Origin of the sequence: Streptomyces sp. NPDC058001, from assembly GCF_042886315.1 — a bacterium.
In the GTDB taxonomy this organism is placed as follows: Bacteria; Actinomycetota; Actinomycetes; order Streptomycetales; family Streptomycetaceae; genus Streptomyces.
Map to the genome: position 1 here is coordinate 56,089 of NZ_JBHVQT010000013.1, position 57,035 is coordinate 113,123.

General features: G+C 70.1%; 50 protein-coding genes and 1 tRNA gene. 13 read left to right on the forward strand and 38 right to left on the reverse strand.

The genetic code is table 11. From position 1 onward, the window contains the following. The first annotated feature begins 49 nt into the window (after positions 1-49). The gene (gene nucS, locus ACFVT5_RS30335; RefSeq protein ID WP_389894573.1) at positions 50-721 is read left to right on the forward strand and encodes an endonuclease NucS; all 672 of its coding nucleotides are present in this window, start codon (positions 50-52) and stop codon (positions 719-721) included. A gap of 82 nt (positions 722-803) precedes the next feature. Here the strand turns inward: nucS and ACFVT5_RS30340 are convergent, their stop codons facing one another. From ACFVT5_RS30340 to ACFVT5_RS30355, 4 genes are all read right to left on the reverse strand, one after another. Further along, positions 804-3,524, reverse strand: coding sequence for an ATP-binding protein (locus tag ACFVT5_RS30340; RefSeq protein ID WP_389894575.1), 2,721 nt, complete (start codon positions 3,522-3,524; stop codon positions 804-806). A 332-nt stretch (positions 3,525-3,856) separates the two neighbouring features. Further along, on the reverse strand, positions 3,857-4,180 hold the full coding sequence (locus tag ACFVT5_RS30345) for an STAS domain-containing protein (RefSeq protein ID WP_033526497.1): 324 nt from the start codon (positions 4,178-4,180) through the stop codon (positions 3,857-3,859). Between the two features lie 182 nt (positions 4,181-4,362). Further along, positions 4,363-5,211: a 3-hydroxyacyl-CoA dehydrogenase family protein gene (locus ACFVT5_RS30350; RefSeq protein WP_389894577.1), complete on the reverse strand. Its 849-nt coding sequence runs from the start codon at positions 5,209-5,211 to the stop codon at positions 4,363-4,365. 191 nt (positions 5,212-5,402) lie between these two features. Continuing rightward, a complete protein-coding gene (locus ACFVT5_RS30355; RefSeq protein ID WP_389894579.1) occupies positions 5,403-6,044 on the reverse strand; it encodes a TetR/AcrR family transcriptional regulator in 642 nt (213 codons plus the stop codon). A gap of 114 nt (positions 6,045-6,158) precedes the next feature. On the opposite strand from ACFVT5_RS30355, the gene ACFVT5_RS30360 reads away from it, so the two are divergent. Genes ACFVT5_RS30360 through ACFVT5_RS30370 form a run of 3 tightly spaced genes read left to right on the forward strand, consistent with a single transcriptional unit; the run spans position 6,159 to position 8,371 of the window. Continuing rightward, on the forward strand, positions 6,159-6,941 hold the full coding sequence (locus tag ACFVT5_RS30360; RefSeq protein WP_389894581.1) for an ABC transporter ATP-binding protein: 783 nt from the start codon (positions 6,159-6,161) through the stop codon (positions 6,939-6,941). Positions 6,942-6,991: 50 nt separating this feature from the next. After that, positions 6,992-7,765 (forward strand): ABC transporter permease, encoded by a 774-nt coding sequence (locus ACFVT5_RS30365; protein ID WP_389894583.1) that lies wholly within the window; start codon positions 6,992-6,994, stop codon positions 7,763-7,765. 33 nt (positions 7,766-7,798) lie between these two features. Then, positions 7,799-8,371, forward strand: coding sequence for a cob(I)yrinic acid a,c-diamide adenosyltransferase (locus tag ACFVT5_RS30370; RefSeq protein ID WP_389894585.1), 573 nt, complete (start codon positions 7,799-7,801; stop codon positions 8,369-8,371). 326 nt (positions 8,372-8,697) lie between these two features. Here the strand turns inward: ACFVT5_RS30370 and ACFVT5_RS30375 are convergent, their stop codons facing one another. Continuing rightward, positions 8,698-9,279, reverse strand: a complete 582-nt coding sequence (locus ACFVT5_RS30375; protein WP_389894587.1) for a hypothetical protein — start codon at positions 9,277-9,279, stop codon at positions 8,698-8,700. A 152-nt stretch (positions 9,280-9,431) separates the two neighbouring features. On the opposite strand from ACFVT5_RS30375, the gene ACFVT5_RS30380 reads away from it, so the two are divergent. The 3 genes from ACFVT5_RS30380 to ACFVT5_RS30390 all read left to right on the forward strand — a co-directional run bounded on the left by ACFVT5_RS30380 (position 9,432) and on the right by ACFVT5_RS30390 (position 13,357). Beyond that, on the forward strand, positions 9,432-10,646 hold the full coding sequence (locus ACFVT5_RS30380) for a sensor histidine kinase (RefSeq protein ID WP_389894589.1): 1,215 nt from the start codon (positions 9,432-9,434) through the stop codon (positions 10,644-10,646). After that, the gene (locus ACFVT5_RS30385) at positions 10,643-11,299 is read left to right on the forward strand and encodes a response regulator (protein WP_389894591.1); all 657 of its coding nucleotides are present in this window, start codon (positions 10,643-10,645) and stop codon (positions 11,297-11,299) included. Before ACFVT5_RS30380 ends, ACFVT5_RS30385 begins: the two co-directional genes overlap by 4 nt. A gap of 234 nt (positions 11,300-11,533) precedes the next feature. Further along, on the forward strand, positions 11,534-13,357 hold the full coding sequence (locus ACFVT5_RS30390; protein ID WP_389894593.1) for a glycosyl hydrolase family 18 protein: 1,824 nt from the start codon (positions 11,534-11,536) through the stop codon (positions 13,355-13,357). Between the two features lie 125 nt (positions 13,358-13,482). On the opposite strand, the gene ACFVT5_RS30395 is transcribed toward ACFVT5_RS30390, so the two are convergent. The 26 genes from ACFVT5_RS30395 to ACFVT5_RS30520 form a co-directional block, all read right to left on the reverse strand. Then, positions 13,483-13,947, reverse strand: a complete 465-nt coding sequence (locus tag ACFVT5_RS30395) for a DUF2550 domain-containing protein (protein WP_389895028.1) — start codon at positions 13,945-13,947, stop codon at positions 13,483-13,485. Positions 13,948-14,077: 130 nt separating this feature from the next. After that, positions 14,078-14,452, reverse strand: coding sequence for a F0F1 ATP synthase subunit epsilon (locus ACFVT5_RS30400; protein ID WP_389894595.1), 375 nt, complete (start codon positions 14,450-14,452; stop codon positions 14,078-14,080). Between the two features lie 111 nt (positions 14,453-14,563). Continuing rightward, the gene (atpD, locus tag ACFVT5_RS30405) at positions 14,564-16,006 is read right to left on the reverse strand and encodes a F0F1 ATP synthase subunit beta (RefSeq protein ID WP_389894597.1); all 1,443 of its coding nucleotides are present in this window, start codon (positions 16,004-16,006) and stop codon (positions 14,564-14,566) included. Then, positions 16,006-16,923: a F0F1 ATP synthase subunit gamma gene (locus ACFVT5_RS30410; RefSeq protein WP_389894599.1), complete on the reverse strand. Its 918-nt coding sequence runs from the start codon at positions 16,921-16,923 to the stop codon at positions 16,006-16,008. The genes atpD and ACFVT5_RS30410 overlap by 1 nt, the downstream gene beginning before the upstream one ends. Positions 16,924-16,945: 22 nt before the next feature. After that, on the reverse strand, positions 16,946-18,538 hold the full coding sequence (gene atpA, locus ACFVT5_RS30415) for a F0F1 ATP synthase subunit alpha (RefSeq protein WP_389894601.1): 1,593 nt from the start codon (positions 18,536-18,538) through the stop codon (positions 16,946-16,948). 132 nt (positions 18,539-18,670) lie between these two features. Continuing rightward, positions 18,671-19,504 (reverse strand): F0F1 ATP synthase subunit delta, encoded by an 834-nt coding sequence (locus tag ACFVT5_RS30420; RefSeq protein WP_389894602.1) that lies wholly within the window; start codon positions 19,502-19,504, stop codon positions 18,671-18,673. Beyond that, positions 19,501-20,043 carry a F0F1 ATP synthase subunit B gene (locus tag ACFVT5_RS30425; protein WP_389894604.1) on the reverse strand — a complete coding sequence of 181 codons (543 nt, stop codon included), beginning with the start codon at positions 20,041-20,043 and terminating at the stop codon, positions 19,501-19,503. The genes ACFVT5_RS30420 and ACFVT5_RS30425 overlap by 4 nt, the downstream gene beginning before the upstream one ends. Before the next feature lie 41 nt (positions 20,044-20,084). Beyond that, positions 20,085-20,333 (reverse strand): ATP synthase F0 subunit C, encoded by a 249-nt coding sequence (gene atpE / locus ACFVT5_RS30430; RefSeq protein WP_330313742.1) that lies wholly within the window; start codon positions 20,331-20,333, stop codon positions 20,085-20,087. Between the two features lie 70 nt (positions 20,334-20,403). Next, the gene (atpB, locus tag ACFVT5_RS30435) at positions 20,404-21,225 is read right to left on the reverse strand and encodes a F0F1 ATP synthase subunit A (protein WP_389894606.1); all 822 of its coding nucleotides are present in this window, start codon (positions 21,223-21,225) and stop codon (positions 20,404-20,406) included. A gap of 225 nt (positions 21,226-21,450) precedes the next feature. Further along, positions 21,451-21,888 carry a hypothetical protein gene (locus ACFVT5_RS30440; protein WP_389894608.1) on the reverse strand — a complete coding sequence of 146 codons (438 nt, stop codon included), beginning with the start codon at positions 21,886-21,888 and terminating at the stop codon, positions 21,451-21,453. 251 nt (positions 21,889-22,139) lie between these two features. Then, positions 22,140-23,531 carry an MraY family glycosyltransferase gene (locus tag ACFVT5_RS30445; RefSeq protein ID WP_389894610.1) on the reverse strand — a complete coding sequence of 464 codons (1,392 nt, stop codon included), beginning with the start codon at positions 23,529-23,531 and terminating at the stop codon, positions 22,140-22,142. Positions 23,532-23,660: 129 nt separating this feature from the next. Next, the gene (gene glyA / locus ACFVT5_RS30450; protein ID WP_389894612.1) at positions 23,661-24,920 is read right to left on the reverse strand and encodes a serine hydroxymethyltransferase; all 1,260 of its coding nucleotides are present in this window, start codon (positions 24,918-24,920) and stop codon (positions 23,661-23,663) included. Positions 24,921-25,031: 111 nt separating this feature from the next. Next, entirely contained in the window at positions 25,032-25,703 is a 672-nt protein-coding gene (locus ACFVT5_RS30455; RefSeq protein WP_389894614.1) for a protein-tyrosine-phosphatase, read from the reverse strand. After that, entirely contained in the window at positions 25,700-26,347 is a 648-nt protein-coding gene (locus ACFVT5_RS30460; RefSeq protein WP_389894616.1) for an L-threonylcarbamoyladenylate synthase, read from the reverse strand. Before ACFVT5_RS30460 ends, ACFVT5_RS30455 begins: the two co-directional genes overlap by 4 nt. Before the next feature lie 50 nt (positions 26,348-26,397). Beyond that, the gene (prmC, locus tag ACFVT5_RS30465) at positions 26,398-27,279 is read right to left on the reverse strand and encodes a peptide chain release factor N(5)-glutamine methyltransferase (RefSeq protein WP_389894618.1); all 882 of its coding nucleotides are present in this window, start codon (positions 27,277-27,279) and stop codon (positions 26,398-26,400) included. A gap of 167 nt (positions 27,280-27,446) precedes the next feature. Continuing rightward, positions 27,447-28,523, reverse strand: coding sequence for a peptide chain release factor 1 (gene prfA, locus ACFVT5_RS30470; RefSeq protein WP_389894620.1), 1,077 nt, complete (start codon positions 28,521-28,523; stop codon positions 27,447-27,449). A 141-nt stretch (positions 28,524-28,664) separates the two neighbouring features. Then, positions 28,665-28,889: a 50S ribosomal protein L31 gene (gene rpmE, locus ACFVT5_RS30475; RefSeq protein ID WP_389894622.1), complete on the reverse strand. Its 225-nt coding sequence runs from the start codon at positions 28,887-28,889 to the stop codon at positions 28,665-28,667. Positions 28,890-29,039: 150 nt separating this feature from the next. Further along, positions 29,040-30,164, reverse strand: coding sequence for an LCP family protein (locus tag ACFVT5_RS30480; RefSeq protein ID WP_389894624.1), 1,125 nt, complete (start codon positions 30,162-30,164; stop codon positions 29,040-29,042). A gap of 204 nt (positions 30,165-30,368) precedes the next feature. Further along, positions 30,369-32,090 carry a trypsin-like serine protease gene (locus tag ACFVT5_RS30485; RefSeq protein WP_389894626.1) on the reverse strand — a complete coding sequence of 574 codons (1,722 nt, stop codon included), beginning with the start codon at positions 32,088-32,090 and terminating at the stop codon, positions 30,369-30,371. Positions 32,091-32,309: 219 nt separating this feature from the next. Further along, entirely contained in the window at positions 32,310-34,406 is a 2,097-nt protein-coding gene (rho, locus tag ACFVT5_RS30490) for a transcription termination factor Rho (protein WP_389894628.1), read from the reverse strand. Positions 34,407-34,803: 397 nt separating this feature from the next. Then, positions 34,804-35,733, reverse strand: coding sequence for a homoserine kinase (gene thrB / locus ACFVT5_RS30495; RefSeq protein ID WP_389894630.1), 930 nt, complete (start codon positions 35,731-35,733; stop codon positions 34,804-34,806). 315 nt (positions 35,734-36,048) lie between these two features. After that, complete coding sequence (gene thrC / locus ACFVT5_RS30500) at positions 36,049-37,107, reverse strand: threonine synthase (protein WP_389894632.1); 1,059 nt, start codon at positions 37,105-37,107, stop codon at positions 36,049-36,051. 6 nt (positions 37,108-37,113) lie between these two features. Further along, positions 37,114-38,403 (reverse strand): homoserine dehydrogenase, encoded by a 1,290-nt coding sequence (locus ACFVT5_RS30505; protein ID WP_389895030.1) that lies wholly within the window; start codon positions 38,401-38,403, stop codon positions 37,114-37,116. A gap of 98 nt (positions 38,404-38,501) precedes the next feature. Beyond that, positions 38,502-39,893, reverse strand: a complete 1,392-nt coding sequence (gene lysA / locus ACFVT5_RS30510) for a diaminopimelate decarboxylase (RefSeq protein WP_389894634.1) — start codon at positions 39,891-39,893, stop codon at positions 38,502-38,504. A 13-nt stretch (positions 39,894-39,906) separates the two neighbouring features. Beyond that, entirely contained in the window at positions 39,907-41,331 is a 1,425-nt protein-coding gene (nrtL, locus tag ACFVT5_RS30515) for an ArgS-related anticodon-binding protein NrtL (protein ID WP_389894636.1), read from the reverse strand. Between the two features lie 154 nt (positions 41,332-41,485). Beyond that, positions 41,486-42,007 (reverse strand): response regulator, encoded by a 522-nt coding sequence (locus ACFVT5_RS30520; protein ID WP_389894637.1) that lies wholly within the window; start codon positions 42,005-42,007, stop codon positions 41,486-41,488. A gap of 282 nt (positions 42,008-42,289) precedes the next feature. Here ACFVT5_RS30520 and ACFVT5_RS30525 point away from each other — a divergent pair. The 4 genes from ACFVT5_RS30525 (at position 42,290) to ACFVT5_RS30540 (ending at position 46,632) form a co-directional block, all read left to right on the forward strand. Then, a tRNA-Arg gene (locus ACFVT5_RS30525) sits at positions 42,290-42,361 on the forward strand. A 166-nt stretch (positions 42,362-42,527) separates the two neighbouring features. Next, entirely contained in the window at positions 42,528-44,603 is a 2,076-nt protein-coding gene (locus ACFVT5_RS30530; protein ID WP_389894639.1) for a histidine kinase, read from the forward strand. Continuing rightward, positions 44,600-45,256 carry a response regulator gene (locus ACFVT5_RS30535; protein WP_389894641.1) on the forward strand — a complete coding sequence of 219 codons (657 nt, stop codon included), beginning with the start codon at positions 44,600-44,602 and terminating at the stop codon, positions 45,254-45,256. Before ACFVT5_RS30530 ends, ACFVT5_RS30535 begins: the two co-directional genes overlap by 4 nt. Before the next feature lie 110 nt (positions 45,257-45,366). Then, entirely contained in the window at positions 45,367-46,632 is a 1,266-nt protein-coding gene (locus tag ACFVT5_RS30540) for an alpha/beta hydrolase (protein WP_389894643.1), read from the forward strand. Positions 46,633-46,924: 292 nt separating this feature from the next. On the opposite strand, the gene ACFVT5_RS30545 is transcribed toward ACFVT5_RS30540, so the two are convergent. Further along, positions 46,925-48,592, reverse strand: a complete 1,668-nt coding sequence (locus ACFVT5_RS30545; protein WP_389895032.1) for an SWIM zinc finger domain-containing protein — start codon at positions 48,590-48,592, stop codon at positions 46,925-46,927. Positions 48,593-48,757: 165 nt separating this feature from the next. Between ACFVT5_RS30545 and ACFVT5_RS30550 the strand changes: the two genes are divergently transcribed. Continuing rightward, positions 48,758-49,114 carry an ArsC/Spx/MgsR family protein gene (locus ACFVT5_RS30550; protein WP_389894645.1) on the forward strand — a complete coding sequence of 119 codons (357 nt, stop codon included), beginning with the start codon at positions 48,758-48,760 and terminating at the stop codon, positions 49,112-49,114. 96 nt (positions 49,115-49,210) lie between these two features. On the opposite strand, the gene ACFVT5_RS30555 is transcribed toward ACFVT5_RS30550, so the two are convergent. The 4 genes from ACFVT5_RS30555 to ACFVT5_RS30570 form a co-directional block, all read right to left on the reverse strand. Next, entirely contained in the window at positions 49,211-50,086 is an 876-nt protein-coding gene (locus tag ACFVT5_RS30555) for a geranyl diphosphate 2-C-methyltransferase (RefSeq protein ID WP_389894647.1), read from the reverse strand. A 185-nt stretch (positions 50,087-50,271) separates the two neighbouring features. Beyond that, a complete protein-coding gene (locus tag ACFVT5_RS30560) occupies positions 50,272-51,324 on the reverse strand; it encodes a family 2 encapsulin nanocompartment cargo protein terpene cyclase (RefSeq protein WP_389894649.1) in 1,053 nt (350 codons plus the stop codon). A 17-nt stretch (positions 51,325-51,341) separates the two neighbouring features. After that, positions 51,342-52,778 (reverse strand): family 2B encapsulin nanocompartment shell protein, encoded by a 1,437-nt coding sequence (locus ACFVT5_RS30565; protein WP_389894651.1) that lies wholly within the window; start codon positions 52,776-52,778, stop codon positions 51,342-51,344. Positions 52,779-53,002: 224 nt separating this feature from the next. Next, positions 53,003-54,517: an MFS transporter gene (locus ACFVT5_RS30570; RefSeq protein WP_389894653.1), complete on the reverse strand. Its 1,515-nt coding sequence runs from the start codon at positions 54,515-54,517 to the stop codon at positions 53,003-53,005. A gap of 198 nt (positions 54,518-54,715) precedes the next feature. Between ACFVT5_RS30570 and ACFVT5_RS30575 the strand changes: the two genes are divergently transcribed. After that, a complete protein-coding gene (locus tag ACFVT5_RS30575; RefSeq protein WP_389894655.1) occupies positions 54,716-55,657 on the forward strand; it encodes an RNA polymerase sigma-70 factor in 942 nt (313 codons plus the stop codon). Positions 55,658-55,817: 160 nt separating this feature from the next. Here ACFVT5_RS30575 and ACFVT5_RS30580 read toward each other — a convergent pair whose 3' ends face one another. Continuing rightward, complete coding sequence (locus tag ACFVT5_RS30580) at positions 55,818-56,507, reverse strand: M24 family metallopeptidase (RefSeq protein ID WP_389894657.1); 690 nt, start codon at positions 56,505-56,507, stop codon at positions 55,818-55,820. A 63-nt stretch (positions 56,508-56,570) separates the two neighbouring features. Further along, positions 56,571-57,017 carry a cyanase gene (gene cynS / locus ACFVT5_RS30585; protein WP_389895034.1) on the reverse strand — a complete coding sequence of 149 codons (447 nt, stop codon included), beginning with the start codon at positions 57,015-57,017 and terminating at the stop codon, positions 56,571-56,573. Positions 57,018-57,035: the final 18 nt, after the last annotated feature.

A 57,035-nucleotide genomic window follows, 5' to 3' on the forward strand; every position in this document is an offset into this window, starting at 1 on the left:
TCCAGGGCGAATCGCGTGGACCACCGGGCGTCGAGTAGCGTGGCCGACCATGCGTCTCGTCATCGCCCGCTGTTCCGTGGACTACGCGGGTCGGCTCACCGCCCATCTTCCGTCGGCGCCCCGCCTCATCCTGGTGAAGGCGGACGGCAGCGTCTCCATTCATGCGGACGACCGGGCCTACAAGCCCCTCAACTGGATGTCGCCCCCGTGCACCTTGAAAGAGGGCACCGACGGCGACGGCGGTGTCTGGACCGTCGTGAACAAAGGGGGCGAGAAGCTCATCATCACGATGGAGGAGATCCTCCACGACTCGTCGCACGAACTCGGCGTCGATCCTGGCCTGATCAAGGACGGCGTGGAAGCGCACCTCCAGGAACTCCTCGCGGACCGGATCGAGACACTGGGCGACGGTTACACCCTGATCCGCCGCGAGTACCCGACCGCGATCGGCCCGGTCGACATCCTGTGCCGGGACGCGGACGGGGCGACCGTCGCGGTCGAGATCAAGCGGCGCGGCGAGATCGACGGCGTGGAGCAACTCACGCGCTATCTGGAGCTGTTGAACCGCGATCCGCATCTCGCGCCGGTGCGTGGCGTCTTCGCGGCCCAGGAGATCAAGCCGCAGGCCCGCGTCCTGGCGACCGACCGCGGCATCGGCTGCGCGATCCTCGACTACGACGCCCTGCGCGGCATCGAGGACGACAAGCTGCGCCTGTTCTGACCCGTCCTGACCTGTTCCGACCCCGCGCCCCCCACCCGTTCGTGTACGGGTGCGGGGCGCGGGTGCGGGGTGCCGGGCGTGGTCAGATCGTCATGGAGCCCTCGGTACCGCCCGACGACGGCGTCCCGGCCGGGTCGCTGAACGAACTGCTCTCGGCGGGACCGCTCGCGGAGTCACTGACGCCGGGCGGAGTCGGCTCGCCAGAATCGCTCTCGGTCGGGGTGGGGTCCGGCGAAGTGGTCGGCGGCTTCGACGTCGGCGGCTTCGAGGTGGGCGGCTTGGACGTCGGTGGCTTGGACGTCGGCGGCTTCGACGAGGGCTTGTCCGACGGCTTGTCGCTCGGCTTCCCGGACGGCGCGTCACTGTCGCCCGCACTCGGCGTCACGCTGTCGCTGGGGCTCGGGTCGTCGGATGTGCCGGGCACACCGTCGGCGCCGGGGTCGGTCGGTGCGTCGCTCGCGCCGTCCCCGCCGCCGCCCTTGCCGTCACCGGCCGGCTCGTCCCCGCCGGTGCCGGTGTCGTCGGCGCCCTGGGTGGCCGACGGATTGGTGCCGACCTTCTCCGCCGGGGTCTCGCTCTTGTCGGAGGTCGCGCCGAGGGTCACCACGGTGCCCAGGACGGCCGCGAGGAGGGCTCCGGCACCCACGGCCACCAGATTGCGTCGCGCGCCGCTCAGGACGGCGTTACGGGCCCCGGCGGCCTTGCCGGAGCCGGCGCCGGGGCCGGCGGAGATGAGGGTGGCGGGCTCGTCGGTCCTGGAGCCGCTCGTGAGGGCGAGCGGCGCCGGTACGCCACCGGTCGGCAACGCCTTGGCCCCGTACCGCGTGTCGGGCACGTCGGTGCCCGGGGGTGTGTCGCCCGAGCGGTCCGCGACGAGGGCGAGGGCGCGGCGGCCCGCGACCGTGCCGCGCTTGTCGGCGAGCGCGCCGCGCAGCGCGATGGACGCCTCCAACTCGGCGCGCGCGCGGTCCAGTTGATCACCGCAGAGGGCGAGGACGCCCAACTCGTGCAGGAAGTACGCCTCGTCGCCGACCTCGCCGGAGATCCGCGCCGCCTCCTGGCCCGAACGCAGCGCGCGCTCCCAGGCGTTCCAGTCGGATCCGGCGGCGAAGGCGGGCGCGGCGGTGCGGGCGAGGTGGACGGGCAGCGTCGGTTCGTCCGGCCGGTCGGCCTCGTCGGGGTGGTCCGGGTCGGGCTCGACGGCGGCGACGGTGACCGTGGCGGCGAGCGCGGCGAGCACCGCGTCGGCCTCGGCGCAGACACGGCGCGGGGTGACCGAGGGATGCCCGGCCCACCAGGCGTAGTGCCGCGCGGCGGCACGGGCCTGCTCGTCGGCGTCGTCGGCGTACCCGGCGCTCTCCAGCTGGGTCAGCACGCCGGCCGCGAGCCGGAAGCGGGCGCCGACCGGTGTGACGAGGGCGACGGCGGCGAGTTCGGCGAGTGCCGCGTCGGCGTGGGTGTCGCCGACCAGCGCGGGCAGATGTGCCTGGTGCGGGACCTCGCCGCCGAGCGCGACCGCGAACCGCAGTGCGGCGCGCGCGGAATCGCTCAGCCGCGACGCCAGCAGCGCCACCGGCGCGACGCCTTCGGCCAGCGTCGGCAGCGGTACGTCAGGTCCGTCCTCGGGGTCGTACGGGGCTTCGTACGGGGTGTCCCTGGGGCTGTCCCCGAAGGGGTCGTACGGGTCGAAGGCGTCGGGGTCGGTGCGCAGCGCGTCGCCCTGCCGGAGCAGGGCGCCCGCCTGGACGAAGCGCAGCGGCAGGCCCTCCGACTCGAACCAGAGGTCGCCCGCCCAGTTCGCCTCGTCCTCGGTGAGGACGCGGCCCACGGTGCGTTCGAGGAGTTCCAGGCTGCCGGCGCGGTCGAGTCCGCCGAGGAAGACCTCTTCGAGACGGGCGGCGGTGGACGGCGACGGGACGTCCGGCGTGGTGGCGAGGACAAAGGCGCACTCGGGTGTGGCGTCGAGGAGTTCGTCGAGGGACGCGCCGCCGAATTCGAGGTCGTCGACGATGACGACCGCGCCGACGCCCTGGACGGACTCGCGCAGCCGGTCGGGGCCCGGTCGGTGCGGGGCGGCCCGGTGGACGGTGGCGAAGAGGTCGTACAGGAGGTCGGTCGCGGTGCGGCGGTAGCCGGAGAGCCGGACGACGCCGTCGGGCGCGAGGTCGGCGCAGTCGTCGGCGACGGCGTCGAGCAGCGCGGTACGGCCGGATCCGGACGGTCCGGTGAGCCGTACGGAACGGCCGCGGGCGACCAGGCGGACCAGCCGCTCGCGCTCCTCCTGCCGTTCCAGGAGCGGCAGTCGGGGCAGGGCGGGTCCGGCCGGGACCGGTGGCGCGGCGGCGCGGCGCAGGTCCTCGCGCTCGTCCGCGGTGTGTTTGGCCGGGGGTTCGGGGCGCTCACCGGGCGGACACAGCTCGATCTCGCTGCCGTCGACGGGGTTCACGGTGAGCAGATAGTCGCCGGTGACGACCTTGACGGTCCGCACGGGCGCGGCGGCGACCTGTCCGAAGGCCCGGGGCACCCGCTCGGGCAGGTACTCGGCACCGGTCTCGCCCTGGTCGTACGACTGGTCGTACGGGACCACAGGATCGGGCAACCCGCTTACGTAGCCGCCCGCGTACAGCTCCACGCCGCCGCCGACGTACGCGTCGGACTCCCGCAGGTCACCGCTCCATTCGGGCAACCCGTCGATGAACTTCCCCGGTTCGTCCGGGTCACGCTCATCGCGCGAGTGCGCCTCCGGGTCACGCTCGTCCGACGCGTCCCCGTACTCTTCCGGTCCCCGGTTCGTCGGGTCCATGGTCAAAGCCCCCCAAAAGCGTCGTGTGCCGAGCCCCTCCCGGCCGTGTGCACACCCCGCTGCCGCTTCTGGTCCGGTGCCCGCCGTCTTTGTGGGTCCGACATCGGCGGGCGACCGCACCCTAGACCGTGGCTCAGTATCCCCGAACAGGGGGGTGGCGTGCGGCCCGAGAAGTCACAGCTTCGTGAGGATTGCGCCGGGCGCCCTGAGCGATGCCCGCAGCGATTCCCAGAACGATACCCACAGCGATGCCCGCGGCGATTCCCAGAGCGATTGCCGGAGCGATGACTTGCGCGGCTGCCGGTGCGACGACCCGGACCGGCGCCGCGAGTTCAGACGCGCGGCAGCGATTCGAGGCCGATGCCGCCCTCGATCGCGAGGATCCGGTGCAGCCGGGTCGCGACCAGGAGGCGCTGCATCTGGGGCGGTACGTCACGCAGTACGAGCCGACGTCCGCAGCGCCCGGCCCTGCGGTGGGCGCCCATGATGACGCCGAGCCCGGTGGCGTCCCAGGAGTCCAGCTCCGACAGGTCGAGGACCAGGTCACCGGCTCCGTCGTCGACGGCCGAGTGCAGGACGGTTCGGGCGTCCGCCGCGCTGCGGACATCGAGGCGGCCCCCGACGACCAGCTCGGCGTGGTCGCCCCTGATGTACATATGCGCTCCCCGTGCGTGATGGATACGGCGGTCGTGGCGGTGCGGGTGTGGTGAGTGGTCCGTACGGTGTCCGGCTATGTCACTGCAACTGACTGCCCGTAGGGGAGGTGAGTTGCTGGTTGTAAGCGAACCGATACCCAATTCATCCCGGGGAGTGATCCCCTGAGCTGACGGAGCCGTTCTCAGTGCTTGTAGAAGCCCTGCCCGCTCTTCCGGCCGATGTCACCGGCGTCAACCATCCGGCGCATCAGCTCGGGCGGTGCGAACTTCTCGTCCTGGGATTCGGTGTAGATGTTGCTGGTGGCGTGCAGAAGGATGTCAACACCCGTGAGGTCGGCGGTCGCGAGCGGGCCCATGGCGTGGCCGAAGCCCAGCTTGCAGGCCAGGTCGATGTCTTCGGCACTCGCCACGCCGGACTCGTACAGTTTCGCCGCCTCGACCACGAGGGCCGAGATGAGCCGGGTCGTCACGAAACCGGCGACATCGCGGTTGACGACGACGCAGGTCTTGCCGACGGACTCGGCGAACTCGCGTGCGGTGGCGAGCGTGGCGTCACTGGTCTTGTAGCCACGGACTAGTTCGCAGAGCTGCATCATCGGGACCGGCGAGAAGAAGTGGGTGCCGACGACCCGCTCGGGCCGCTCAGTGACGGCCGCGATCTTGGTGATCGGGATGGCCGAGGTGTTGGAGGCGAGTACGGCGTCGTCGCGTACCAACTTGTCGAGGGTGCGGAAGATCTCGTGCTTCACCTCCAGCTTCTCGAAGACGGCCTCGACGACGATGTCGGCGTCGGCAGCGGCGTCCAGATCGGTGGTCGTGGTGATCCGCGCGAGCGCGTCCTCGGCGGCCTGCGCGTCGAGCTTCCCCTTGCTCACGAACCTGTCGTACGACGCCTTGATGCCGTCGGTGCCACGGGTGAGCGCCTCGTCGGTGACATCGCGCAGGACGACATCCCAGCCGGCCTGCGCGGAGACCTGCGCGATGCCGGACCCCATCAGTCCGGCGCCGATGACGGCGAGTTTCCGTGCCACGGTTTCCACTCCCCTTACACCCTGTTCATCTTGGCTCTCCGGCGGACCCTAGCGCTCACGAGGGGCCGTATGGCGGGTTAGAGATGCGCGTCACGTCTCGAATGACGGACGTCACACCGTTGTTGCCGCACGGACGGCCCAGCGGGCTCGCGCCGGGGCCGAATCGGGCCGTCCGTACAGGCGTACGGGGCTCATCGCGGGGCGCGCACGGCATAGTTGAGGACCCGCTCGCTCAGCAGGTCCTCCATGTCCTCGATCAGGGCGAGCGTCTCGCGGGAGACGACGACGGCGGGACGGCCCGCCACCATCTCGCGGCCGATCACGGACATCACGGTCATGTGCACCCAGTTGATCTGTCCGGCCATCAGCGTGGGCAGCGGGTCGTCGGGGGCGGCGCCCGTCTCCTCGCGCAGGGTGCGCTCCAGGTTCTCCAGGACCTCCTGCTGGAGGCTCCAGAGGCGGGAGCGGAGCGCGGCGGCGTCGTGAATGACCCGCAGGAACTGCGCGTACCCCTCCATCAGGCCGACCCGGGGCGATACCGCCTCGACCTCGTCGCGCAGTTCGCGCAGGACGGCGGCGACGGCGGACTCGCCGGGGCCGCGGGCGCGTACCCAGCGCGAGAGGCGGTCGACGATGCCTTTGCTGCGGTCGAGGAAGAGGTCCTCCTTGGTCGGGAAGTAGTTGTAGACGGTGTTCACGGAGACGTCGGTGGCCTGCGCGATCTCGGCGATCGTCACGGCGTCGAAGCCGCGCTCCAGGAACAGTCCCGTGGCGACGTCCGAGATGTGCTGCCTGGTCTGGCGCTTCTTCCGCTCCCTGAGTCCCTCAGCCATGCGGTCATCGTAACCGTCGTTGGTGCGGCTTGATTTTTAGTGACCCTTGATTTTTAGAGGACGTTGTTTTTTGGTGTCATTGCAAAATTTAAGCCTCTCTGTTTTTCTTGGGGCATGGCAGTCATCACGGCGTCCGGGCTCGCCCGGACCTTCATGACCAGACGCGGCCCCGTCGAGGCGGTCCGCGGGATCGACCTCTCCGTGCGGCGCGGCGAGATCCTCGGCTTCCTGGGGCCGAACGGCGCGGGCAAGACCACCACGCTGCGCATGCTCACCACGCTGCTGCCGCCGACCGGCGGCTCGGCGACCGTCTCGGACTGCGACCTGGCGACAGACCCGGCCGGCGTGCGCCGCAGGACGGGGTACGTGGCACAGACCGGCGGAGTCGACCCGACCCTGACGGTGCGCGAGGAACTGGTCACACAGGGGCGGCTCTACCGGCTCGACCGGGCCGAAGCGGTCGACCGGGCACGGGAGTTGGCGGGCGAGCTGGGTCTGATCGAGCTGATGGACCGGAAAACCGCCGCGCTGTCGGGCGGTCAACGGCGACGCCTGGACATCGCGATGGGGCTGCTGCACCGGCCCGATGTGCTGTTCCTCGACGAGCCGACCACCGGTCTCGACCCGGGCAGCCGGGCCGATCTGTGGGACCTGGTCCGCCGGATCCGCGACGAGCGGGGCACCACCGTGTTCCTCACCACGCACTATCTGGACGAGGCGGACGCGCTCGCCGACCGGCTGGTGATCGTCGATCAGGGCGTGGTCGTCGCCGACGACACACCCGGTGCGCTGAAGCTGCGGCACGCGGGCGCGATCGACGCGTCGCTCCAGGACGCCTTCCTCGCCGTCACCGGCCGGGGCCCGGCCGCCCGCGACACCGCACCGCTCGCCGTCTGACCACCAGCCCGTCGATGCCCCACCGAGGACCCATTGAGGAGTCCGTCACCATGTCGTCCCCCACCCCCGTGTCCGCGGTGCTCTCGGACACCGCGCTGATCTTCGGGCGCTATGCCCGGCAGACCCTGCGCTCCCGCTTCCAGATGCTGTTCGGCGTCCTGATGCCGCTGCTCTACCTGTTCTTCTTCGGACCGCTGCTTACCGGGCTCCCGCTGGGCTCGCGGGGCAGCTCCTGGCAGGTGCTCGTACCGGGGCTGCTGCTGCAACTGGCCCTGTTCGGCTCCTCGTTCAGCGGGTTCTCGATCATCATCGAGAACACCTCGGGCGTGGTGGAGCGGATGCGGGTCACACCGGTCAGCCGGCTCGCGCTGCTGCTCGGGCGGGTCCTGCGGGACGCCGCGCTCTTCGTCTTCCAGGCGGTCCTGCTGGTACTCACCGCCCTGCTGATGGGTCTGCGGGCACCGCTCGCGGGCATCCTCATCGGCTTCGTGTTCGTGGCGCTCCTGACGGCCACGCTGGGCTCCCTGTCGTACGCGCTGGCGCTCAAGGTCCGCACCCCGCAGGAGTTCGGCCCCGCGGTCAACGCCTTCACCATGCCGTCGATGCTGCTGTCGGGCCTGATGCTCCCGATGGCCCTGGCCCCCGGCTGGCTGGACACCCTCTCCCACTTCATGCCGTTCCGATACCTGGTGGACGCGATGCGGGACGCGTACGTGGGTGAGTACGCGACGGCGCGGATGCTGTACGGGGTGATCGCCGCCGCCGTCCTCACGGTGGGGGCCCTCGCGCTCGGCACCCGGGTGTTCCGGCGGGCCGGGGCCTGACCCCGGGGGCGGGGACGTGGTTAGGCTGGCGGCATGGTCAATCTGACGCGTATCTATACGAGGACCGGCGATCAGGGCACGACAGCCCTCGGCGACATGAGCCGTACGGCCAAGACGGATCTGCGGATCTCGGCCTACGCGGACGCCAATGAGGCCAACGCGGTCCTCGGCACCGCCCTCGCCATCGGACAGCTCCCGGAGGACGTCGCCACGGTCCTCACGCGCGTGCAGAACGATCTCTTCGACGTGGGCGCCGATCTGTCGACGCCGGTCGTGGCGGATCCGAAGTTCCCGCCGCTGCGGGTCGAGCAGTTCTACATCGACCGTCTGGAGGCGGACTGCGACCGCTTCAACGGTGAGTTGGAGAAGCTGCGCAGCTTCATCCTCCCCGGCGGTACGCCCGGCGCGGCCCTCCTCCACCAGGCGTGCACGGTGGTCCGCCGCGCGGAACGCTCCACGTGGGCGGCGCTGGAGGCCCACGCCGACACGATGAATCCTCTGACCGCGACCTATCTGAACCGCCTCTCGGACCTCCTGTTCATCCTGGCCCGCACGGCGAACAAGGCGGAGGGGGATGTGCTGTGGGTCCCGGGCGGCGAACGCTAGCGCCCTGCCCTGCGGGCGGCTGACCGGTCCCCTTGCGGGCCGCCGCCACGGATTCCGCCGGACACTCGTCGCCGTGGCGCGCCACCGCGGCGGCGGCATGAAACCCCCTGCCGGGGGTCTCCCCTCCGCAGAGGGTTCCGCGCCGGGGAAGGTCATGCGCCGGGAGCGGTCCCCGCCAGGGGTTGCCCCCGGCAGGAGCACGGGTCGAGACCCCCTCCCCCGCCAGAATTTCTTCCCGCCGCGATGGCGGCTCACCACCATGGCGTGTGTCCGGCGGAATTCGCGGCGGCACGCAGGGTCGGGTGTGCCGCCCGCAGGGCAGGGCGCTACCACCAGGTCGTTGGTTCCCGGGCCTGGTCCGGGTCTTTGTCCTTGGTCGGGGGCCTCTTCGGCCACACCGCATACGTCAGCGCGATCAACCCGTGGATGCCCGTCACGCGGAGGGCCGTGAGTTGCCAACTTCGTAGGGACGACACGTCGCCGCCGTCGCCCACGTACCAGACGGCGAGCTGGAGCAGGAGGCACGCGACCGCCGCGGCCAGTACCGTGCGCAACCACAGGCGTCCCTCGAACCGGGCACGCGCCATCCCGTACCGGGGTGGCTTCTTCGGTGGTGGTCCGCCTGCGAAGCGGTGGCGTACGTGGCCGTCGATCCACTGGATCGTGTAGTGGCCGTAGGCGACGGTGTACCCGATGTACAGCGCCGCGAGCCCATGCTTCCAGTCGGGTTCCGCGCCGTTCTTCAGATCGATCGCGCTGACGACGAGGAGCACCACTTCCAGCACGGGTTCGCAGAGCAGCACCGCGACACTCGTCCGCGGCATCCGCAGCCCGTACCGCAACAGCAGCCCGGCGGCCAGCAGCACCCAGAAGCCGACCTCGCAGATGACGATCAGCGTGACGATCACGGTTCGCTCCTCTCGCTCACCCCTCAAAACTCCCGTCGCCCGGAGCCCGGAGCGTCCTCTCCGGTGACGAACCGCGACTGCATCCTTCGATGTACTGCCGCGTCCGCCCCGGCGAGGAGGTCACCGCGCGCGGGGCCGTGTTGGATGGGGACATGCCCGTGCCGTACCTCCGCCCGCCGCACCGCGACGACGTGCTCATCGGCGTCGCCGGGCTGCTCTGCGGCGTACTGCTGTGGGCGGTCGGCCTGCACACCCAGGGCGGGCGGCCCTTCGGCGGCGCCTGGGTCCTCGTACCGCTGTGTGTGATGGCGGCGATGGAGCCACTGCGCCGCACCCGGCCGCGGTTCGCCCTGCTCGTCGGCACCCTCGCCCTCATCGCGGATCAGTTCACGCTCGGGAATCTCGCGACGGTCGTGATGTTCACGGACCTGATGTACGCGGCCGTCCTGTACGGCACCCCGGCCGCCGCCCGGCGTATCCCGGTGGTGACGGTCCTGGTCACGGTGGCCGTCACCATCGGGTTCCTGGCGTGGTGGCGTACACCGGAGGCGCTGCTGATCGGCGCGGTCACGGCCCTGGTCGCGTTCGCACCCGCGACCACGGGTGTCCTGGTGCGTAACCACCGGGACGCGGCGGAGGCCGCCCGGCTGCGGGCCGAACAGACCGCGCTGCTCGCCGAGATGGACCGTACGCAGGCCGTCACCGCCGAGCGCGCGCGGATGGCGAGGGAGCTGCACGACATGGTCGCGAACCATCTCTCCGCCATCGCCATCCACTCCACGGCCGCGCTGTCCCTGGACGACCCGGGCACCACACGGGACGCGCTGGGCGTCATCCGCGAGAACAGCGTCCAGGGTCTGGCCGAAATGCGCCGCCTCATCGGGATCCTGCGCGATGCGAGCGACGACGGCGAACCGGCGGCGGCCCCCACCCTGGACGGCCTGGGCGCACTGGTCACGATCGCCCGCACCAACGGCCTGGACGTCACCCTGGACGCCTCGCACGGCCCGGTGTCGGCGCCGGTGGAACTCGCCGCGTACCGCATCGTGCAGGAGTCCCTGACCAACGCGCTCAAGCACGCGTCGCCCGGCCGGGTCACGGTCGCCGTCGAGCAGCGGGACGGCGCGCTCACGGTCCGCGTGACCAGCCCCCACGGCGACCGCGACGGCCCGCGCGCACCCGGCTCCGGCGCCGGTCTCGTCGGTATGCGGGAGCGCGCCGCGCTGCTGCACGGCACCTTCGACGCGGGCCCCGAGCCCGAGCCGGACGGCGGCAAGGTCTGGCGCGTCCACGCCACGCTGCCGGTCGACCCAGCCGACCCCGTCCGAAGCGGCACCCGAACCCCCCGTCAAGGAGACCCGGCATGATCCGCGTGCTCGTCGCCGAGGACCAGTCCGCCGTCCGCGCGGGCCTGGTGCTCATCCTGCGCAGCGCGCCGGACATCGAGGTCGTCGGCGAGGCCGCGGACGGCGAGCGGGCCGTCGCGCTGGCCCGTGAACTCCGGCCGGATCTGGTCCTGATGGACGTCCAGATGCCCCGCCTGGACGGTGTCTCGGCGACCCGCCAGGTGGTCGCCGAGAACCTCGCGGACGTCCTCGTCCTGACCACCTTCGACCTCGACGCCTATGTGTTCGGGGCGCTGCGCGCGGGCGCCTCCGGGTTTCTGCTGAAGAACACCGAGGCGAAGGACCTCCTCACGGCGGTCCGTACGGTCGCCGCCGGTGAGGGCCTGATCGCCCCGGCGGTCACGCGCCGGCTGATCGCGGAGTTCGCCGCGAAGCCCGTACGGTCCCCCGGCGCACCCGATCCGTCGGTCCTGGACGCGCTGACCCGCCGGGAGCGCGAGGTGCTGTCCTGTCTGGGTGAGGGACTGTCGAACGCCGAGATCGCGCGCCGCCTCGACATGGCGGAGGCGACGGTGAAGACGCACGTCAGCAGGCTGCTCGGCAAGCTGGAGCTGCGCAGCCGGGTGCAAGCGGCCGTCCTGGCACAGGAGTTGGGACCCGACCTCAGGGGATGACCCGCCGGCCCCCACCGAGCACCCCTCTGGTCCAGACCTCTTGACCGATGGTCCAGACCTTTCTATTCTCACCGCACTGCGGTGAGTGTGTCATGACAAGTGGACGGCGGCGGGTCACCAGGTGTGCCCCGCCGCCGGACCACAGTCACGACGCCTTCTCACGGGCGGCGCAGGGCTGGTTTCACCCCCCTTTACGACCGGACCCCTCACCACCTCACAGCGAGGAGGCGCAGTATGCGCTTCAGACACAGAGCCGTCGCAGGGCTCGTCACCCTGCTGCTCCCACTGGCGGCCATGGTCGGGCTAGCGAGCCCGGCAGCAGCCGCCGACGCCACCGCCACCTATGCGAAGACGCAGGACTGGGGCACAGGCTTCGAAGGCAAGTGGACCGTCAAGAACACCGGCACCGCCTCGCTCAGCTCCTGGACCGTCGAGTGGGACTTCCCCGCCGGCACCGCCGTGACCTCCGGGTGGGACGCGGACATCACCAGCTCCGGGACCCACTGGACCGCCAAGAACAAGTCCTGGAACGGCACGCTCGCCCCCGGCGCGTCCATCTCCTTCGGCTTCAACGGGAGCGGCTCCGGCTCCCCCACCAACTGCAAGCTCAACGGTGCCTCCTGTGACGGTGGCCCGAGCGTGCCCGGCGACAACCCGCCGTCGGCGCCCGGCACCCCCACCGCGTCCGACATCACCAACACCTCGGTGAAGCTGTCGTGGACCGCGGCCACCGACGACAAGGGCATCAAGAACTACGACGTGCTGCGCGACGGCGCCAAGGTCTCCACCGTCACCGGCACCACCTACTCCGACTCCGGCCTCACCGCCGGCACCGACTACACGTACACCGTGCAGGCCCGCGACACCGCCGACCAGACCGGACCGGTCAGCGGCTCGGTCAAGGTCCGCACCACCGGCGGCGGCACCGACCCGGGCCCCGGCGGTAGCCAGGTCAAGCTGGGCTACTTCACCGAGTGGGGCGTCTACGGGCGCAACTACCACGTGAAGAACCTGGTCACCTCCGGCTCCGCCGCGAAGATCACCCACATCAACTACGCCTTCGGCAATGTCACCGGCGGCAAGTGCACCATCGGCGACGCCTACGCCGACTACGACAAGGCGTACACCGCCGACCAGTCCGTCGACGGTGTCGCCGACACCTGGGACCAGCCCCTGCGCGGCAACTTCAACCAGCTGCGCAAGCTGAAGGCCAAGTACCCGAACATCAAGATCCTCTGGTCGTTCGGCGGCTGGACCTGGTCCGGCGGCTTCGGCCAGGCCGCGCAGAACCCGGCCGCCTTCGCGCAGTCCTGCTACGACCTGGTCGAGGACCCGCGCTGGGCCGATGTCTTCGACGGCATCGACATCGACTGGGAGTACCCGAACGCCTGCGGTCTGTCCTGCGACACCAGTGGCCCCGCGGCCTACAAGAACCTGATGTCCGCACTGCGCACCAAGTTCGGCTCGAACTACCTCGTCACCTCGGCCGTCACCGCCGACGCCACGGCCGGCGGCAAGATCGACGCCGCCGACTACGCGGGCGCCGCGCAGTACCTCGACTGGTACAACGTGATGTCGTACGACTTCTTCGGCGCGTGGGCGGCGCAGGGTCCGACGGCCCCGCACTCCCCGCTCACCTCCTACAGCGGCATCCCGACACCGGGCTTCACCACGGCGGACGCCATCGCCAAGTTCAAGGCGAAGGGCGTACCCGCGAAGAAACTGCTCATCGGCATCGGCTTCTACGGCCGGGGCTGGACGGGCGTCACCCAGGACGCACCGGGCGGCACGGCCACCGGACCCGCCGCGGGCACCTACGAACAGGGCATCGAGGACTACAAGGTCCTCAAGAACACCTGCCCCGCCACCGGCACCGTCGCGGGCACCGCGTACGCCAAGTGCGGCAGCAACTGGTGGAGTTACGACACCCCGGCCACCATCGGCTCCAAGATGGCCTGGGCCAAGGGCCAGAGCCTGGGAGGCGCCTTCTTCTGGGAGTTCAGCGGCGACACGAGCAACGGTGAACTCGTAAGCGCCATCAATACCGGCCTCGGATAACCCCCACCCGGCCGGACCGGAAACGAAGCCGGGGAGACAGGAACGCCCCCTGTCTCCCCGGCTTCTTCATGCGTGCGGGACCCAAGGCTCTCGCCCGGTCACTTTCTCGTGTCACATGACAAGCGTCAGGCGACGTTCACCCGTTGGCCGGGCGGTGCCGCCTCCAGCCAGGCCAGGAAACCGGTCAGTGCGTCCTCGCTCATCGCCAGCTCAAGGCGCGTGCCCTGGTGCAGACACGCCAGGACGGTGGCGTCGGAGAGAAGCGCCAACTCCTCCTCGCCCTCGGGAGCGCGGCGCCCGGCCACCTCGATGGCGGAGCGCTCCAGGACACGGCGCGGCCGGGGCGCGTACGAGAAGACCCGGAACCACTCGATCCGGTCACCGTTGTAGCGGGCGATGCCGTACCCCCAGCCCTTGCCCGCGGTGTCCTCGCCGTCCCGCCCCGGGTGCTCGGGGGCGTTCCAGCGCAGGGAGCAGTCGAAGGTGCCCCCGGACCGCTGGATCAGCCGCCGGCGCAGCCCGAAGACGAAGAGCCCGACCACAACCAGCGCGACTACCGCGATACCACAGACAAGCAGGGCGAGGATCATCGGCACGACCTCCTCGCTCAATTCGGTAACGGAACAGCAAACTTGATCCCGCATCACCTCAGCCGCGACCCGGTCTGGAGAGGTTCTCCAGTCCGGGCCGCGGCTGAGTCAGTACTCCACTACGCCAGGTTCAGCGCACCGCCACCGCACGCAGCCGGACATCGGCGCGCCGCTCGGCGGAGGCGTCCGCCTCCGCCTGGGCACGCTCAAGGGCCCGCTCCGCACGCCGGACATCGATCTCGTCCGACAGCTCGGCGATCTCGGCAAGCAGCGACAGCTTGTTGTCGGCGAACGAGATGAAACCGCCGTGCGCCGCGACGACGATCGTGTCACCGTCACTCGTACGGATGGTCACCGGGCCCGACTCCAGCACACCGAGCAGCGGCTGGTGACCGGGCATGACGCCGATGTCGCCGGACGTGGTGCGCGCGACGACCAGGGTGGCCTCGCCGGACCAGACCTTACGGTCGGCGGCGACCAGCTCGACGTGCAGCTCAGCAGCCAAGGGTGGCTCCTCGGGTCACCACCCGGCACGGAAGCCGGGTGTTGGGTCAAATTCTACGGGGCGTACATGAGGGGGCGGGACACGCCCCACCCCCTCATGGTGAGCACGGGGTCAGGAGACGCCCAGCTCCTTGGCGTTGGCCTTCAGGTCCTCGATGCCACCGCACATGAAGAACGCCTGCTCGGGGAAGTGGTCGTACTCCCCGTCACAGATCGAGTTGAACGCGGCGATGGACTCGTCCAGCGGCACGTCCGAACCGTCCACACCGGTGAACTGCTTCGCCGCGTGGGTGTTCTGGGACAGGAACCGCTCGACGCGCCGGGCACGCTGGACGACGAGCTTGTCCTCCTCGCCCAGTTCGTCGATACCGAGGATCGCGATGATGTCCTGGAGGTCCTTGTACTTCTGCAGGATCGTCTTGACGCGCATGGCGGCGTCGTAGTGGTCCTGCGCGATGTAGCGGGGGTCCAGGATGCGGGACGTGGAGTCCAGCGGGTCCACGGCCGGGTAGATGCCCTTCTCCGAGATCGGCCGGGAGAGCACCGTCGTCGCGTCGAGGTGGGCGAAGGTGGTGGCCGGGGCCGGGTCGGTCAGGTCGTCCGCGGGGACGTAGATCGCCTGCATCGAGGTGATCGAGTGACCACGGGTCGAGGTGATGCGCTCCTGGAGGAGACCCATCTCGTCGGCCAGGTTCGGCTGGTAACCCACCGCGGAGGGCATCCGGCCGAGCAGCGTCGAGACCTCGGAACCGGCCTGCGTGAAGCGGAAGATGTTGTCGATGAAGAACAGCACGTCCTGCTTCTGCACATCGCGGAAGTACTCCGCCATGGTCAGACCGGCGAGGGCGACGCGCAGACGGGTGCCCGGGGGCTCGTCCATCTGACCGAAGACCAGCGCGGTCTTGTCCAGAACGCCGGACTCTTCCATCTCGTCGATGAGGTCGTTGCCCTCACGCGTACGCTCGCCGACACCCGCGAAGACGGAGACGCCCTCGTGGAGGTTGGCGACACGCATGATCATTTCCTGGATCAGCACGGTCTTGCCGACACCGGCACCACCGAACAGACCGATCTTGCCGCCCTTGACGTACGGGGTCAGCAGGTCGACGACCTTCAGACCGGTCTCGAACATCTCGGTCTTCGACTCAAGCTGGTCGAAGGCCGGGGCCGTACGGTGGATCGGCCAGCGCTCACCGACGTTGGCGTTCTCCTCGGGGTGGTTGAGCACCTCGCCGAGGGTGTTGAACACCTTGCCCTTGGTGAAGTCGCCGACGGGCACCGTGATGCCCGAGCCGGTGTTCGTGACCGGCGCCTGGCGGACCAGGCCGTCGGTGGGCTGCATCGAGATGGAGCGCACGATGCCGTCACCGAGGTGCTGGGCGACCTCAAGCGTCAGCGTCTTCTTCTGGCCCTCGTTCGCCGGGTCGGCGACCTCTACATGGAGGGCGTTGTAGATCTCCGGCATCGCGTCGACGGGGAACTCCACGTCGACGACCGGGCCGATGACCCGGGCGACGCGGCCCGTGGCAACGGCCGTCTCAACTGTCGTCGTCATTACCTGTCACTCCCCGCGGTCGCGTCGGCCAGGGCTGCGGTGCCGCCGACGATCTCGCTGATTTCCTGGGTGATTTCGGCCTGTCGGGCCGCGTTGGCAAGTCGGGAGAGCGTGTTGATCAGCTCACCCGCGTTGTCGGTGGCCGACTTCATCGCGCGACGCGTGGCGGCGTGCTTGGAAGCGGCCGACTGGAGCATCGCGTTGTAGATCCGGCTCTCGACGTACCGCGGCAGCAGGGCGTCGAGGACGTCCTCGGCCGACGGCTCGAAGTCGTACAGCGGAAGGATCTCGCCCTTGGTGGGCGCCTCGTCCGCGACCTCGTCGAGACGCAGCGGAAGCAGCCGGCTGTCGACCGCGTTCTGCGTCATCATCGAGACGAACTCGGTGTAGACGATGTGGAGTTCGTCCACGCCGCCGTCCGCCGTCTCCTGCTCGATCGCCGCGATCAGCGGAGCCGAGACCACCTTCGCGTCCGCGTAGGTGGGCTCGTCGGTGAAGCCCGTCCACTGCTCCGTGATCGTGCGCTCACGGAAGTTGTAGTGGGCGACACCACGGCGGCCGACGATATAGACGACGACCTCCTTGCCCTCCGCCTCAAGGCGGGCGGTGAGCTGCTCCGCCGCCTTGATCGCGTTGGAGTTGAAGGCGCCGGCCAGTCCGCGGTCGCTCGTCAGGAGCAGCACCGCGGACCGGGTGGCCGTCTCGGCCTCCGTGGTCAGCGGGTGCTTGATGTTCGAGCCGGTCCCCACCGCCGTGACCGCGCGTGTCAGCTCGGTCGCGTAGGGCGTGGAGGCCACCACCTTGCGCTGCGCCTTGACGACGCGCGAGGCGGCGATCATCTCCATCGCCTTGGTGATCTTCTTGGTCGCGGTGACGGATCGGATGCGACGCTTGTAGACCCGGAGCTGGGCTCCCATGAGTCAGGTCCCTTCCTTTACGTCACTTGGCGGCCGTGGCCGGAGCGTCCTCGCCCAGAAGCTTGCCGTCCGAGGTCTCGAACTGCTTCTTGAACTCCGCGACGGCGTCGGCGATGGCGGTGATCGTGTCGTCCGACATCTTGCCGCCCTCCTTGATGGAGGTCATGAGGCCCTGCTCCTTGCGGTGCAGGTACTCAAGCAGCTCCTTCTCGAAGCGGCGGATGTCGACGACCGGTACCTCGTCCATCCTGCCGGTGGTACCGGCCCAGACGGAGACGACCTGGTCCTCGGTCGGCATCGGCTGGTACTGGGGCTGCTTGAGCAGCTCCACCATCCGCTGACCGCGCTCCAGCTGCGCCTTGGACGCCGAGTCCAGGTCGGAACCGAAGGCGGCGAACGCCTCCAGCTCACGGAACTGGGCGAGGTCCACGCGCAGTCGGCCCGAGACCTGGCGCATCGCCTTGTGCTGGGCGGAGCCACCGACACGGGAGACCGAGATACCGACGTTCAGCGCCGGGCGCTGGCCCGCGTTGAACAGGTCGGACTCCAGGAAGCACTGGCCGTCGGTGATGGAGATGACGTTGGTCGGGATGAACGCCGAGACGTCGTTCGCCTTGGTCTCGACGATCGGCAGACCGGTCATCGAGCCCTTGCCCATCTCGTCGGAGAGCTTGGCGCAGCGCTCCAGGAGCCGGGAGTGCAGGTAGAAGACGTCACCGGGGTACGCCTCACGGCCCGGCGGGCGGCGCAGCAGCAGGGACACGGCGCGGTAGGCGTCGGCCTGCTTCGAGAGGTCGTCGAAGATGATGAGGACGTGCTTGCCGTCGTACATCCACTCCTGGCCGATGGCCGAACCGGTGTACGGCGCCAGGTACTTGAAGCCGGCCGGGTCGGACGCCGGGGCGGCGACGATGGTCGTGTACTCCAGCGCGCCGGCCTCTTCCAGGGCGCCGCGTACGGACGCGATGGTGGAGCCCTTCTGGCCGATGGCGACGTAGATGCAGCGGACCTGCTTGTTCACGTCGCCCGAGCGCCAGTTGTCGCGCTGGTTGATGATCGTGTCGACGGCCAGGGCGGTCTTGCCGGTCTGGCGGTCACCGATGATCAGCTGGCGCTGGCCACGGCCGATCGGGGTCATCGCGTCGACGGCCTTGTAGCCGGTTTCCATGGGCTCGTGCACGGACTTGCGCTGCATGACCGTGGGGGCCTGCAGTTCAAGGGCGCGGCGGCCGGTGGTCTCGATCTCGCCGAGGCCGTCGATCGGGGTGCCGAGCGGGTCGACGACGCGACCGAGGTACCCGTCGCCCACCGCGACGGAGAGGACCTCTCCGGTACGGGTGACCGGCTGGCCCTCCTCGATGCCGCTGAACTCGCCGAGGACGATGGCACCGATCTCGCGCTCTTCGAGGTTGAGCGCGAGGCCGAGGGTGCCGTCCTCGAACTTCAGCAGTTCGTTGGCCATGGCCGAGGGAAGGCCCTCGACCTTCGCGATGCCGTCGCCGGCAAGGGTGACCGTACCGACCTCCTCGCGCGAGGCCGCGTCCGGCTTGTACGACTGGACAAAGTTCTCCAGCGCATCCCGGATCTCCTCCGGCCGGATCGTGAGCTCCGCCATCTGGGTTCCCTGCTCTCCTTGTTGGGCCCGAAGTTTCTTTGGGGGTCTGGGGTCAGCCCCCAGAAATCTTCTTGTACGGCCCAACCAGGGCCGTCGGTCGTACGTATTGAGTTGCTTGGCCGGTCGAGTTGCTCAGCCGGCCAGCCGGCGGCCCGCGTCCTCGATCCGGTCCGCGATGCTGCCGTTGATGATCTCGTCGCCGACCTGCACCCGGATCCCGCCGAGGACCTCGGGGTCCACGTCGAGGTTGAGGTGCATGGACCGGCCGTAGAGCTTCGCCAGGGCGGCGCCCAGACGCTGCTTCTGCTGATCACTCAGCGGTACGGCCGAGGTGACGACGGCGACCATCCGGTCGCGGCGCTCCGCGGCGAGCTTGGACAGGGACTCCAGTCCCCCCTCCAGGCTACGTCCTCGGGGCTGGGTCACGAGGCGGACGACGAGCCGGGTGGTCACGTCCTGGGCACGGCCGCCGAGCAGGGCGCTCAGCAGGTCGCTCTTGGCGGCGGTGGTCGCGGCGCGATCGGTGAGCGCGGCGCGCAGCCCGGTGTCCGACGTGACGATCCTGCCGAAGCGGAACAGTTCGTCCTCGACGTCGTCGAGCTTGCCCGCCTGCTGTGCCGAGGTGAGGTCGGCGACGGTCGCCAGCTCTTCCAGGGTGTCCACGAGGTCACGCGAACGCGACCAGCGGGAGCGGACCATGCCGGAGACCAGGTCGACGGCCGGGCCGCCCACCTGTCCGCCGAGCAGCCGGCCCGCGAGGTCCGCCTTGGCGTCGCCGGACTGCGCCGGGTCGGTCAGGACCCGACGCAGGGACACCTCGCGGCCCAGCAGTGCGGTGACGGAGGCCAGTTCGTCGGCCAGCGTCGCGGTGTCCACGGACGTGCTGTCCGTGAGCGCGTCGAGACGCTCCTTCGCCGCCGCCTGGGCCTCGCGGCTCGCGCCGCGTACCGATGTGTCCGACGTCACCGGGCCGCCTCGGCCTTCACGTCGAGTTCATCGAGGAACCGGTCGATGGTGCGGCTCTGCCGGGCGTGGTCCTCCAGGGACTCGCCGACGAGCTTGCCGGCCAGTTCGGTGGCCAGCTGGCCCACGTCCTGGCGCAGCGCCTGAGCCGCGGCCTTGCGGTCGGCCTCGATCTGGGTGTGACCGGCGGAGACGATCTCGTCGCGCTGCCGCTGGCCTTCCGCGCGCATCTCGGCGATGAGCGCGGCGCCCTGCTCCTGCGCGTCCTGACGCAGACGCGCGGCCTCGTGGCGGGCCTCGGCGAGCTGAGCCTTGTACTGCTCAAGCACGCTCTGGGCCTCGGTCTTGGCTTCCTCGGCCTTCTCCATCCCGCCCTCGATGGCCTCGCGACGCTCGTCCAGAACCTTGTTGATGTTCGGGAGGAGCTTCTTGGCGAGGAAGCCGAAGACGATGACGAAGGCGATCAGGCCGATGACGAGCTCGGGAATCGGCGGGATGAGAGGGTTCTCGGTCTCAGCCGCCAGCTGAACCAGGGGGCTCATATCAGTGCCTTTCGTCGAAAGGGGCGGTCCGACGGATCCGGTCAGGCGGTCGGGTAGACGAACGGCATGACCAGACCGATCAGAGCGAGCGCCTCACAGAAGGCGAAGCCGAGGATCTGGTTGGCGCGGATCAGGCCGGCCGCTTCGGGCTGGCGGGCGAGCGCCTGGGTGCCGTTACCGAAGATGATGCCGATGCCGACGCCCGGGCCGATCGCGGCGAGGCCGTAACCGATGGATCCGAGGTTGCCCTTGATCTCGACGCCGGCGGCAAGGGTCTGGAGAGCGGACATGCCGGTTCTTCCTTCTCTTTCAATGAGCCGGTGGGGGTTGGCCACCGGATGTCTTGACGGTGCGGGTCGCTCAGTGGTGCTCGGCGAGCGCGCCCTGGATGTAGCTACAGGTCAGCAGGACGAAGACATATGCCTGCACGGCCTGGATGAAGAGTTCGAACACCGTCATCACGATGACCATCACGAACGAGACACCGGCGTACGCGATGCCGATCCCGTTCAGCATGTACCAACTGGCGATCGTGAAGAGCAGCAGCAGGGTGTGACCGGCGAACATGTTCGCGAAGAGTCGCACGGCGTGAGTGAAGGGCCGCACGAGGAGGTTCGAGAACACCTCGATCGTCATCGACAGCGGGAGGACCGCGCCGAGCGTCTTGTCGTAGCCGCTGATGTTCTTCCAGGCGCCGACGAAGCCCTGGCGCTTGAAGGTCAGCGAGACCCAGAGGATGTAGACGATGCCGGCCAGGACCGCGGGGTACGCGATGATCGAAGTCACCGGGAACTGTGCCACCGGGATGATCGACCAGACGTTCATCATCCAGACGAAGAAGAACAGGGCGACGACGAGCGGGACGTACTTCTCGCCTTCCTTCCTGCCGATCGTCTCGTAGACGATGCCGCGCCGGACGAAGTCGTAGCCCGCCTCGGCGACCATCTGGAGCTTGCCGGGAACGACCTTGGGCTTGCGGAAAGCAGCCCAGAAGAAGCCGACGATGATGATCGAGCCGAGCAGCGCGAGGAGCATCGGCTTGTTGAAGTACACGTTGCTGTTCGCGTCACCCCCCAGGGGCTCGAACAGGAACGAATGCAGGCCGGGAGCCGGGAAGCCACAGCCGTCGAAGATGTGGCAGTCGGTCTCGAAGGCGAGCACCTGCGTCGGGTCAGCACTCACCGCGGGCTCCTTCAGCGTGGCGCATGGGTACGGCAACCTCGTTGTGTCGGCGCGGCGCGCAGCCGCGGTTCGGCACTGGACTGGTGTTACGGATGTGAGGGCGGCTGCTGGGCATCAAGCCTCGCGCTGGGGCAGGCGTCAGCTCGGATGCCCGCGCCCGCAGTGCCGCAGTTGGAACCGGACGATAGCAGGGTCCCGACCGTGCCCTTATCCCGGCCCTACCTCTCACGACGTGGACCCCGTCTTCTCGGCCCGGTCACCCTTCACCGAGTCGGGTTCGACGTAGAGGATCTTGGCCTTGAGATGGGCACGGGTCTGGGACGCGATCCAGGCGAGGGTCACGGCGACCAGAGTGATCGCGAAGGCCCTGGCGTTGAACAGCGTGGTGTTCTTGAAGATCGCGACGAAGACGAAAAGCAGCAGGATCTGAGTGGCGTAGAGCATCAGACCCATGGCTTGGAAAAGGTGCGGGAAGTTCTTGGCGGTCCGTTCAAGGACGACAAGTCCGATGCCCATGAACAGAATCACGATCACCGTCGCGACGACAGCTCCGAGCGCTCCTTTACCGCCGGCGACCACGGCGCTGATGACGGCGGCTAGTGCGCCGGCAGCGGCTGTGGGCACAGCGGCCTGAAGAAGGGTCCGGGCGTCATTGGACGGCATGGCGGCAGCTCCGCTTACTGGATGGGGGCAGGGTGTCGTCATGGACGAGCGTAAACCCGGAAAGTGAGTCGTCCTCGGGCCAACGGACCGTCGCACTAGGGTCCTTCGGCTCTGTCCCGGGATCTCGTGAACGGTATCACAAACTATTTGATGAGGTCTTTACCTCTGTAGTGTGCTGACTGTCACACGTGAGAGTTAACGCGCCCGTCTGTGCAGAACGGGGGCCAACTTGTCTGGTAATGGAGCCGTTTCTACCGCGAACGGGAGCCGATCGCGGTAGCGCCGTTGACGCCGTTCGCCCGGACCCCGTTCACCGAACCGTTCACCGACGGGGTGCCGTTCGTACCCGAACCGTTCACCGCACCGACTCCGTTGGAGACCGCGGCGCCGACGGCCGCCGTGACGGGTGTGTGCCGCTCGGCGGTCTCCTGGTCCGACTCCCCTTCGGCGGGGGCGAGTTCGGGCTCCAGATCGCCGCGCCTGCGGTACCGCGGCGGCACCAAACGATCAGCCCAGCGGGGGGCGCGCGGGGTGAAGCGGGGCAGCAGGAGCAGCACCAGGCCGACCGCGCTGAGCGCGACGACGGCGAGCACGATCCACATGGACGCCGAGTTCACCGAGTAGGCGAGGGCGCCGAAGGCGATCAGCGCCGACCAGAAGTACATGATCAGGACGGCCCGGCTGTGCGAGTGGCCGATCTCCAGGAGCCGGTGGTGGAGGTGGCCCCGGTCCGCCGCGAACGGCGACTGACCGCGCCAGGTGCGCCGCACGATCGCCAGGATCAGGTCGGCAGCCGGGACCGCGATGATCGTCAGCGGCAGGATCAGCGGGATGTAGACGGGCACCGTCTGGTGCACACCCTCACGCACCGATCCGGCGAACAGCGACATCGCGTCGGGGTCGACCTGGCCGGTGATCGAGATGGCGCCGGCGGCCAGGACCAGACCGATGAGCATGGAGCCCGAGTCGCCCATGAAGATCCGCGCGGGATGCATGTTGTGCGGCAGGAACCCCAGGCACATGCCCATCAGGATCGCCGAGAAGAGGGTCGCGGGGGCGGCGGCCTCCAGGCCGTAGCCGTACCAGATGCGGTAGGCGTACATGAAGAACGCCGTCGAGGCGATGCACACCATGCCGGCGGCGAGGCCGTCGAGGCCGTCCACGAAGTTCACGGCGTTGATGGTGATCACCACGAGCGCGACCGTGAGCAGGGTGCCCTGCCAGGAGGTCAGTGCCACCATGCCGACACCGGGGATGGGCAGCCACAGGATCGTCAGTCCCTGCATGACCATGACGCCCGCGGCGATCATCTGGCCGCCGAGCTTGATCAGCGCGTCGATCTCGAACTTGTCGTCGAGCACCCCGATCAGCCAGATCAGGGCGGCCCCGGAGAGCAGCGCCCGGGGTTCGTTCGACGTCTCGAAGACCTCGTTGAGGTTGGTCAGGTGGTCGGCGACCAGAAGCCCCGCGCACAGCCCGAAGAACATGGCGATGCCGCCGAGCCGCGGTGTCGGTTCCCGGTGCACGTCACGTGCTCTGATCTCGGGCATCGCGCCGGCCACGATCGCGAACTTCCGCACCGGCCCGGTCAGCAGATAGGTCACCGCGGCCGTGACGCAGAGCGTCAGCAGATATTCACGCACGGGCTTCCCCACAAGTCTCGCCGGCCATCTCAGCCCCACAGCCTAGCTTCGCGTGCATATGGTTGGGGACTTCCGGGTAGCGAGCATGGTTGCACGGGAAGCTGTCAGGCTTCGCGCGGCGGACCCGTCTTATGCGGGATACGGGGGAAATCTCACCGTGAGATCCCGCACTTCGGACCGTGCGGCCGTGCTGTCGGTCTCCTCCCGCAGCACCGCCGCGAGCAGCACCGCGATCCGGGCCATCTCCGCCTCGCCCATGCCCTGCGTGGTGACGGCGGCGGTGCCGAGCCGCAGACCACGGGGTGCGCCGGGGCCCGGGGTGCCGAGCGGAAGCCCGCAGGTGTCCAGGACGAACCCGGCGGCGGCGAGGCGCTCACGCGCCGCCCTGCCGTCCACACCGAGCGGCGCCGGGTCCACGGTCAGCAGATGAGTGTCCGTGCCGCCCGTGATCACCTCCAGGCCCTCGGTGGCCAGGCCCGCGGCGAGCACCCGCGCGTTGGCGACCACCTGATGCGCGTACGCCGCGAAGGCGGGGGTCGCCGCCTCACCGAACGCGACGGCCTTCGCGGCGATGGTGTGCATCTGCGCGCCACCCTGGGTGAACGGGAACACGGCCCGGTCGACCCGTTCCGCCAGCTCCGCCCGGCACAGCAGCATCCCGCCGCGCGGCCCGCGCAGCACCTTGTGCGTGGTCGCGCAGACGACATCGGCGTACGGCACCGGATTGGGCGCCGCTCCCCCGGCGACCAGGCCGATGGGGTGGGCGGCGTCCGCGATCAGATGAGCGCCCGCCTCGTCGGCGACGGCGCGGAAGGCCGCGTAGTCGATGTGCCGGGGGTAGGCGATGGATCCGCACACCACGGCCTTCGGGCGGCGGGCGCGGGCCAGCGCGCGTACCTCGTCGTAGTCGATGAGTCCCGTCTCCGGATCGACGCCGTAGCCGACGAAGTCGAACCAGCGGCCGGAGAAGTTCGCGGGCGAGCCATGGGTGAGGTGACCGCCGTACGGCAGGCCCATCGCGAGGACGGTGTCCCCGGGGCGCAGCAGTGCCGCGTAGGCCGCGAGGACGGCGGACGATCCGGAGTGCGACTGGACGTTCGCGTGGTCGGCGCCGAACAGTGCCTTGGCGCGGTCCACGGCGATCCGCTCGGCGACGTCGACGATCTCGCAGCCACCGTGGTGCCGGGCGCCGGGATAGCCCTCGGCGTACTTGTTGGCCAGCGGGGAGCCGAGGGCGGCGAGCACGGCGGGCGAGGTGAAGTTCTCCGCGGCGATCAGCTGAAGACAGGTCGCCTGCCGCTCGGCCTCACCGGCGAGAACAGCGGCCATCTCGGGGTCACCGGCAAGAACCGCGGCCATCTCGGGATCACCCCGCAGCACCACGTTCATATCACCCAATGTATCCCGATATGCCCGCATCACCGCCCGTATCACCGCCCCCCGCCTCCGCCCGCACAACCGCCCGCACCACCGCCCCCACCCGCTGTGAGCAGGTGAAGGCTACGTACGCGCGGGCGCCCCGGTCAGCGCGGTCACCACAGGGTCCAGGGCCTCATGGATCTCGTCCCCCACGGACCGGAAGAACGGCAGCGGCGCCCCGTACGGGTCGTACACCTCGTCCGCCTCGACACTGGGCGCGAGCAACCATCCGCGCAGCGCCGCGGCGGCCCGCACCAACGCCCGCGCCCGCTCCACCACCCCGTCCCCCAGCGGATCGGGCAGGGTCGCGGGATCTATGGCCCGGACCAGCCGCGTGAACTCCTTGAGCGTGAACGTCCGCAGCCCGGCCGAATGCCCCATGGAGATGACCTGCGCCCGGTGGTCCCGGGTCGCGGTCAGTACGAGGTCCGCCCGGATCACATGCTCGTCCAGCAGCTCCCGCCCCACGAACCCGGCGGCATCCGCGCCGAAGTCCGCGAGGACTGCCTCCGCGTTGGCCTCCATGGGCGCCCCCTCGTGCCCCCAGGTCCCGGCGCTCTCCACGACGACGCCACCGCCCAGCGGATCGCCGAGCCGGTCCGCCAGGGCATGCCGGGTCAGCCGCTCGGTGATCGGTGAGCGGCACACATTGCCGGTGCTGACGTGGAGGATGCGGAAGATGTTTCCGTGCCCGGTGTACTCGGTGTACCTACTGCCCCCGGTGCCTATGCCACGCCCCTGGGGCGCCGTCAATTGGCCACCTCAAGGTCGGGTACCACCTTGCGCAGCTCGTCCGCGTCGAGTGCCCCGGCACGCAGCAGCACCGGCACCTTGCGGGTGACGTCGACGATGGACGAGGGCACGATCCCCGGCGTCGGCCCGCCGTCCAGGTACACGGAGACCGAGTCGCCGAGCATGCCCTGCGCGGCGTCGCAGTCCTCGGGCGACGGGTGCCCGGTGAGGTTCGCCGACGAGACGGCCATCGGGCCGACCTCGGTGAGGAGTTCGATGGCGACGGGGTGCAGCGGCATCCGGATGGCGACGGTGCCGCGGGTGTCGCCGAGGTCCCACTGGAGGGACGGCTGGTGCCGGGCGACGAGGGTGAGGGCGCCGGGCCAGAACGCGTCGACGAGTTCCCAGGCCATCTCGGAGAAGTCGGTGACCAGTCCGTGCAGCGTGTTCGGGGAGCCGATGAGGACGGGCGTGGGCATGCTGCGGCCCCGGCCCTTGGCGTCCAGGAGGTCCGCGACGGCCTCGGAGCTGAACGCGTCGGCCCCGATGCCGTAGACGGTGTCCGTGGGCAGCACGACCAGTTCGCCGCGGCGGACGGCGGACGCGGCCTCGCGCAGACCCGTGGTGCGGTCCGTCGCGTCGTTGGTGTCGTATCGCCGTGCCATCTAGCGGTCCTCCTCGTGCGCGTACGGGGTCGGGGTGGGCGGCGGGGGCGTCACGGGAGCGCCTTGCGCGCGGTCGCGAAGCGGGGCCGCTTGTTGAGGTCGGGATGATCGGCCGCGTCGGCCCAGCCCGCCTCCTCGTTGAAGATCCACGGCACCTGACCGCCCTGGGTGTCGGCGTGTTCGACGACGACGATGCCACCGGGGCGGAGCAGACGGTGTGCGGTGCGTTCGAGTCCGCGGATGGTGTCGAGGCCGTCCTCGCCGGAGAACAGGGCGAGTTCGGGATCGTGGTCGCGGGCCTCGGGTGCGACGTACTCCCACTCGGTGAGCGGGATGTACGGCGGGTTGGAGATCACCAGGTCGACCTGGCCGCTGAGTTCGGGCAGGGCGCTGAGCGCGTCGCCCTGGTGCACGGTGACCCGGGAGCCCTCGGCGTTCTTACGGGTCCACACGAGCGCGTCCTCGGACAGCTCGACGGCGTGCACCCGGGAGCGGGGCACCTCCTGGGCCATGGCGAGCGCGATGGCGCCGGAGCCGCTGCACAGGTCCACGATGAGCGGTTCCACGACGTCCATGGCGCGTACGGCGTCTATGGCCCACCCGACGACCGACTCGGTCTCCGGGCGGGGCACGAACACACCGGGCCCGACCTGGAGTTCCAGATACCGGAAGAACGCGCGCCCGGTGATGTGCTGGAGCGGTTCGCGGGCCTCACGGCGGGCGATGGTCTCCCAGTAACGGGCGTCGAAATCCACGTCCTTGACGGTGTGCAGCTCGCCCCGCTTGACGCCGTGCACGAACGCGGCGAGTTCCTCGGCGTCGTTGCGCGGCGAGGGCACGCCTGCGTCGGCCAGTCGCTGGGTGGCCTGGGCCACTTCAGCGAGCAGCACGCTGCGGGGGTTCGGGGGTCGCCCCCCAAAATGTTGCTGCACGCCTGGTCCTCCGGGGCAGAGCTGGTTTCTGTTGTCGTGTATTGCGCCCCGCAGGGGCGGGGGTTGCGCCCCGTAAGGGGCGCGGGGCTGTTACATGTGCGGCTCCGCCGCGTGGGCGCGATCAGCCACAGCGGACCCGCAGCCGACCGACCACCCGTCCAGCGAAGCTAAGCCGCGGCGAGCTTGGCCGCGGAATCCGCGTCCACGCAAGCCTGGATCACCGCGTCGAGCTCACCGTCGAGCACCTGGTCCAAGTTGTACGCCTTGAATCCGACGCGGTGGTCCGAGATGCGGTTCTCCGGGAAGTTGTATGTACGGATCTTCTCGGATCGGTCGACTGTGCGGACCTGGCTGCGCCGGGCGTCCGCCGCCTCCTTCTCCGCCTCTTCCTGGGCCGCCGCGAGGAGCCTGGAGCGCAGGATACGCATCGCCTGCTCCTTGTTCTGCAACTGGCTCTTCTCGTTCTGGCAGGAAGCGACGACTCCGGTGGGCATGTGCGTGATGCGTACGGCGGAGTCCGTGGTGTTGACGGACTGCCCGCCGGGCCCCGACGACCGGTAGACGTCGATCCGCAGATCGTTGGGGTTGATCTCGACGTCGATCTCCTCGGCCTCCGGGGTCACCAGGACGCCGGCCGCGGAGGTGTGGATACGGCCCTGGGACTCGGTCGCCGGCACGCGCTGCACCCGGTGTACCCCGCCCTCGTACTTCAGGCGGGCCCAGACGCCCTGTCCCGGCTCGGTGGCACCCTGGCCGCCCTTGGTCTTCACGGCGACCTGGACGTCCTTGTAGCCGCCCAGCTCGGACTCGGTGGCGTCGATGATCTCGGTCTTCCAGCCGACGCGCTCGGCGTACCGCAGATACATGCGCAGCAGGTCGCCCGCGAACAGCGCCGACTCGTCGCCGCCCGCGCCCGCCTTGACCTCCAGGATGACGTCCTTGTCGTCGCTGGGGTCGCGCGGGACGAGCAGCAGCCGCAGCTTCTCGGTGAGGTCGTCGCGCTGCCGCTCCAGGTCCTTGACCTCGGCGACGAAGTCCGGGTCGTCCGCGGCGAACTCGCGGGCCGTCCCGATGTCGTCGCCGGTCCGCTTCCAGGAGCGGTACGCGGTGACGATCGGGGTCAGCTCCGCATAGCGCTTGTTCAGCTTGCGGGCGTTGGCCTGGTCGGCGTGGACCGCGGGGTCGGCGAGCCTTTTCTCCAGGTCGGCGTGTTCGCCGATGAGTTCCTCGACCGCCTCGAACATCTCCGGGCTCCTGATCTGCGTACGAAAGGGCTGGTGCGGTACAGGGGGGTGCCCCGGGCCCCCGGGGTGCGGGGGGAGCGACCAAAAACGCCGGTCCCGGTCCGCCCGGTGAGGGCGGCCGAGGACCGGCGCAGGGGCTCGCTACTTCTTGGAGCCGGCAGCAGCCTTGCCGAAGCGGGCCTCGAAGCGGGCCACGCGGCCACCGGTGTCGAGGATCTTCTGCTTGCCCGTGTAGAACGGGTGGCACTCGGAGCAGACCTCGGCGCGGACGGTGCCGGCCTGGATCGTGCTGCGGGTGGTGAACGAGGCGCCACAGGTGCAGCTGACCTGCGTCTCGACGTACTCGGGGTGGATGTCGCGCTTCAAGGGTGTCTCCTAGGTTCGGGAGGGCACCGGGTCGTCATCGCGGGATGCGGGACGTGAACCGGGGCCGACGTACCAGTCTGCCAGGACTGGCCGTATCCCCCAAAACCGGGGGGCGGGCGATTGTATTCCCGTGTGCGCCGGTGCGCGCCGTCAGGCTCCGGTCACCACCTGGCTCGCGTTGCCCTTGTCGCCCGCGGAGTCCTTCGTGGCGGAGGGCGGGATGGGCTGGTCGGCCTTGAGGGCGTTCCAGACCTGCGCGTCCTGCTGCTCCATGGGCACGACGCGATTGGGGTCCACCGTGTCGTACCGCACGGGGAGCGTGACCATGGTCATGTCCTGGGATTCGATCTTCGACAGGCCGCCGGCGAAGCCCGCGAGCTGCTTGACCGAGTCGAGGTCGGAGTCGGTGGTGACGGTGCTGGTGGCGGTGTCGGCGAGGTCGTAGAGCTTCTTGGGGTCGGTGAAGACGCCGACGTCCTTGATCTGCTTCATGAGGGCCTTGATGAACGCCTGCTGGAGCTGGATACGGCCGAGGTCGCTGCCGTCGCCCACGCCGTGGCGGGTGCGGACCAGGCCGAGGGACTCCTCGCCGTTGAGCGTGTGGGTGCCGGGCTTCAGGTCGAGGTGGCTCTTGGGGTCGTTGATGGCCTGACTTGTGGTGATGGGTACGCCACCGAGGGTGTCGATGAGCTTCTTGAAGCCCGTGAAGTCGACCTCGATGTAGTGGTCCATGCGGATGCCGGACATCTCCTCGACGGTCTTGACCGCGCAGGCGGGGCCGCCGACCTCGTACGCCGTGTTGAACATCTCGCGGGTGCCGCCCGGCACGGTCTTGCCCTTGTCGTCCGTGCAGTCCGGCCGGGTGATGAGGGTGTCGCGGGGTATGGAGACGACGCTGGCCTTCTTGTGGCCCTTGTAGACGTGGATGACCATCGCGGTGTCGGAGCGTGCGCCGCCCGTGTCCCCGCCGTACTCGGCGTTGGCGCCGGAACGGGAGTCGGAGCCGAGGACGAGGATGTCCATGGAGCCGTTGTTCACGTTCTTCGGCCGGTTGGTGCCCAGGGCGGCGTTGATGTCGATGCCCTTGATGTTGCCGTTGAGCTTGAAGTACACGTACCCGAGCCCTGAGCCGCCGACGACGATGAGCGCCGCCGCGGTCCAGGCCGTGATCAGCAGGGCCTTACGGCGCTTGCTGCGCGGCTTGCGACGCCTCCCCCTGCCCCGGGGTGCGGGATCGGGTGTGGTGCCGGGCTTGGTCTCGTCGGACTCCGACATGGGCTCCTCGGTCCTCGTGCGGTCGGCTCTCCCTGCCTTCAGGGTCGGGCTTGCGGTGCGACATCGCTTCCGGACAGTGGTTCGTCCTTGGGTCAGACGCACGGCCGCCCAGCAGCGTTCCATAACGCGCTGTGACCATCCTGTGAAAGGATGGTCACAGCGCGTCGCCACGTGGAGCGAGGGCATCCGCCCTCACCTGCGGTTTCAGCCGAAGATGTTGTACTGCTGGTAGCCGGTACCGATCTTTATGCGTGTGGCGAAGATCTCTCCGGACGCCTTTCCTGTGCCCGGGTAGAGATACAGCGTGCCGCCGGGGGTGCGGGCCACGAAGTCGGCCTTGCCGTCGCCGGTGACGTCACCCGGTGCCGCGAACGCGTTGTACCCGTCCCAGGTGCGGACCTGGAGGCCCTTGTCGAAGGGTGCGGACGCCTTGCCGGTGCCCTTGAGGAGGTAGACCTTGCCGCCGCTGCCCCGGGCGATCAGGTCGGTGCGGCCGTCGCCTGTGAAGTCGCCATGGCCGCGCAGCGAGTTGTAGACCTGGTAGCCCTTTCCGGCGGTGACGCGGGCGCCGAAGGTGCCGTCGCCGTTGCCCGGGTAGACGTAGAGCGTGCCGCCGGAGGTCACCGAGAGCAGATCGGGGAAGCGGTCTCCGGTGACATCACCGGGCGCGACGATGAACTTCCGCGTCCTCCAGTCGCTCGCGATCTTCGTGTCCTTGTACGTCGCGCTCGACGCGGTGCGGTGCCGCCAGAAGACGGCGCCGTCGGACTTCCGCCGGATGATGAAGTCCTGGTACCCGTCACGGTTGAGATCCGTCTGGAGTACGAGGTTGTACGCGCTCCAGGAGCCCGTCATCGACTTGCGGGCGGCGAATCCGTTACCGGTCGACTCCTTGACGTATCCCTTGCCGCCGGAGGCCGCGCGGACGAAGAGGTCGGCCTTGCCGTTGCGGCTGAGGTCGGTGTCGTCGATCCGGGGGCGGACCTTGGACTCGTAGGTGGAGACCTTCGTGAACGCCTCGTAGGTGCCCGAGACGTTGCACACCTGGTTGCCCATGCTGATGCCCCAGGACACCACGCCGACGACCTTGTTGTTGACGACGAGCGGGCCGCCGGAGTCGCCGGGGCAGGTCGTCTTGCCGGTGCTGTCGTCGCCGGTGCCGAGCTGGCCGGCGCAGATCATGGAGCCGTCGGCCGTGAAGAAGGGGTCCAGGTTCTCGGCGCAGGCGGCGTCCGAGTTCAGCGGCAGCGTCACCTTCTGGAGCTGGGCCGCTATCTCGGCGGTGTCCTGGTCCGAGCTGGTCAGACCCCAGCCGTAGGCGGTGGCCTTGGTGCCGGCCGCGTACAGCGCGCTGTCGGTGGGCCGGGCCAGTTCCAGCGTGGTCTGCGCGACGGGCTTGGCGAGGGTCAGCAGCGCGATGTCGTTGGTGAAGGTGTCCGGGTTGTACCCGTCGCGGACCCAGCTGCGGGTGACGTCGACGTACGTCGCGGAGTTCGGCTTGGTCACGCTGACGCTGGTGCCGACGGCGACGCGGCCGTTCTTGCCCCAGTCCTGCCGGTTGCCGTACTCGTCGTGCAGGCAGTGCGCGGCGGTGAGGACCTTGTTGGGTGCGACCAGGGTGCCGCCGCAGACGAAGTAGGCGCCGTACTGCGGGTCGTCGTAGACGAGTTGGACCATCCAGGATGCGGCGCTGTTGGAGCCGCCGATGATGCGCGGTGAGGCGCTGGGGCCCTCGGTGGAGGTGGCGGTGGTCGCGCCGGGCGGGGCCTTGACGACCTCGCCGGTGGGCGTGTCCGCGTCCGTCTCGCCGGCGTACGAGGTGACGGCGAAGAAGCCGCCACCGATCAGCGCGAGGACGGCAGCCGCCGCCGGGACGATCCGGTTGAACCGGCGTCTGTGCCGGCCTCCGGATGGAGTCGTTCGCATGTAATTCCCCCCACGTCCATGGTGTGTTCGAAGAGCCGCGATCGTACAACCCGACACCGACACCCCACCGCGCAGCCCCACTTCCCGGCCCCACTGACCCGGCCCTACTGCCCCGGCCCCGCTGCCCGCCCCCTGACGACCGCGCACGGCACAGGGCCGCCCCCGTCACCGAAGTGAGCGGGGGCGGCCCTGGGACGTACCGCCGGATACCGCGAAGCGTCAGTCGTTGCCGTTGCCCGGCATCGGCGTCGTCTTCTGGATCTGGAGCAGGAACTCGGCGTTGGACTTGGTCTGCTTCATCTTGTCCAGGAGCAGCTCGATCGCCTGCTGCTGGTCGAGCGCGTGCAGCACCCGGCGCAGCTTCCAGACGATGCCCAGCTCGTCGCCGCGGAGCAGGATCTCTTCCTTACGGGTGCCGGACGCGTCCACGTCCACCGCCGGGAAGATGCGCTTGTCGGCGAGCTTCCGGTCGAGCTTCAGCTCCATGTTGCCGGTGCCCTTGAACTCCTCGAAGATCACCTCGTCCATGCGCGAGCCGGTCTCGACGAGCGCGGTGGCCAGGATGGTCAGCGAGCCGCCGTCCTCGATGTTGCGCGCGGCACCGAAGAAGCGCTTCGGCGGGTACAGCGCGGTCGAGTCGACACCACCGGACAGGATGCGTCCGGAGGCGGGCGCCGCCAGGTTGTAGGCGCGGCCCAGACGGGTGATGGAGTCCAGCAGGACGACCACGTCGTGACCCAGCTCGACCAGGCGCTTGGCCCGCTCGATGGCCAGTTCGGCGACCGTGGTGTGGTCCTCGGCGGGACGGTCGAAGGTCGAGGAGATGACCTCGCCCTTCACCGACCGCTGCATGTCGGTGACCTCTTCAGGACGCTCGTCGACGAGGACGACCATCAGGTGGCACTCGGGGTTGTTGGTCGTGATCGCGTTGGCCACGGCCTGCATGATCATGGTCTTACCGGTCTTCGGCGGGGCCACGATCAGTCCGCGCTGGCCCTTGCCGATCGGCGACACGAGGTCGATGATCCGCGTCATCAGCACGCCCGAGTCGGTCTCCAGACGGAGCCGGTCCTGCGGGTAGAGCGGCGTCAGCTTGTTGAACTCCGGCCGCCCGCGGCCCGATTCGGCCGCCATGCCGTTCGCGGAGTCCAGGCGGACGAGCGCGTTGAACTTCTCGCGCCGCTCGCCTTCCTTGGGCTGACGGACCGCGCCGGTGACGTGGTCGCCCTTGCGCAGGCCGTTCTTACGGACCTGGGCGAGGGACACGTACACGTCGTTGGGGCCCGGGAGGTAGCCCGAGGTCCGGATGAACGCGTAGTTGTCGAGGATGTCCAGGATGCCGGCGACGGGGATCAGGACGTCGTCGTCGGTGACCTGCGGCTCGTTGATGTCCTCACGGCCGCGCCGACCGCGCCGGTCCCGGTAGCGCCCGCGACGGCCGCGACGGTTCTCGTCGTCGAAGTCGTCCTGGGGGCCGGTGTTGCGGTCCTGACGGCCGCCGCCCTGCTGCTGGCGCTGCTGCTGGCTGCCGCCGCCCTGCTGGCTCTGCTGGTCGTCGCCCTTGCCCCGGCGGTCCCGGTCACGGCCGCGGTCCCCGCGCTCGCCCCGGTCTCCGCGCTCGCCACGGTCCCGGCGCTCACGACGGTCCCGGCGGCCCTCCGCGTTGCCGTCGGACCCGTCGCCCCTGCCGTCGGAGTCGCCGCGTGCGGCGTCCTTCGCGTCGGCGGTCACCGTCTCGGGGCTGCCCGCGTCGGCGGTGGCACGGCGCCGGCGGCGCTCGCCCGCGGGGGCGTCGTCGCTGGCGGGCTGGCCGGGGATGTCGATCTGCTGCTGGGCCACGGCCTTGGCGGCGCCCTCGGAGGAGGCGGCGCCGTTGTCGGTCTTGGTGGACTTGGCGGCGCCGTCGACCGGGGCGCTGTCCGTCTTGGTGGCCCTGGCGGCCCTGGTGCCCGTGGTCTTGTCGGTCGCGGCGGCGTCCTCGCCGGTACGGGCCTTCGAGGTGGCCCGGCGCTTGGGCTTGGCCTCGGCGGGGGCGTCGGCACTCTTCGCCGGGGCGGAACCGGAGCCCGCCTGCGCCTCCTTGATGACCTCGATCAGCTGGCTCTTGCGCATCCGCGCGGTGCCCCTGATTCCGAGGCCCGATGCGACCTGCTGCAGCTCGGCCAGCACCATGCCGTCGAGGCCGGTTCCGCGGCGCCGCCGGGTTCCGGCCGAAGCACCGGTGGCAGGCGCGGCAGTGGCGTCCGTGGCGGGCGCGGCAGCGGTATCGACCGTGCTGTCGGCAGTCACGCCCATCAGATCGGTGGTGTCGCTCACGAAGGGTCCTTCCCTGGAGCGGACGTCGGCCTGTCTGGCTCGGCGACCGGTTGTGCTGTCCGGCTTCGGTCCTTTTGGTGTGGACCGCGCCGGGGCGGTGGTCCGCCAACGGCGGAAGACATATCTGGTGATGGCGATTCCCGGAGCCGTGCCACGGGTTTCTGTGTCACGCGGCTCGGTCACGCCGCTTCCGGAGCGTGCTCGACAAACCGCTCAATGCGACATGAGAAACGGTTTGGGAGGCTCCCGGAAGGATGGTTGTCCCGGACGGGGACACGAAGCACCTCGCCATGGTGGGGTCGGGTGCAGACTTGAGGTTAACACTACCGGATCCAACAAACATTCCCCCTCTCGAAATCCGGCAACCGCATATATCCAGTGGCCGTCTGGTGGCCGTCTAATGGACGCTGAAGGGTGCGAGCGGCAGCACGCTCGTACCCGCGGCGTCGAGGGCCAGCCGGTTCGCCGCCCACCCCTCGCCCGCCAGTCGGGCGACCTTGTCGGCCGCGTGGTCGTCGACGAGGGCGAGGACCGTGGGGCCCGCGCCGGAGATCACCGCGGGGACACCGTCCGCGCGCAGCCGCTCCACCAGGGCGGCGCTCTCCGGCATGGCCGGAGCGCGGTAGTCCTGGTGCAGTCGGTCCTCGGTGGCGGGCAGCAGCAGCTCGGGGCGCCTGGTCAGGGCCTCGACGAGCAGGGCGGCCCGGCCCGCGTTGGCGGCGGCGTCCACATGCGGGACGGTGCGCGGCAGCAGTCCGCGGGCGGTTTCGGTGAGTACGGCTCCGGCCGGTACGAAAACCACCGGAACAATGGAATCGGCGGGTTCCATCCTGATCGCGCGGGCCGCGCCGCCCTCCATCCAGGAGAGCGTGAAACCGCCGAGCAGGCAGGCGGCGACATTGTCGGGGTGGCCCTCGATCTCGGTGGCGAGTTCCAGCAGGGCGTTGTCGTCGAGCCTGCTGTCGCCGCCTATGGTCACGGCGCGCGCGGCGACGATTCCGGCGCAGATCGCGGCGGACGAGGAGCCGAGGCCCCGGCCGTGCGGGATGCGGTTGGCGCAGACGACCTCCAGGCCGCGCGGCTGTCCGCCGAGCAGGTCGAAGGCGGTGCGCAGGGATCGTACGAGCAGGTGGTTCTCGTCGCGCGGGAGGGTGTCGCCACCCTCGCCTGCGATGTCGATGTGCAGTCCGGAGTCGGCCACCCGGACGACGACGTCGTCGTACAGCCCCAGGGACAGGCCGAGGGCGTCGAAGCCCGGTCCGAGGTTGGCGCTGGTGGCGGGGGTGCGCACTCGGACGGCGGCGGCGCGGAACGCGGGACCGGCCATCGCTCGATGACTCTCCTTGAGCTGCGGGTTTTTCTTCAGACTTGCACCACGTACGGAATACCCGGAGGCCGCGAGCACGGCGGCACCGCGGCATATGCGGCGGCGGGTTCGGTACAGCCTATCGAAGGAAGGTTCTGTGGCGACATAGGGCGCACAGGAGGCGCACGATGCGTGTCGTAAGCCCCCCGTGCACCCCCGGTGCGGAGATGTAAGCCTTTGCCTGCTTTACCCGGTTTCCACCAAGGGTTTCCGCCAAGGGTTTCCACCAAGGGTTCACAGAAAGGGCCTACACCAAGGGTCGCACCAACTCCGTGGCTACGCGAGGCCCAACCGCTCGGCCGCCACCACCGCGTCGACCGGCACCGTCACCGGCTGCGGGGCTCCGGCGACCGCCCAGTCGGGGTCCTTGAGGCCGTTTCCGGTCACCGTGCAGACGATGCGCTGGCCCGGGTCGACCTTGCCCTGCTCGGCGGCCTTCAGCAGACCGGCGACGGACGCGGCGGACGCCGGCTCGACGAAGACACCCTCGCGGGACGCCAACAGCTTGTAGGCGCGCAGGATCTCACGGTCCGTCACCTCGTCGATGAAGCCGCCCGACTCCTCCTGGGCGGCCAGCGCGAGCTTCCAGGACGCGGGGTTGCCGATCCTGATCGCGGTGGCGATGGTCGACGGGTCCTTGACGATCTCGCCGCGCACGATGGGCGCCGAACCGGACGCCTGGAATCCCCACATACGGGGGGTCCGGGTCGCCGGGCCGTCGGCCGCGTACTCGCGGTAGCCCTTCCAGTACGCGGTGATGTTGCCCGCGTTGCCGACCGGCAGGACATGGATGTCGGGGGCGTCGCCGAGCGCGTCGACGATCTCGAACGCGGCCGTCTTCTGGCCCTCGATCCGTACCGGGTTGACCGAATTGACCAGCGCCACCGGGTAGTTGTCGGACAGACTGCGGGCCAGCGTGAGGCAGTCGTCGAAGTTGCCGCTCACCTGGAGGATCTTGGCGCCGTGCACCAGCGCCTGACCCATCTTGCCGAGCGCGATCTTGCCCTCGGGCACCAGGACGGCGCTGACCATGCCGGCCCGCACGGCGTAGGCGGCGGCCGACGCGGAGGTGTTGCCGGTGGAGGCGCAGATGACGGCCTGCGCGCCCTCCTCCTTGGCCCGCGTGATGGCCATGGTCATACCGCGGTCCTTGAAGGACCCGGTCGGGTTGGCGCCCTCCACCTTGAGGTGGACCTCACAGCCGGTGCGCTCGGAGAGCACCTGCGCGGGCACGAGCGGCGTACCGCCCTCGCGGAGTGTCACGATCCGCGTGCCTTCGGTGACCGGCAGCCGGTCCCGGTACTCCTCGATGATTCCGCGCCACTGGTGGGTCATTGCTGGTTACTCTCCTTCAACCCGCATGATGCTGGCGACACCCCGCACGGTGTCGAGTCGGCGCAACGCTTCGACGGTGCCGCCGAGGGCGGAGTCGGGCGCGCGGTGGGTGACGACGACGAGCGACGCCTCCCCGTCCTTACCCTTCTGGCGCACGGTGTCGATCGATACGCCGTGCTCGGCGAAGACCGTCGCGACCTGGGCGAGTACGCCCGGCTTGTCGGCCACGTCGAGGCTGATGTGGTACCGCGTGACGACCTCGCCCATAGAGGAGACGGGCAGCCGGGTGTACGCGGACTCGCCGGGGCCGGTTGCCTCGCCGAGCTTGTTGCGGCAGACCGCGACGAGGTCGCCGAGTACGGCGGACGCGGTGGGCGAGCCACCGGCGCCGGGGCCGTAGAACATCAGCTGCCCGGCGGCGTCGGCCTCGATGAACACGGCGTTGTACGCGCCCCGCACGGAGGCCAGCGGATGGCTGAGCGGGATCATCGCGGGATGTACGCGCGCGGTGACGGAGCCGCCGTCGGCGGCCCGCTCGCAGATGGCGAGGAGTTTGATGGTGCAGCCCATGCGCCGGGCCGACGCGAAGTCGGCGGCGGTGACCTCGGTCATGCCCTCGCGGTAGACGTCGTCGAGGCGTACGCGCGTGTGGAAGGCGATTCCGGCGAGGATGGCGGCCTTGGCGGCGGCGTCGAAGCCCTCGACGTCGGCGGTCGGGTCGGCCTCCGCGTACCCGAGCGCGGTGGCCTCGTCCAGGGCCTCCTGGTAGCCGGCGCCCGTCGAGTCCATCTTGTCGAGGATGAAGTTGGTCGTGCCGTTCACGATGCCGAGCACACGGTTGACCTTGTCACCGGCGAGGGATTCGCGCAGCGGCCGGATCAGCGGAATGGCACCGGCGACGGCGGCCTCGTAGTACAGATCACGCCCGTGTTCCTCGGCGGCGGCGTGCAGCGCGGCGCCGTCCTGCGCGAGGAGCGCCTTGTTGGCGGAGACGACGGAGGCACCATGAGCGAAAGCGGTGGTGATGAGGGTCCGCGCAGGCTCGATCCCCCCGATGACCTCGACCACCACATCGATGTCGCCGCGTTTGACGAGGGCGGTCGCGTCGGTGGTGATCAGCGCGGGGTCGACGCCTTCGCGCACCTTCGACGGTCGGCGCACCGCGACCCCCGCCAGCTCCACCGGGGCACCGATACGGGCGGCGAGGTCGGCCGCCTGCGTCGTCATGATGCGCGCCACCTCTGAGCCGACTACCCCACAGCCCAGCAGCGCCACTTTCAGCGGACGCGTACGCATCATCCGACCTCGCTTCTCGTACTTCTACGGTGGGACCAGTCTCACTCACCGGACGGGAGTTTCTATCCCCCGTCCGGATCCTGAGATATCTATTTCATTTATCCGACATCGAGACGCAGGAGATCTTCCTCCGTCTCACGCCGCACGATCTCGCGCGCCCCACCGTCCCGTACGGCGACGACGGGCGGGCGGAGCGCGTGGTTGTAGTTGCTCGCCATGGACCGGCAGTACGCGCCCGTCGCGGGCACGGCGATGAGGTCACCGGGCGCCAGATCGGCGGGCAGGAACGCGTCCCGTACGACGATGTCGCCGCTCTCGCAGTGCTTGCCGACGACGCGGACGAGCATGGGCTCGGCGTCGGACGCGCGCGAGACGAGGGCGACGCTGTACTCCGCGTCGTACAGCGCGGTGCGGATGTTGTCCGACATCCCGCCGTCGACGGAGACGTAGGTCCGCAGCCCGTCAAGGACCTTGATGGTCCCGACTTCGTAGAGGGTGAAAGCGGTGGGCCCGACGACAGCCCGCCCCGGTTCGACGGAAATCCGGGGCGTCCGCAGCCCGGCGGCCTCGCACTCCCTCCCGACGATCTCGCCGAGCGCCTTGGCGATCTCGTGCGGCTCGCGGGGGTCGTCGTCCGAGGTGTACGCGATGCCGAGGCCGCCGCCGAGGTCGATCTCGGGGAGTTCGACGCCGTGCTCGTCGCGGATCTGGGCGAGCAGCCCGACCACGCGCCGGGCGGCCACCTCGAAGCCGGCCATGTCGAAGATCTGCGAGCCGATGTGCGAGTGGATCCCGACGACATCGAGCCCGTCGAGCTTGAGGGCCCGCCGCACGGCCTCGGCGGCCTGACCGCCGGCCAGCGCGATCCCGAACTTCTGGTCCTCGTGCGCGGTGGCGATGAACTCGTGCGTGTGCGCCTCGACGCCGACGGTCACCCGGATCTGTACGCGCTGCCGCTTGCCGAGCCGCTCGGCGATATGCGCGACCCGCACGATCTCCTGAAAGGAATCGAGCACGATGCGCCCGACCCCACTGGAGACGGCCCGCTCGATTTCCTCGGGCGACTTGTTGTTCCCGTGAAAGGCGATGCGCTCGGCGGGCATTCCGGCACCGAGAGCGGTGGCCAACTCTCCCCCGGAACACACATCGAGATTGAGCCCTTCCTCATCCAGCCACCGCACAACGGCGCGGCTGAGAAATGCCTTTCCGGCATAGAAGACATCGGCACCGGTGCCGAACGCGGTACGCCAGGCCCGTGCCCGCGCGCGAAAGTCCGCTTCGTCGAGGAAGTAGGCGGGTGTCCCGAACTCCTCGGCGAGCCGGGTGACTTGGACACCGCCGACGGTGACGACACCATCGCCGTCACGGCGGACGGTCTGCGCCCAGACCTTGGGGTCGAGGGCGTTGAGATCGGCGGGCGGGGCGCTGTAGTGGCCCTCGGGCAGGACATCCCCATGACGGGGCCCGGCGGGGTGTGCGGAACGGCTCATGTCGTGCGCTCTCTCAGAGATGTTCGGGTGCGTGCATGCCGAGCAGATCGAGGCCACCGGCGAGCACCGCCCCGGCGGCTTCGGCAAGCGCGAGCCGGTCACGGTGGGCGGCCAAGGGTTTCTCGTCCCCGACAGGCAACACGGACACACCGGAATAAAACCCCAGAAACGCATCGGCGACGAGCAGGAGATGCCGGGCGAGACGGTCGGGGGTGCGGTGGCGCGCGGCGGCTTGGAGGGCGGGGGGGTACTCGGCGAGGGTTTGGAGGAGGTGGGTGGCGGGGGTTCCGGGGGCCGGGGCGGTGCCGGGGGTGGCGGCGGCCGGGCGTGCATCCGGGGTGACTGATTCGGTGCCCGGGGTACCCGGGGTGCCGAGGGTGGCGGGCGGTCCCGGGTGCCGGGTGGCCGGAGCGGTGCCCAGGGTGGCGGCCGGGTCTGTGTCCGGGGTGACTGATTCGGTGCCCGGGGTGGCGGGGGCGACGTCGGTGTCCGGGGGGGCCTCGGCTTCGTGGGCGAGGGCGGCCGGGGCGGTGGCTCGGTCAAGGGGAGCCGGCTCGTTGCCGGGGGCTGGGGCGGTGCCCGGGGTGGCGGGCGGTCCCGAGTGCCGGGTGGCCGGGGCGGCGGTGTCCGGGGTGACTGATTCGGTGCCCGGGGTGCCGGGGGCGACGTCGGTGTCCGGGGTGGTGGTGAAGCCGAGGTGGGCGGCTTCTCGGGTGAGGGCGCGGGTACGGGAGTAGGCGTACCGGACGCGGAACAGGGGGTTGCTCTCGCGCTGCACGAGGAGGTCCGCGACGGGGTGGGTGCGGTCGTGCGGGGCGGGGTGGAGCAGGGACCAGAGGCGGGCGTCGTCGCCGGGGTGCGGGGTCGACTGTGCCGGGGGGTGCTCGGGGGTGGGGCGCAGGGTTACGTGGGTGTGGGCGCCGGTGCCGGGGGCCCGGGTTCCCTCGTACGCCGCGTGTGCCGCGCGCGAGGGCTCGTAGCGGATCTCGGCCTGGCCGCCCTGGCTGGCGATGATCCTGGTCAGGGCGCCGGCGATGACCTCGGCGCGGGTCTCGTGCGGGATGTGGAGCGCGATGACCTGACCGGCGAGGACGTCCCCGTACCCGTACCGCGTGCCCTCGCGGAGGATCTCGGCGACGAGGTCCGTGGTTGCCGCGCGGTCGAGGGTGAGGCTGAGGAATCCGGGGCCCGTGATGTCGACCCCGGCGAGTCCCGGGGTGCCGAGGAGCCGGTGCCGGAGGATCTCGGCGACCTGGCGGGCGGGGCGACCTGCGGGCCGGGCGAGCTGGAGGGCGACATTGGTCGCGTAGTCCCCGCTGCCCCCGGGCCGCGTCCGCTCGACCACGACCCGTACGGGCACGGCAACGGCCAGCTCCCCCCCGTCCACGGCACGCCGCACGGCTTGCAGCACGGTGCGGGACAGGTCGACGGGGGTCACGGGACCAGCGTATGGGAGGAGGGGGGTGGGGTGGGTAGCGGGTTTCGGGGTGGGGGTGGGGTGGACGACCGAGCTGATGGACCGGGTGAATCCGGTCGGTCCGGCGAATCTGATCGTTCTGGCCGGTCCGGTCGATCCAGTCGGTCTGGCCGGGTCAGGAGCGGCCGGCGCGTTCGGGGGTCTCGTCGGCGCCGGCGCCGTGGTCGTGGCAGCCGCCGCAGGTGGGGGCGGGCTCGTCGGGGCCGGTGCCGGGGCCGGGGTCGGGGCCGCCGTGGGCGCGTCCGCGTTCCATCAACTGCCGGACGATGCCGATGAGTTCGCCGGGCTCGAAGGGCTTGGCGAGGAAGGCGTCGACCCCGACATCGAGTCCGCTGTCGACCTCGTACTGGGTACAGGCACTGACGATCATCAGCGGGAGGTGCCGCGTACGGGGATCGGACCGTAGCCGTGCGGAGGTGCGGAGCCCGTCGAGCCGGGGCATCACGACATCGAGCGTGACGACATCGGGCCGGACGTGGTGGACGACCTCCAGGCATTCGGCACCATCGGCCGCGGTCACGACCTCGAAGCCCTCCAGTTCGAGATTGACCCTGATCAGCTGCCGGATCACCTTGTTGTCGTCCACAACAAGCACCCGACCGGTCGCGCCTGGCACAACTTGAGAGTAGGTCCGCACCCGGCACCGCGTCCGGGTTTTCCCCACTTCCGACCCGTGCGGGGGACGCGAAGCGGGGGCAGGGACTCCGCGACGCGCACGCCGGTCGGCGTGTCCGCGGTACGGGACGGGGGGGTGCCGGGGGTGCGTCCGCGCGGCGGTACAAGAGTGCCGGCAACACGTCGCGGAACCGCCGCTCCTGGGGCCGCCCACCTGCTCAGGGACCCGGCAAATACCTGTTCATGAAGACCCCCGAAGAACTGGTAGTGTTCAACCCGTCGCCGCGCCAGCCGCGAACGACACGCCCCCGTAGCTCAGGGGATAGAGCAACGGCCTCCGGAGCCGTGTGCGCAGGTTCGAATCCTGCCGGGGGCACTCCGGATCAAACTCCCGACCTGCGGAAATACAGGTCGGGAGTTTTTGCGTACCTGCCAAAACGCGCACGGTCTTTTGACCAAAGGGCACAGCGCCTACAAGGGTGGGACGTTCGGCGTTCGAACAAGGCGGTTCTCGCCTTCAGTTGGTTGGTTAGTCTGTTGGTATGGACGGTCTCCTCGCAGGAGACGCGGGGGGCCTTTCTGTCCTCGTGGCCGTGTCCGTGCTGGTCATGCTTCATCTCCTGGCCGTGCACCGAACCGCTGGGCTCTCTCTCGCGGGAGCGGTCGTCGCCACGCTGGCCGCCGCCGGAGTCGCCGCTGCCCGCGGTGAGCCGGCGCACTATGTGGCCGGGGTCGTGCTGACGGCCGGCGGCGCGGTGGCCGTCGCCTGGGCGACGGGCCGGGCACGCCGGCACAGGCGGGCTCATCGGTCCGCGCGGGTCGACTACGAGGCCGGCACCGCGACGGTCCCCCTGTTCGCGGCGCTCGCCGAACGGGACCGGCTGGCAGCTGAGCTGCACGATGTGGCCGCGCACCGGCTGACCGGGGTGGTGGTGTCCGCGGGCGCCGCGCTCCGGCTCACCGACCAGGAACGGACTGGTGCGGCGCTCCAGCACGCCGGCGAGGCGGGCCGGCAGGCCGTTCGTGAGCTGGAGCGACTCACCGGGCTGGGCGAGTACCCGGCGCTCGCCACCTTCACCGATATCGACGCGCTGGCCGCCGCGCACGCGGTGGACTACCGGCGCACGGTGGACATGGCGCCGGCGACCAGTACGGAGGCGGCGTACCGGGTTGTCCGAGAGGCGTTGACCAACGCGGCCCGGTACGCGGGGGGCGCTCTGGTACGGGTACGGGTCGAGGGGGCCTTCGACCACGAGGCCCCGGGGGTGGGCAGGGTGGCCACGGGCGATCCCTTGCTCGTCGTCACCATCACGGACGACGGGGGTCGGGCTGTCGAGCCCGGCCTCGGGACCGGTCACGGACTCACCGGGCTGGCGGCCACCGTCACCGCGGCGGGCGGGACGTTCACTGCCGGACCGGTAGGGCAGGACGGCCAACCGGTAGGGCAGGACGGCCGAGGGAAGGCCGGCTGGACTGTCCGGGCTCAACTGCCCGCGGGGGCAGCACCACACATCCGCCGGTGGCGCCTCTGGCGCGGTGTGATCGCGTTCGACTACGCGCTGGTGGTCCTGGCCATCGCGCTCTCGCTCGGTGTGAGCCTGCTGTCGGCCGATGTATCGGATTCCTTCGGCGGCGTGCTGCCCGCCGCGTCGGTGGTCGTGCTGTCGGGCCTGCACGCCGTGCCGCTGAGCCGGCGCTCGCGTGCACCCGGCCGCGCGCTCGCGAGGGTGCTGCTGGCCCTGGTGTTGTGGTGGGCCTGCGACCGGGCCGGCTGGACTCAGGCCCCGGTGAGCGACATCTTCCTGGTGTACGGGTGGGTCGAGCTGACGCTCGCGTACAGCGCCGGGGTGCGTCTGCCCTTGCGGCGCGGCCTGTTCGCGCCGCTCGCCGTCGCCGCCGTAGGTGGCCTGGCACTGGCGAGCGGCAGGGGTATCACCGGCAGCCGTGTGGCGGCCTGGGGCGTGCTGACGTGCGTGCTGGCCCTCCCGGCCTTCGCCGTCTGGTCGTGGGGGCGCCGGACCGCCCGCCGTCGTGACCGGCTGCGGGCTGCCGACGCCCGGCGGCGGGTACTGCTCGACGGAGACGCCGACGCCGCGGTGCACGAGCAGCGTCTGCGGTTCGCCGCCGGGCTGCGGGGCACAGCGCTCCGGCACGCGCGGGCGGTGGTCGCCGCGGCCGATGCGGGGAACCTGTCGGCCGTACGGGAGGAGGCCCGTGCCGGTCTCACCGCTCTGCGGGAGCTGCTCTCCGGGCTCCGCGGCCGGGACAGCGACGACGTGGGTGACGAGAGGGCCGGGGAACACAGCCCGCCCCCCACCACTGCCGGGATCGCCGCACTGGCCGGTCGGTACGGCGGCTCCGTCCGCTACCTCGGCACACGCCGTCCGCTGCCCGCTGTCGTGGAGGTCTCCGCCTACCGGATCGCCTCCACGCTCATGGCCGTGGGCGTTACTCTCACCGTGCGCACGGTCCACGACGGGGTGGAGGTCTCCGGTCCGGCACCCGCCCCTCCGGGGGTGGAGCGGCAGTTGCGCGCCATTGCGGACGCCGCCGGCGGTACCTTCCTGAGGACCGGCGGCGGTGCGGTACGAGTGTGGCTGCCGGAGGTCTTCCCATGACGATCAGAGTGACCGTCGCGGACGACCAGGCCGTTGTACGGGCCGGGATCGCGGCGATCCTCGACGCGGAATCCGACCTGAGCGTCGTCGGGCAGGCCGCGGACGGCGACACCGCCGTCGAACTCGCCCTCGCAGCACGGCCGGACGTCGCGCTGATGGACATCCGGATGCCGGGAATCGGCGGCCTCGCGGCGACCGCGAGGATCACCGAACAGAACCCCGCGACCCGCGTACTGGTGCTCACCACCTTCGATCTCGACGAGTACCTGTTCGCCGCGCTGCACGCCGGCGCCGCGGGCTTCCTGCTCAAGGACGCCGAACCGGAGCGGGTCATCGACGCGGTACGGGTCATCCACGGGGGTGCCGCGCTGCTCGATCCGACGGTGACCCGCAGACTGATCGACCGGTTCACCGACGCCCCCGGCCCTCTCGACACGACACGGCTCGACCGGCTCACTCCACGCGAGAGCGAGGTCCTGCGACAGGTCGCACGGGGGCTGTCCAATGCCGAGATCGCGGCGGAGCTGGGTGTCAGGCCGCCCACCGTGAAGGACCACGTCTCCGTCCTCCTCGGCAAGCTCGGCGTACGCGACCGGGTGCAGGCGACGATCGTCGCGTACGAGACGGGTCTGATCCGCCCCGGCAGCCGCTGACCCCCGCCGCGGGGCGGGGGTGCCACTCCGCCGCAGGAGGGTTCGCGCATGCTTCCGGACCGTCCCTGAGCTGGACGGATTGCCCGCGCCTGCTCCCTAGCCTCGAACGCATGTCACCCACACTTCCCCGCCGTATCACCGGCGGTGCCCTTCTGCTCCTGGCGCTACCACTGACCCCTGTCGTCGCGACGGCAGGCTTCCTCGCCGCGGCGTTCGTCACCGCGAGCGTGCCGGTGCTGGCCCTCGCCGCTCTCGCCTTCGGCGCTCTGGCCGGCTGGCTGCTGGGCCGCGCGGCGTTCGCCCTGCTCGGCCTCGAACGCCGCGCGGGCCTGCGGGCGTCCGCGTTCGTCACGGCCGGCCTGACCGCGGCCGTCGCCGTCCTCGCCGGTGTCACCGTTTTCCGTCCGATGCCCACCACCACGGCGGCCCCCGCCCCACCTGGCGTCGCGTTCTGGAATCTGCCGACCGGATCGCGCATCGCCTATGTCCACGCCTCCGCCGCCGGTAAGGCCAGGCCGACACCGGTGATCTTCCTGCACGGCGGGCCGGGCACTCCCGGCGAGGGCATTCCCGCCGGCGGCCGTGAACTCGCTGCGGACGGCTTCGACGTCTACTCCTACGATCAGCTCGGCGCCGGCCGGTCCACCAGACTGCGGGACATCACCGGGTACACCGTCGCCCGCCAGGTCGCCGATCTCGAAGCGATCCGGCGCACGCTCGGCGCTGACAGGATCATCCTCGTCGGCCAGTCATGGGGAGGGTCGCTCGCCGCCCAGTACCTGGCGGCCCACAGCAAGCACGTGGCCAAGGCGGTGTTCACCTCACCAGGCGCGCTGTGGGGCCGCGAATACCCGGGCTCCGCGGCCGGGGAACCCTGGAACCGGCTGGCCCCCGCCCAACAGGCCCGCCTCGACCGGCTGAACAGCGAACCTCGGCTGATCGCGGCGAGCCTGCTGCTTGAGGTCAACCCCGGCGCCGCGCACGCGCTGGTCGGCGACCGCGAGGTCGACCACTGGATGCACGAAGTCGCCCTACAGGGAAAGGACAGCACCTCGTGCAAGAGTGCGCCGGCCACCAAGGCGCACAACAACCCCCAGGGTTTCTACAGCAACCAGATGACCAGCAAGGACTTCGAGCGGATCCCCGACCCCCGGCCGAGTCTGCGCACCGCGCACGTTCCCTCTCTGATCATGCGGGGGGAATGCGACTTCATCAAACCGGTCGTGACCGCCGAGTACCAGCGCACTCTCCCGGACTCCAAGCTCGTGACCGTCAAGGGAGCCGGTCACTCCATCGCACGCGGACGGCCAAGCCTCTACACCGCGTTGCTGCGAGCCTTCCTCCTGGGCAATCCGCTGCCGGAGGGCACCGACTGAACCCGCCGCTCGGCGATCAAGTCCGGCATCGGGGCCCCTCCGTACGGAAGAACAGCGCTTGCCTGTGGTCACACCCTGTGGTCACACGCTGTCGTCCATCGCCGTCGAACCTGACCAGGTGCTTTCGTACCTGTTGGGTGACCCGGCATCCGGGCCGGCGAGGCGGCGGCGCCGCTTTCGTATGCGCATCGGCTTCCTCCCGGTGCCGGGTGGTGCGGGCGCCGCGTGATCCGCTCCCCCGCGATCCCCGGCGATCACACGGTCACCGGGGATCGCACGGTGCTGTGGTGGTTCACAGGTCGTGTTCGGCCATCAGTCGCATCAGGTTTCGCTTGCGCTTCTGGGTGGTGCGCAGGTTGGTGGCGTACGCCGTGAAGCCGTCCGGCGTGTCCAGGCGGCGGTGGCAGTCGCGCATGCTCAACAGCAGGCTGACGAGTTGTTCGTAGGCGGCGTTTCCGGTCTGGCGGGTGAGTGGGGTGGCCAGGCGGAGGTAGACGGCGAGTGCGTCGGCGGGGCGGGTGGAACGGGACTGGTCGGCGAGGATGAGCCACTGGCCGTCGTGGGCGCCGAATTCCGTGGCTGCCTGCCAGGCGTTGTCGATGTCCTTGTCGTCCAGCAGGGCGTCGACCAGGACAGGGCCGCCGTGGGTGCCCTTCCGTACGGCGGCGGCGCGCAGCAGGGACAGGGCGTTCTCGCGCTCGGCCCGCCAGCGGTCGGTAGCCTGGGCGGCGGCGCGTAGTTGACGGTACGTCAGGAGCGTGCAGCGTGCGGTGAAGTGGTCCCGGCGCAGGGCGACGGCGTCGGAGAGCCGGCCGGCCTGTACGTAGCGATCCGCCACGTGGTCCACGAGGGCGGTGTCGACTGTGGCGAGGTCCTCGGTGTCGCGGATGCCTCGCTCGGCCCACTCCAGCGCTTCGTCGGGGCGGCCGGCGGTGTCCAGTTCGCGGGCGATGGTCAGGTGGGTGTGGCCGTTCGGTGCGAGGTCGGCGGCGTGCACGGCGATCACCGTGTCGATGTCGCGCCCCGCCTTCGCGAGACGTTGCATCAGGTGTTTCTCGGCCCAGCCGGTGCGGTTGGCCTTCCACGCCTCGACCGCGTGCCGGCGCAGAGCGGTCATCCCTTCGTCGCCGAGCAGATCCTCGTAGTCGAGCGGGTCGATATCGGTCAGGTCCGCCACGTCGCCGAGCGTGTGATCGACCAACCAGTGCGCGAGTTCCTCCGGACCGGGGCGCGTCGCCCGGCAGGCATCGTGATGTACGTCGGCCAGGTCGGCACCGATCTGGCCGAGCCACCCTTCGGAATCGTCGACGCTCTCCACCGTCCCGGCCAGCAGCCCGATCGCGTCACGTGCCAAGGCCATCGCGTCGGCGGCCCGACCCGAGCGGGTCAGCGACCGGATCGCGGACACCGCCTGCCCGGCCTGGTTCGCGTAGGCGCGGGCGTCGGCGTACCCGACGTAGCCGTGCTGGGTGAACGGGCCGATGTCGAGCAGCTCACGGACACGTGACCGGACCCCGGCCAGGTCTCCCTGGGCGCTCGCTGCCCGCAACTCCAGGCGGCGGCGCACATTCCGGTCCTCGGCGGCCTCGTCCTGTACGAGGGTGAGCAGTTCGTCGCGCGACAGGCCGGACAGCCAGGCTTCGAGGCCCCGCGCACGGTCCTGGGCCACCCTCCGCTGCCGGGGAAGTTCGGCCGCCCGTGCGATCACCGTCAGACCGAGCGCGACCAGGTGCTTGCAGAAATTGCCTTCCTGGCCGTACGGGCAGTCGCACACACCCGTCGGCCCACCTGGTCCGCCCAGGGCCAGCTCCACCTCGTACCGCTCCGTGCCATGCACCGACGACCTGATCCAGTCGCCGCCGACCTCGACACCGGACACCGCATCGACGTAAGCGAGCCCGCGCTCGAAGGAACGCGCACCGGCCAGCGCCTTGAGGTTCGCCTCGGTAAGACCGTCCACGGCTCTCCGTACTCCGGCTCGGGTCACGCTCAACGGCCCTCACCCTAGCCTTGCTGTTCCGGTTGGGTGTTGGGGTGTTGAGGTGTTTGGTGATCGTCAGCTGTTGACCGACCGGACCGCCGGGGGCAGACGCACTGGGCCCGCGACACTGGGACAATCACGTTCATGGAAATCTGGATCAACCCGCAGTGCTCCAAATGCCGGTCGGCGTTGTCTCTGCTGGATGCTCAGGACGCCGACTACACCGTCCGGCACTATTTGCGGGAGCCGCCGAGCACGGCGGAACTCGAAGCCGTGCTGCGACGGCTGGGCCTGGAGCCGTGGGACATCGCCCGCACCGGCGAACCGGCCGCGATCGAGCTGGACTTGGCGTCCTGGCCCCGCGAGCCGGCCCACCGGGCACGGTGGATCGAGGCGCTCGCCGCACATCCGATCCTGATCCAGCGACCGATCATCACCGCGGACGACGGTACGGCGGTGGTGGCCCGGTCGCCGGAGGCGGTCCGGTCGGTGCTGCCGTAGACGGTGGTCCGCAGCGCCGCCCTCAGCGCGACCGCCCCCGCCGCCCCCGACCCCGGACCCTCCCCCGGCCCCGTTCCGACTCGTCCCGGCTGCGGCTCAGACCCGGTCGGCCACGATCAGCAGGTACTGGAAGCTGCCGTTGCGGTAGGCGTCCAGGAACGCGTCCTCGATGCCCGTCACCAGGTGGTCGGCCTGCTTGCGCAACTCCCAGTACGGGATCGTTTCTGCGGTCAGGTCCTGTACGTGGACCGGTACCAGTCGGTTCCTGGCCATCGCCCGGAAGTACTCCGACCTCGGGTGGATGTCGCAGATGTAGTGCGCGTTGATCTGCGACACCTCGCGCGAGGCCCGGCCATAGGTGTCGTTGTAGCAGCCGGTGATCGTCACATAGCGACCGCCGCGGCGCAGCAGTCGGGCGTGCTCGGCGAACAGCAGCTCCAACTCGACGTACATCGTGGACTCGTTGTTCCACGAGGCCGCGTACGCCCCCGATGTGAAGCCGGTGTCCAGCATGTTGCGGTGGTGGTAGCGCACCTTGTCGCCGACGTCCCTCTTACGGGCCATCTCGTTGGCGAAGTCGCACTGCTTGGCGGAGATGGTGACGCCGTCGGTGTGGCAGCCGTAGCGCAGGTTCGCCACGATGCTGCCGCCGCCCCGGCCGCAGCCGGCGTCGAAGACCCGGTCGGTGGGGTCGAGCGGGCCGAGGTGGGCGGCCAGCAGTTCGGCCTGGGCGTGCTCCAGGCGGTGCAGTTCGCCGGTGATCCGCTCCGCGCGCAGCTCGGGGTCGGGCTCGTTCAACACCGACCGGTCGGCGGCACCGATGCCGTAATGATGGTGGTACAGGTCATCGATCTTGCCGAGTTCGAGATTGACCGGGTTCTCCTCGGCGTTCCAGTAGTCCGCGACCCGGGTCTGGTAGATGGACTGGGTCGGAACCTGGACCGGGGTGGTCGCAGCGGGGGCAGTGGTCAACGATGACTCCTCTGGACGATTGTCCGGACACATGTCTGGACACATGTCTGGGCGCAGATGACGGCATGACAGCCGGGCTGATTCGCCCATGACGGACCCACTTACGGGTCGATTACGGGTCGCTTACGGATCGATGAGGGGCCCCCTCGGGGGCCATGACGAGCCCGCCCTGACGGGGGGGCGAACTACCAGTAGTCCGGCAGGTGGTAGCGGTTGGTGTTGGTGGCATGCCACTCGTGGTTGCCGGCGACCCAGGCCGCCAGGCCCTGGGCGTAACGCTCGACCAGCGGCGAGGTACCGGACAGGACGGCCGACTCCTCCTCGAAGGCGTCCATGATCTGGTTGTGGATCTCGACGGACTTCAGATAGGCCGCTTTCAGTCCGCGCCGGTCGTTGGCCGCGACCACCTGCGGCAGATTGAGGTGGTCCGGGTCGCTCGCCAACTCCTTGGTGAAGGAGTACAGATCGTTCATGATCGTCGTGGCGTTGCAGGCCAGGGCCGTGATCCGCTGGATCTCGGGGCGGGCGTAGACCTGCTCGGGCAGCTCGTAGCCGTCCACGGCGTCCACGAGTGACAGACACGGGCGGAAGTTGTTGAACTGTCGCATCACCAGGTACTCCCAGATCCGCGGCACGTACCGGGTCTCCATCCAGGCGGCCTCGGCCAGATAGCCCAGGTGCAGCCGGGCGATGTCGTGGACGAACCGGTCGGTCTGGCTGGGGGTGGCGAAGCCCGCGTACTCCGCGAGGGCGTGGTGGTACGAGCGCAGCGGGCCGTCGGCCTGGATGCCCTCGCGCCACTCCGCCTGCAACCCCGGGACACCGTGGTACGGGTCGAGCGCGGACTGGGCGATGATCAGCGGGGCGCCGAGGCCGCGGCGCGATCCGCCGCGCCCCTCGTCCTCCTCGCAGTAACAGGAGTCCACGATGTTCTCGGCGAGCAGCAGTTGGCCGGCCGCGGTGAGCCGGTCCAGGTCGAGGGCGCCGGGGTGTTGGAGGACGACGGCGCGGCCGAACTGGAAGTCCGAGAAGTCCCCCTTCCATGCCTCGGGGAACAGGTCCAGGCCGCGCGCCCAGGTCTCCAGCCTGCGGTCGATCTCGGCGGCCCGCTCCGGATCGGCGGGCACGGCCGGCCGGTGGCGCAGGCCCGGGACCACGCCGGTGCGCCGGGTCGGGCGCAGGCTCTGGGCGATGTTCGGCGGTCCGGGCAGGGTGTGGACGGTGGTGGGGGTGTCCATGGGTGTGTGCTCCAGCCTCAGTCGGCGGTCCGGCCGAGCTGGACGTGCTCCAGGATTCCCGCCGCGTCGGGGACGAGGATGGCCAGCGAGTAGTAGGCGGTGACCAGGTAGTTGACGATGGCCTGCTCGGTGATGCCCATGAAGCGGATGTTGAGGCCCGGCTGGAACTCCTCCGGGATACCGGTCGGGTAGAGGCCGATGACCCCTTGGTCGGCCTCCCCGGTGCGCAGCGCGATGATGCTGGTGGTGTGGTCGTCGCTGATCGGGATCTTGCCGCACGGCAGGACGGGCACCCCGCGCCAGGCCGGCACCTCGTGTCCGTCGAGCGTCGCGGTGCCGGGCACCAGGCCGCGCCGGTTGCACTGCCGGAAGAGGGCCGCGATCGCCTTCGGATGGGCGAGGAACACCTTGGTCTTACGGCGCATGGACAGCAGTTCGTCCATGTCGTCCGGGGTCGGCGGGCCGGTGAAGGTGCTGATCCGCTGGCTGTAGTCGACGTTGTGCAGCAGCCCGAACTCGCGGTTGTTGACCAGCTCCCACTCCTGGCGCTCGCGGATCTCCTCGACCGTCAGGCGCATCTGTTGCTGCGTCTGGTCCATGGGGTCGTTGTAGAGGTCGGCGACGCGGGAGTGCACCCGTAGCACGGTCTGGGTGAGCGACAACTCGTACTCGCGCGGGCTGAGTTCGTAGTCGACGAAGCCGCCCGGGATCGTCGGCTCGCCGACATGGCCGGCCTGCACCGGCACCTCGGCCTCGCCCTTGCGGTTCATGGGCCTGCGCTGTTGCTCGACGTACGCCTGGAGGTGCGCGGCCAGCGACGGCGCGCGGTCGGTGACCTCCCGGACGGCGGTCCAGGGCAGGGTGAGGACCACGCCCGCGGTTTCGGCCCGCACCGAGGTCAGCCACAGCGGGTCGGGCCGGCCGACCGCCTCGTCGCCCATCTGGCCGCCGGCGGCGACCACGCCGGTGATCTCCTCCTCGCCGTACTTGCCGTTGGTGTAGCGGGTGAACCGGCCATGGGCGACCAGGTAGGTCTCGGTCACGGGCTGACCGGCCTCGAACAGCACCTCCCCGGCGCGCACCTCGCGGGGCCGGAAGCGGCCGGCCAGCTCGCGCAGGACGTCCATGTCGGGATAGCCGCGCAGTACGGGCAGCTCGGTCAGGGTCTGTGGGACGACCCGGATGTCGTCCGCGCCGTTCTGCTCGAACTGCACCCGGCCGCGTCCGGTGCGCAGTTGCAGCCGGCGGTTGACCCGGTAGGTGCCACCCTTGACGTCCACCCACGGCAGCGCTTTCAGCAGCCATCGCGAGGTGATGGCCTGCATCTGTGGTTCGGACTTGGTGGTCGTGGTGAGCTGGCGGGCCGCCTGGGTACCCAGGCTGGTCGGCTGCCCGTCGGGCTCGTGTACGGGTTCTTCGACGACCGAACCGGTGGTGCCGTCCGGTGTGGACACATTCCCTCCAGCGGGGCGGAACAGAGGTGATGGGATCGACCGGTGGTGATCCGGTCGGCGCGCTGCGTAGAACAGCCAAACAGGCCGGACGATCACCGGGTAAGGCGTGAAAGGGGTCGCTTCGCGCGCAAGTTGCACAAACACGCCCCTTGCGTCAAATACCCGGCGCGCGCCCGTACCCGCGCTGCCCCATCACCCCAGGCCCGGGTTTCACCGCTGCCGTATCACCCTCGCGGGGACGCCTCGGACAGGAGTTCCGAGCCTGGTTCACTGCCCGTCATGGAGGAGTTGTTCGCGTCGGGACGTGGGGTGTTCATCAGGAAGGTGGTGATCAGGGCGCCGGTCAGGATGATGACCGCGGCCCAGATGCCGGCTGTCTCGAAGCCTTGCAGCATGGCCTTCTTGGCGAGGGCCGGGTTCCCGCCCCGTGAGGCGTGTGAGGCCAGGTAGTCCGCTGTCGCGCTCGTGGCGATCGTGTTGAGCAGTGCGGTTCCGATCGAACCACCGATCTGCTGGGCGGTGTTGACGCCGGCCGATGCGATGCCCGCGTCGTCCGGGTCGACGCCATGGGTGGCGTAGTTGAAGGCCACCGGCAGGATCATGCCCGCACCGAGGCCGAGCAGGAGTCCCGCGACGAGTACACCCTCGACGTAGCCGGTGTCGGTCTCCATGGTGAGGAACCACAGCATGCCGGAGGAGACGAGGAGCATGCCCGGCACGATCAGCACCCGGGGCGCGACCTTCGGCAGCAGCAGGGTCGTGAACCCTCCGGCCGACACCAGGACCGCCAGGGTCATCGGGAGGAAGGCGACGCCCGTTCGGATCGGCGAGTACCCCTTGATGACCTGGAGGTAGTAGGTCATGAACAGGAACGCCCCGAACATTCCTACGATGGCCAGTCCCGCGCCCAGGTAGGCGCCGCCGCGGGTGCGGTTGGCGATCAGGCGCAGCGGCAGCAGCGGCTGCGGCACCCGGCTCTCGACGAGGACGAACACGGCGAGCAGCACCGCGCCGGCGGCCAGCAGGCCGATGACCGGCGTCGAGCCCCAGCCGTCGGACTCGGCCCGGCTGGTGCCGTAGACGATCGCGACCAGCCCGCTGGTCACCAGCAGCACGCCGAGGACGTCGAACCGGGCCCGGCCCGCACTGCGCGACTCGGTCAGCATCGCGTACCCGCCGACCGCCGCGATCAGGGAGATCGGGACGCTGATGTACAGGCACCAGCGCCAGTCCAAATAGTCGGTCAGCGCCCCGCCGGCCAGCAGCCCGATCGCACCGGCGGCGGCCGAGATGCCGCCCCAGATCCCGAACGCCTTGGCGCGCTCCTTGGGCTCGGTGAACGTCACGGTCAGCAGCGACAGCGCGGACGGCCCGAGCAGCGCGGCGAACCCGCCTTGCAGGACCCGGGCGATCAGCAGCATGTCGAAGGTGTCCGCCGCGCCGCCGAGCGCCGACGCGCCGGCGAAGCCGAACAGCCCGATCAGAAAGGTCCGCTTACGTCCCGTCCAGTCGGCGATCCGGCCGCCGAGCAGCAGCAGGCTGCCGAACGCCAGCGTGTATCCGGTGATGACCCACTGCCGGTCGCCGTCGGAGATCCCCAGATCCCGCTGGAGCGACGGCAGCGCGATGTTCACCACCGTGCCGTCCAGAACGATCATGAGCTGGGCCAACCCGATGAAGAACAGCGCGACCCAGCGGCGCGAATCGGCCACGGGGGCCTGCGCCTTCGTGGTTGCCATGACTTCGTCCTCACTCGTGGTGCTGCGAGCCGTGCGGATCGTCCGCCCGGCGTCCTGACGCCCACAAGACGCCGGCCACCTCGTCCCCGTAACAGCGCGGGCCTGTGACGTGGTTCATCGCTCGTGGATGTCACAAAGCGGCGGGGACCGGCGTCTTGTGCGGGTAGCCCAGGCGGAGCGAACAGGCGGGAGCCGACCATGAGCCAGCCCAGCGAACCGGCGACGGACACGGCCGGTCCGACCTCTCGCGGCGGCCAACTCGGCCCGGCCACCGCGGTGTTCGTCGCCCACCGCAGCCTGTTGTTCACCGTCGCCTACGAGATGCTCGGCTCGGCCGCCGACGCCGAGGACGTCCTCCAGGAGACCTGGCTGCGATGGGCGGGCGTCGATCTCGACTCGGTACGGGATCAGCGCGCGTTCCTGGTACGGATCGCCACCCGGCAGGCGCTGGACCGGCTCCGCACGCTCAGCCGGCGCAGAGAGTCCTACATCGGCCCCTGGCTGCCCGAGCCGCTGCTCACCGCGCCCGACGTGGCCGAGGACATCGAACTGGCCGAGAGCGTCTCGATGGCGATGCTCCTGGTGCTGGAGACACTCACACCGACCGAGCGGGCGGTGTTCGTGCTGCGCGAGGTGTTCGAGCTGGAGTACGCCGAGATCGCGGAAGCCGTCGAGAAGAGTCCCGCCGCGGTCCGTCAGACCGCCCACCGGGCACGCGGGCATGTCGCCGCGCGTCGGCCGCGCGCCGTCGTCTCCCCGGCCGACGCCCGCGCCGCGCTCCAAGCCTTCCAGCGGGCCGTCGAATCCGGTGATCTGCAGGGCCTCCTCGACATCCTCGCGCCCGATGTCGTCTACCTCGGTGACGGCGGCGGAGCCGTACAGGCCACGCTCCGTCCGGTCGTGGGAGTCGACAAGGTGGGCCGCCTGCTGACCACCAACCTGACCCGGTTCGGCGCCGACACGTCCGTCGAACCGGTCCAGATCAACGGCCGGCCAGGACTTGTGTTCCGGCGTGACGGAGGGATCGAGGGCGTCCTGGCGATGCACATCGAGGACGGCCTCATCACCGGGTTCTACCTCGTACGCAATCCCGCGAAGCTGTCGCGCGTGCAGCGGGAGACCACACTGCGTCGCCGATGAGCACCGCGCTTTCCCCTGTCGTCGGCGCTCGGCCGGATCAGGCGCCGGGCCCGTTTCGTGGGCGCGACCGGTTCCGCGCTCGCCGATCCGCTGCCGGCCCTGCGCCAGGGCGACGTGTCCGTGGCCGGCCCGGACGGCGTCCGCTTCCGGGCGGGACGGATCAGCCCAGGTCGAGCAGTTCCTCGTGGAAGCCGCCGAACCCGCGGGCCCGGTCGACGAGATGGATCTCCAGGATCCAGTGGCAGCGGCGCCCGGCCTTGTCGGTGCGCCGCAACGGGGTGTCGTTGCCGGGCGCGATGTACGACTCGACGTCGGCGCCGTCGATCGTCTCGTGCGGGAACTCACCGACCAGGTGCCCGGCGTGCCAGCCGCCCAGCTCCCATCCGGCGTCGGTGGCCAGCCGTTCGACCTCGGCGTACAGGCGCTTGCCGGTGAGGTCGGGCTCGCTCGCGAAGAACTGCCGTCCGGCGGCGAAGACCTTCGGCAGATCGTCCCGCAGCCGCCGCTTGACCGGATCGTCGCCCAGTACGAAGGTGCGGCCGAAGTCGGCCTCGTACGCCTCGAAGATGGGTCCGAAGTCGGCGAAGGCGATGTCGTCGGCGCCGATCACGCGGTCCGGCGGATTCTCCCGGTACGGCATCAGCGTGTTCGGTCCCGAGCGCACGATCCGCTTGTGCCAGTGCCTGGTGGTGCCGAACAGTTCGTTCGCCAGGTCCCGGACGCGGTCGCTGACCGCCCGCTCGCCCTGACCCGGTGCGACGAGACCGCGCTCCTCGATCTCCGCGAAGAGCCGGACCGCCTTCGCCTGGGCGTCCAGCAGACGCGCGGCACGCGTGGGTTCATCCGCCATGGGGGGACCGTAGATTCGCCGACCGTTGCCGGGCAACCGGATTCCTCAGGGTGGTAGCGGCGCTCACTCCCACTGATAGGGCAGGTACTTCCCGTCGAGGGTGATGACGACGCGGTCGCCGGCGGGGTCGGGGACCCGGCGGACGTCGAGCCGGAAGTTGATCGCGCTCATGATGCCGTCGCCGCACTGCTCGTGGATCAGCTCCTTGATGGTCGGTCCGTAGACCTGGACGACCTCGTAGAGCCGGTAGATCGTGGGGTCGACGGGGACGGCCGCGTCCAGGGCTCCCCGGGTCGGCTGGAGCTGGAAGGCGAGGGCGGCGTCGTCGCCGAGTTCGAGCAGGGCCGCCGCCGTGGTGGCCTCGTCCTTGCCCATCGGGTGCTGTCCCAGCAGGGCGGCCGTGGTCCAGGCGAGTGGTTTGCCGACCGCTTCGGCCAGTTGGGCCCATGTGATCCCGGTCTTCACCTTGGCCTGACGTACGGCTTCGGCGGCTTCCCGCTTGCTGAGCATCCGCGTCTCCCTGGTCAC

Coding starts and splice junctions, on each gene's coding strand:
- ACFVT5_RS30530 (WP_389894639.1), top strand. CDS start 42,528: ATGGACGGTCTCCTCGCAGGAGACGCGGGGGGCCTTTCTGTCCTCGTG.
- ACFVT5_RS30345 (WP_033526497.1), bottom strand. CDS start 4,180: ATGTACATCAGGGGCGACCACGCCGAGCTGGTCGTCGGGGGCCGCCTC.
- ACFVT5_RS30385 (WP_389894591.1), top strand. CDS start 10,643: ATGATCCGCGTGCTCGTCGCCGAGGACCAGTCCGCCGTCCGCGCGGGC.
- nucS (WP_389894573.1), top strand. CDS start 50: ATGCGTCTCGTCATCGCCCGCTGTTCCGTGGACTACGCGGGTCGGCTC.
- ACFVT5_RS30425 (WP_389894604.1), bottom strand. CDS start 20,043: ATGAGCCCCCTGGTTCAGCTGGCGGCTGAGACCGAGAACCCTCTCATC.
- ACFVT5_RS30380 (WP_389894589.1), top strand. CDS start 9,432: ATGCCCGTGCCGTACCTCCGCCCGCCGCACCGCGACGACGTGCTCATC.
- ACFVT5_RS30550 (WP_389894645.1), top strand. CDS start 48,758: ATGGAAATCTGGATCAACCCGCAGTGCTCCAAATGCCGGTCGGCGTTG.
- atpA (WP_389894601.1), bottom strand. CDS start 18,538: ATGGCGGAGCTCACGATCCGGCCGGAGGAGATCCGGGATGCGCTGGAG.
- ACFVT5_RS30480 (WP_389894624.1), bottom strand. CDS start 30,164: ATGTCGGAGTCCGACGAGACCAAGCCCGGCACCACACCCGATCCCGCA.
- ACFVT5_RS30575 (WP_389894655.1), top strand. CDS start 54,716: ATGAGCCAGCCCAGCGAACCGGCGACGGACACGGCCGGTCCGACCTCT.
- glyA (WP_389894612.1), bottom strand. CDS start 24,920: ATGAACGTGGTGCTGCGGGGTGATCCCGAGATGGCCGCGGTTCTTGCC.
- ACFVT5_RS30570 (WP_389894653.1), bottom strand. CDS start 54,517: ATGGCAACCACGAAGGCGCAGGCCCCCGTGGCCGATTCGCGCCGCTGG.
- lysA (WP_389894634.1), bottom strand. CDS start 39,893: ATGAGCCGTTCCGCACACCCCGCCGGGCCCCGTCATGGGGATGTCCTG.
- ACFVT5_RS30370 (WP_389894585.1), top strand. CDS start 7,799: ATGGTCAATCTGACGCGTATCTATACGAGGACCGGCGATCAGGGCACG.
- ACFVT5_RS30535 (WP_389894641.1), top strand. CDS start 44,600: ATGACGATCAGAGTGACCGTCGCGGACGACCAGGCCGTTGTACGGGCC.
- ACFVT5_RS30340 (WP_389894575.1), bottom strand. CDS start 3,524: ATGGACCCGACGAACCGGGGACCGGAAGAGTACGGGGACGCGTCGGAC.
- ACFVT5_RS30540 (WP_389894643.1), top strand. CDS start 45,367: ATGTCACCCACACTTCCCCGCCGTATCACCGGCGGTGCCCTTCTGCTC.
- ACFVT5_RS30355 (WP_389894579.1), bottom strand. CDS start 6,044: ATGGCTGAGGGACTCAGGGAGCGGAAGAAGCGCCAGACCAGGCAGCAC.
- atpD (WP_389894597.1), bottom strand. CDS start 16,006: ATGACGACGACAGTTGAGACGGCCGTTGCCACGGGCCGCGTCGCCCGG.
- cynS (WP_389895034.1), bottom strand. CDS start 57,017: ATGCTCAGCAAGCGGGAAGCCGCCGAAGCCGTACGTCAGGCCAAGGTG.
- ACFVT5_RS30395 (WP_389895028.1), bottom strand. CDS start 13,947: ATGATCCTCGCCCTGCTTGTCTGTGGTATCGCGGTAGTCGCGCTGGTT.
- ACFVT5_RS30560 (WP_389894649.1), bottom strand. CDS start 51,324: ATGGACACCCCCACCACCGTCCACACCCTGCCCGGACCGCCGAACATC.
- ACFVT5_RS30410 (WP_389894599.1), bottom strand. CDS start 16,923: ATGGGAGCCCAGCTCCGGGTCTACAAGCGTCGCATCCGATCCGTCACC.
- ACFVT5_RS30360 (WP_389894581.1), top strand. CDS start 6,159: ATGGCAGTCATCACGGCGTCCGGGCTCGCCCGGACCTTCATGACCAGA.
- ACFVT5_RS30580 (WP_389894657.1), bottom strand. CDS start 56,507: ATGGCGGATGAACCCACGCGTGCCGCGCGTCTGCTGGACGCCCAGGCG.
- ACFVT5_RS30440 (WP_389894608.1), bottom strand. CDS start 21,888: ATGCCGTCCAATGACGCCCGGACCCTTCTTCAGGCCGCTGTGCCCACA.
- ACFVT5_RS30390 (WP_389894593.1), top strand. CDS start 11,534: ATGCGCTTCAGACACAGAGCCGTCGCAGGGCTCGTCACCCTGCTGCTC.
- ACFVT5_RS30505 (WP_389895030.1), bottom strand. CDS start 38,403: ATGCGTACGCGTCCGCTGAAAGTGGCGCTGCTGGGCTGTGGGGTAGTC.
- ACFVT5_RS30460 (WP_389894616.1), bottom strand. CDS start 26,347: ATGGCACGGCGATACGACACCAACGACGCGACGGACCGCACCACGGGT.
- atpE (WP_330313742.1), bottom strand. CDS start 20,333: ATGTCCGCTCTCCAGACCCTTGCCGCCGGCGTCGAGATCAAGGGCAAC.
- thrC (WP_389894632.1), bottom strand. CDS start 37,107: ATGACCCACCAGTGGCGCGGAATCATCGAGGAGTACCGGGACCGGCTG.
- prfA (WP_389894620.1), bottom strand. CDS start 28,523: ATGTTCGAGGCGGTCGAGGAACTCATCGGCGAACACGCCGACCTGGAG.
- ACFVT5_RS30365 (WP_389894583.1), top strand. CDS start 6,992: ATGTCGTCCCCCACCCCCGTGTCCGCGGTGCTCTCGGACACCGCGCTG.
- ACFVT5_RS30485 (WP_389894626.1), bottom strand. CDS start 32,090: ATGCGAACGACTCCATCCGGAGGCCGGCACAGACGCCGGTTCAACCGG.
- thrB (WP_389894630.1), bottom strand. CDS start 35,733: ATGGCCGGTCCCGCGTTCCGCGCCGCCGCCGTCCGAGTGCGCACCCCC.